Origin of the sequence: Methyloversatilis universalis EHg5 (assembly GCF_000378945.1) — a bacterium.
GTDB lineage: Bacteria > Pseudomonadota > Gammaproteobacteria > Burkholderiales > Rhodocyclaceae > Methyloversatilis > Methyloversatilis universalis_A.
In genome coordinates this window covers 134,778-191,245 of the sequence record NZ_KB900539.1, presented here as the reverse complement: position 1 = coordinate 191,245, position 56,468 = coordinate 134,778, and the positions used below count along the sequence as shown (strand labels likewise).

Genomic DNA, 56,468 nt, shown 5'->3' with positions numbered 1-56,468 from the left:
TGGACCCGCAGTTCCGGGCGCACTACGACAAGACCCTCTCGGAGCACGTTGCGAAGCTCCGCGCGGAGCACGGGCAGGCCGAGTCCTCCCGCGTCACCGAGCGCCTGGAGTCCAACGCCCTCTACATCCTGGACCGCCACGTAGGCGCCATGGTGGAGAGCGGCAACGAGCTGGACGAGGCGTCTGTGGGGGCGCTGCGGCTGTCCCTGAAGAAGATGGGAGTGAATGGCGAGCGGTTCAACGCGCTCCTGTTTGAGGCCATCAAGAAGTACGGCGACGCGGGCCACCCGCAGGTCTATGAGGCCATCAAGAAGGACCGCCCGGACGGCACGCCTGGCATGTACTTCATCCCGGAGTGGAAGGGCAAGATCGACGCAGCCGAGCAGGCCGCAGTGACCCGCTACCTGACCGCGCGGAAGACCATGGACGAGAAGCTCCAGAAGGACCGCGACGAGATGCAGGAGCAGGAGGTGGGCAGGGTCCTACTGATCGAGGACGCGGATGAGATGCGGGAGCAGTTCTCCCAGCTCATCAAGCGCGGGGTAATCCAACGCGCCTCCGACATCGACAAATTCCAGCGCATCGTAGAAACCCGCGTTAAGCGGGAGGCCACCCCCGAGCAGATGGAGGCTGAGGCGCAGATGATGATAGCCATCACCAAGGGCCAGATCGGCCCGATGGATGTCATGCGGGCCACGGGAGAACGAAAGATCAACGCCCAGCAGCGCCGCACCCTCCTGACCCAGTGGGACAAGCTCCAGGCCGACAAGCGCCGGGACGCGGCCACCGCAGCGGGTGGCGGGAACGCCCTCAACAAGCGGTTCAACTCTCCGCTGGTACGACAGGGCGAGCGCGTCATAGCTTCTCTACTCGACACCTTCGACGCCGCCTCTATCGACAACAACCCCGAGCTGGCCCAGCTATCACGCGCCGCCAAGCTGGAGGCCGAGCTGGCCTACACCCAAGGCATCGCCTCCGGCGAGATCAAGCCGGGTCAGGAGATCGAGGCCGCCCAGAAGCTGGTCAAGCAGTTCCTGCCGGAAGACCCCGATGCGCGCACTAACACACCCAAGAAGGCCGAAGGCGGAGCCGCCCCGAAGAACTCAGAGGCACCGAAAGCACGCAAGGAGAGCGCAGGACTACCTCCGCCGGAACTCTTCAGGGATTACGCGAAGGACGCTACTGCGGAGGGCCTTGAACGGTTCATGTGGTCGCATGGCATTCCGACAGCTCCAAGCGAGGGTGCGCGCCACTCGCTGCTGGGAAACCTTCTCCGTACTTACGACAGGGAGCGAGGACCGCGGTCCTGATGTCGCCCCGAACTCCGCCCACCGCCTCTAACGAAAGGAGACACCACCCATGTGTGACGTCCCGACAGCTCTAGCACTCATCAACACATCAGCAGCCCTATATGGGTACGTGCAGCAAAACGCCATGGCGGACCAGCAGCAGGCCGGCATTGAGGAAGGCTATGCCCTCCAGATGCGCCAACTGGAGGACCGGTACCGGCAGATCAACGAGAACGCCACTGATGAGGTCTCCGAGCGTGCCCGTGAGGCCCGCGCAGAACTCGCACGGGTGCGCGCAGTGGGCGCCGAGTCGGGTCTAGGCGGTGTCTCCCAGACGCGCGCCGAGAGCGAAACCCAGATGCTCCGTAGCAACGACATCGCCATCATCGAGAGCAACCGGCAGAACACCCTCAAGGCGGCCCAGTACGGCGGCGAAGCGGCCCGCCTGGAGAACACCTCGCGCATCCGCTCGATCAACCGGCCGAGCCTTGTAGGGACCGGCCTCCAGATCGCGGGAGTAGGGGCCGAGTACGCCAAGCAGACCAAGGACACCCCCAGTACAGAAGCGGTTAAGGCGTGGAAGGACTGGGACCGCACCCGAAAGACGAAGGGACTCTGACCATGACACCGCAAACACAAGATGCACTGCGCATCCGACCCGCAACCACGGCCGACGCGGAAGGCTTCGCAGACGCCCACACTGACCCGAACGGATCACGCGCCGCTGCACTCAGGGCAGCCGTGCAGTGCTCCCCAGCACCGGCCATGATTGAGGATCGCTCAGGGCGCCCCGTGGCACTGGTCGGGTGCATCCCCATGAAGGACAGCAACGGCGCCCCGTGGGTCGAACTGACCGGCGCAGCGGGGGCCGTGAAGGCGGCACTCATCGCGCACCTGAAGGAATGGACGCGCGCCGTCCTCCTCCCTCGCCACGCGGTCCTCTTCGGCGCGGTGCCTGCGGGCGATGAGGTGCGGCGGGACATTCTGGAGGCCGTCGGCTTCACCTTCATGGAACCGATAGACGGGGCAGGCAATGTCCCCGCCTGCATTCCGTGCTTCCTGCGCGCCGCGTAGGCCTCCAGAATCAACGAAAGGCGCCCGTCTGGTTCATCCCTAGGCGGGCGCCCTCACCGTGCCCTATGGCCGCTTAGGAGCGGGCGGAGACACATCGAACGTCACCCGCTCAATCAGGGCCTGCAAATCAGGAAGCGGCATTCCGTCCCGCTCATAGCCGCCCTGCGCACGCCCGACCTTGCCATCCGCATGACCTGTTATCAGGTGCCGCTCATCAATGCGGAGGTGCTTCGCACGGGTGAGCATCGTGTGCCGGAAGGCGTGGAACCCGGTAACCATGGCGCCCGGTGTCTCGTCCCGGAGGCCGATCTCGCGGATGAACTGGCGGAACCACTCCGCCGCGTGGCCGGCTGCATCGCCATCCTTGGGCTTCCACTGCGGAAAGAGCAGGCGGGCGCCTTTAGCCTTCATCGCCTCCACGTAGTCCAAGAAGCCTAGCGCCAGCAGCCGGGAGTGGATAACCACGCGCCGCCGGGAGGAAGCCGTCTTGGTGCTCTTGGTGACGCCCTCCGCCGCCTCACTTTCCTCCGTGATGTCGAAGAACCAGACGCCTTCCTCCTCGCGGATGTCGGTCTGCGGGTTCAACTGGCAGACCTCCCGCACACGGGCTCCCGTGTAGAGGCCCACCAGTGGCAGCCAGTATTGATGCGCCTTGTCCGGATCGGCTGCAAAGGCGTGCATCTCCGCCCCCTCAAAGAGCCGCACCAGTTCCTGCGCTGTCAGTGCGCGCTGGCGTTCTTCGGGCTCTGCGCGGTCTCCGATGTACTCCATCGCCTCCGTGCTCAGATGCTGGGGAAAGCCATCGTCCCCGTAGCGGCTCTTTGCGTAGTTCAGGAAGGCCCCGACCACCGCCACATAGCTTCTATCGAAGGTCGCCTTAGAGATGCGGGCCGCGTGTGGAAGCTCTGCCAGCTCGCGCATGGAGTACCCCTTAGCGCGCTGCGCCTTCCACGTGGTCGGCATGCGGCACAGGTCATCCGAGAAGGACAACAGATCGTTCTGCCTGACCTCGTTGCACGGCTTGTCCCCGATGTACTCGACCATCTCCGGGAGGATGGAGCGGTACTTGCCGAGCATTGAGCTATCCGCCTTGAGCAGCGCCTGCCGGGTCAGGAACTCATCGACGATGGCGCCCAGGCTCTTACGGGGCGGAGGCTCCGCGCTGGGCGTCTTTGCCGGCAGACCACCCGCACGCTTCAGAACGATGCGCAGGCCGTTGCGCCACTGTTCGGCAAGGCTGATGGCGAATACTCGAAAGACATAGGAGCCCTGCGGGATAGGCAAGCCAAGCTCCTCCGCTGCCTGCGCGGCACGTCGGACCATCGGCGGGTCCAGTTCGCCAAGCACCAGCGCCCTGCGGAGGCTCTCGTCGTTCTCCTCACAGAGCCGCATAAGGGCTGCTTCGGCTGCCTCCGCGCCCTCCTCTGTCGGGGCATGGAGACAGTCACCCAGGATGCGGGCGGTCTCGTCATTCTCGACCCACCGGCGCACCCACTCCCGCGCGAAGTAGCGAGCGGAGTCCTCCGGCAGTTCCTGCCCAGCGTCTTCCAGAGGCAGACCGTCCCGAATGCGGATGAACTTGTCGGCACATTCCGCAGCGAAGCGATAGGCGAACGACTCCGCCACAGCGCGGTCCGTTGTTCGGATCGACGTGCGTAGGACCGCCTTATCGAAAGCGTGCTGAACAGCTTTGGGGATAGTGATGGTGACGCGATAACTCGCGCCGTGCCGCTCAATAGTCGGCTTAGGCATGTCAGACTTCATCCCGAAATCATAGCTGGTCTTCCCAGCTAACTTCCCGGACGACTTCCGAAAACCTTTAAGGGATCAAAGCCTTAGGAACATCAAAGGCTTAAGATGGTGCGCGGAGAGAGACTCGAACTCTCACGCCTTGCGGCACTGCCCCCTCAAGACAGCGCGTCTACCAATTTCGCCACCCGCGCACTTGGGTAGGGGCGCGAATATACCTGAAAAAGGATGAGTTTGCGTGACTGAATCGAGAATCGAGGCTGCCCGGCCTGACCTGAAGCGGATAAGGCAGGTGATGTGGTCGCTGATCCGCCCGCATCGCGGCCGACTGCTGCTCGCTGCGCTCGGCCTGATGCTGGCCGCGGCCTCCGCGCTGGCGCTCGGCCAGGGCCTGCGCACCGTGATCGATCGCGGCTTTGCCGCCGCCGATCCGCAGTGGCTGGACCGCGCGCTGGCCGCCACGCTGGGTCTGGTGCTGCTGCTGGCCGCCGCCACCTGGCTGCGCTTCTACAACGTGTCCTGGCTGGGCGAGCGGGTGGCGGCCGACCTGAGGACGAAGGTATATGCCCACCTGCTGTCGCTGCCGCCGTCCTTCTTCGAGGCCGGGCGCACCGGCGACGTCATTTCAAGGCTGACCAACGACACCGCACAGATCGAGAACACGGTCGGGGCAACGCTGTCGATCGCGCTGCGCAACACGCTGCTGCTGATCGGTGGGCTGGTCATGCTGGCGCTGACCAGTGGCCGGCTCACGCTGCTGGTGCTGGCCGGCGTGCCGCTGGTGGTGGCCCCCATTGTGCTGTTCGGTCGTCGCGTACGCGGCCTGTCACGCGAGCGGCAGGCACGGGTGGCGGACCTGGGTACCCATGTCGACGAGACGGTGCACGCCATCCGCATCGTGCAGGCCAACAATCACGAGGACGCGGACCGCAGCCACTTCGCGGAACTGGTCGAACGCAGCTTCGCCACCGGCGTGCGCCGCTACCGGCATACCGCAGTGATGATCGTGATGGTCATCCTGCTGGTGTTCGGCTCGGTCGCCCTCATCCTGTGGGTGGGCGGCCACGACGTGCTGGACGGCCGGCTGTCGGCCGGCGAACTGTCGGCCTTCGTGTTCTATGCCGCCATCGTCGCCAGTTCGGTCGGCGCGCTGGCCGAGGTGTGGGGCGAACTGCAGCGCGCGGCGGGAGCCACCGAGCGGCTGATCGAACTGCTGGACACCCGGCCGGCGATCGCCGCCCCGGTCGCCCCCTTGCCGATGCCCTCGCCTGCGCGCGGCGACATCGCCTTCCGCAGCGTGCGCTTCTGCTACCCCAGCCGCCCCGACAGCCCGGCACTGGACCGCTTCGACCTCAACGTGCGTGCCGGCGAAACGGTGGCGCTGGTCGGCCCTTCGGGCGCCGGCAAATCCACGCTGTTCCAGCTGCTGCTGCGCTTCTACGATCCGCAGTCCGGCAGCATCGAGATCGACGGCGTACCGCTCAGCCGTACCGACCCGGCGGCACTGCGGGCGCGTATCGCGCTGGTGCCGCAGGAAGCGGTCATCTTCGCCGCCAGCGTGGCTGACAACGTGCGTTACGCACGACCGGACGCGAGCGACGACGAAGTGCGGGCCGCCTGCGCAGCAGCCTTCGCCGACGCCTTCATCGGTGACCTGCCCGGCGGCTACGACAGCCCGCTGGGCGAGCGCGGCGTGCGCCTCTCGGGCGGCCAGCGCCAGCGCATCGCCATCGCGCGCGCCATCCTGGCCGACCGGCCCATCCTGCTGCTGGACGAAGCCACCTCGGCACTCGACGCCGAAAGCGAACGCATGGTGCAAGCCGCGCTGGAACCGCTGATGGCCAGTCGTACCACGCTGGTGGTGGCGCACCGGCTGTCGACCGTGCAGCGCGCCGACCGCATCGTCGTGCTCGACCACGGCCACGCGGTGGAATCCGGCACCCATGCCGAACTGATGGCGCGTGGCGGGCTGTATGCGCAGCTGGCAAAGCTGCAGTTCATCGAGCTGGCCGGGCCTGCCGGAGCCGCGGACATCTGACGCACGGAGCTTGCGCAAAAAAATGGAGCGCACGCGGCGCTCCATTAAAATCACCGGCCACCCCGGGGTCAGTCGGGGCACGGAGGGGATGGCCGGTACGAGGACAGCGGAATGTTCAGCCGCCCGCGAACAGCCAGGGCTCCAGGTCGCGGCGGCCGGCCTCGTAGCGGCGGATGTCGTCGGCCTGCTGCAATGTGAGCGCGATGTCGTCCAGGCCGTTGAGCAGGCAGTCGCGACGGAAGGGGTCGATGTCGAACGCGAGCAATCGGCCGTCCGGCAGCGCGATGCGCTGCGCGTGCAGATCGACCGTCATCCGGTATCCCTCGATCGCGTCCACTGCCGCGAACAGCGCGTCGACCTCGTCGGCCGGCAGGCGCACCGGCAGCACGCCGTTCTTGAAGCAGTTGTTGAAGAAGATGTCGGCGAAGCCCGGCGCGACGATGACGCGGATGCCGTAATCCACCAGCGCCCACAGCGCATGTTCGCGGCTTGAACCACAGCCGAAGTTGTCACGCCCGAGCAGTATCTGCGCGCCCCGGTAGCGCGGCTGGTTCAGCACGAAGTCCGGATTCAGCCGACGTTCGGACCGCGGTTTGCCCGGTTCACCCGGATCGAGATAGCGCCAGCTGTCGAACAGGTTGTCGCCGAAGCCGGTGCGCGCGATCGACTTCATGAACTGCTTCGGGATGAGCGCGTCGGTATCGACATCGGCCCGGTCCAGCGGCACGACCAGACCGTCGAGCACGGTGAAGGCATCCATGTCAGCCCTCGCTGATGTCGGTGAAATGCCCGGCCAGCGCGGCCGCTGCGGCCATTGCCGGACTGACCAGATGGGTGCGTCCACCGGCACCCTGACGGCCTTCGAAATTGCGGTTCGAGGTCGATGCGCAACGCTCGCCCGGCTGCAGGCTGTCGTCGTTCATGCCCAGGCACATCGAACAGCCGGGTTCGCGCCACTCGAAACCGGCGTCGATGAACAGGCGGTCCAGCCCTTCCGCTTCCGCCTGTGCCTTGACCAGACCAGAACCGGGCACCACCAGCGCCTGGCGTACGGTGGGCGCGACACGGCGCCCGCGCAGCACGGCCGCCGCGGCCCGCAGATCCTCGATGCGCGCGTTGGTGCAGGAACCGATGAAGATGCGGTCGGGCCGGATGGCGGTGATCGGCGTACCCGGCTGCAGCGCCATGTAGTCGAGCGCGCGCTGCATCTGCACGCGGCGCACCGGATCGGATTCGCCGGCCGGATCGGGCACCCGGTCGTCGACCGCCACGGTCTGCGCCGGTGACGTGCCCCAGCTCACCATCGGCCGCAGTGTCGATACGTCGATCGCAAGGCTGGCGTCGTGCGCCGCCCCGGGGTCGCTCACCAGCGTGCGCCAGTAACGGCAGGCAGCGTCCCACCGGGCACCGCGCGGTGCCTGGGGGCGGCCCTCGAGATAGGCCAGCGTGGTCTCATCGACCGCCACCAGGGCGACCCGCGCGCCGGCCTCGATCGCCATATTGCACAGGGTCATGCGCGCCTCCATCGACAGCGCACGCACCGCGTCGCCACCGAACTCGATGGCGCAGCCGGTGCCACCGGATGCGCCCAGCCGCGCGATCACCGCGAGCACGACGTCCTTGGCCGTCACGCCGTGCGGCAGCGCGCCGCGCAGCTCGATGTAAAGCGTGCGCATGCGGTCCACCCACATGCACTGGGTGGCCAGCACATGCTCGACCTCGGATGTGCCGACGCCGAAGGCCAGCGCCGCGAAGGCGCCGTGCGTGCTGGTGTGCGAATCGCCGGCCACCACCGTCATGCCGGGCAGCGTGGCGCCCTGTTCCGGCCCGACCACATGGATGATGCCCTGCCGCCGGTCGCCGAGCGGAAACAGCGTGATGCCGAACTCATCGCAGTTGCGCGTGAGCTGGTCCACCTGCTGGCGGGACAGCGGATCACGGATCACCTCACGGTGCGAGGTGGTGGGCACATTGTGGTCGGCGGTCGCCAGCACGGTGTCACGCCGCCAGGGCTGCCGGCCGGCCAGCCTCAATCCTTCGAAGGCCTGAGGACTGGTCACCTCATAGACCAGATGGCGATCGACGTAGAGCAGCGCCGCGTCATCGCGCTCGGACACCACATGGCGCGACCACAGCTTGTCGAACAGGGTACGGGGGGTGGTCATTGGGCCCTCCCGTCGCTGCGCGACACCCTCCCCGAGGGAGGAGGCGCGCCGCCTTCGGGCGGCCGGGCGGTGGCGCTCCGGGCCCTCCCGTCGCTGCGCGACACCCTCCCCGAGGGAGGAGGCGCGCCACCTTCGGGCGGCCGGGCGACGGCGCTCCGACGCCTGTCGTCGCTGCGGATCATCACGGTGCGACCTCCATGTCGCGGGCGCGGGCGATCAGCGCGGCGTCCTTCTTCAGCAGATGCTTGGCGACCCGCTGCGTGGGTGTCTTGGGCAGCGCGTCTGCGAACACCAGATAGCGCGGCACCTTGATCGCCGCCATGTGTGCGCGGCACCAGTCGATCACCGCCTCGTGCGTCGGCGCCATGCCGTCGCGCGCCACCAGCACGGCAAGAATGTCGTCCTCGCCCAGTTCGGACGGCACCGCGAGGGTGGCCGCTTCGGCCAGGTCCGGATGACGGCCGAGCGCGGCGTCCAGTTCGGCGCCGGATATGTTTTCGCCACGCTTGCGGATGATGTCCTTCTTGCGCGCAACGAAATAGAAATAGCCGTCGGCGTCCATGCGCACCAGATCACCGGTGGCGAACCAGCCGTCGCGGAACGCCTCGGCGGTCTGCTGCGCATCGTTCAGGTAGGCAACGAACAGGGTCGGTGTCTGCACCAGCAATTCACCGGCCTCGCCCACCGCGACGTCGCGGCCGTCATCATCGACCACGCGCAGCTGTGCAAACGCGCCGTCGAAGCGCGGATGCACACCGGCACGGCCGATGCTTCCGGGCTTGTGCGGCCCTTCGTAGGGGTTGCTGCAGGTGGACGGAATCTCCGACATGCCGTAGCCCTCGATCAGCAGCGGCACGCTGAATTCCTGCTGGAACAGCCGGAACATGTCGACGCTGATCGGACCGCCGTAGATCTTGCGGATGCGGTGCGCCGGATTGAATTCGGAACGCGGCCGCAGGCCGAGGATGGTGCCCAGCGCCGCCAGAATGTTGAGCTGGGTGGCACCGGTGTCGACCGCGGTCTGCCAGAAGGTCGACGCGCTGAATTTCGCCGCGGTGATGAAGGTGCCGCCGCAGGCCAGCGCACCGGCGAAGGAATAGAACAGCGCGTTGACGTGGAACAGCGGGAACACCGTCAGCATGCGCTCGCGCGGCTGCAGCCGCAGCCGGCCGACGAACACTTCGGCCGACCACACGACCGTGCGCTGGCTGTGCACCACACCTTTCGGAAAGCCGGTGGTGCCCGAGGTGTAGATCACCACCACCGGGTCGTCGGGCCCGGGCTGCGCCAGTGCGGGCGCGTCCTGAGGCCGCTGCGCCTCGATGCAGGCAAGCGCCGCGGCGGCATCGGCGGCGTCGTAACCCAAAGCTTCGAGCGCGCCCACCCGGGCAGCACAGCTGCAGCGCGCGACGATCTGCGCCACGCGTTCGCACAGGCTGTGCGGCGCAAAAGCCGCCACCGCCTGCGAGTGCTGCAGCTGGTAATGCAGTTCGTCATCGGTGAGTGCCGGATTCAGCGGCACGAACAGCGCGCCGATGCGGGCGAGCGCGAGGAAGAGCAGCACGGCCAGATCGCTGTTCGGCGCCACGTGCGCGACCGGGTCGCCGGCACGGATGCCCTGCGCGGCCAGCACGGCCGCCAGCGCATCTGCGCCGTCCTGCAGCTGGCGGTAGGTCCAGCTGCGCGACTGGAAAAGCAGCGCCTCGGCATCGGGTATCGCCGCTGCGCGCGAAGCCAGCAGCGACGCCAGCGTGTCGCCGTGCGGCGGATAGAGCGCGAACACCTGCGCCGGCGTCAGTTCGGGTGCGGCGTGTGCCTGCAACGGGTCGGGAATCATGGTGTCCGGCATCAAAGGTCGATCACCAGCAGCGGGCTCAGTGAGCGCGAACAGCAGGGCGTGAAACAGTCGTTCTTCGCCTGTTCGGCCGGCGTCATGTACATGTCGCGGTGGTCCGGCGTGCCGTCAATGACGCGTGTCAGGCAGGTGCCGCACACCCCCTGCTCGCAGGACACCGGCAGATCGACGCCAGCCGCGGCAAGCGCCTGCGCCACCGTCTGTTCGCGCCGCACCGGAATGACACGGCCGGAGCGGGCCAGCTTCACGTCGAAGTCGGCGTCGGCGTCCGTCGTCACCACGGTCGCCCCGAAGAACTCGTAGTGGATGCGGTCTTCCGGCCAGCCCTGCGCGCGCGCGGTCGCCAGCACGGCGTCCATGAAACCCCTGGGGCCGCATACGTAGAGATGCGTGCCCGGCTCGGGGGTCGCCAGCACGCCCTTCATGTCGATGGACTGGGATGCGTCGCCGTCATCGTGGTGGAGGCTCACGCGCCCGGCCCATTCGGCGTTCGCTAGACGGCCCCGAAATGCGGTGCGGGCCAGCGAGCGGGTGCAGTAGTGCAGCGTGAACTCGGCGCCGTCGGCCGCCAGCTGCTCCGCCATGCACAGCAGCGGCGTGACGCCGATGCCGCCGGCCAGCAGCAGATGGTGGCGCGCATCGGCCGCCAGTTCGAAGTGGTTGCGCGGCGCGCTGATCGCAAGCGTGGCGCCCTCTGCCAGCGCGTGCATCGCACGCGAGCCACCGCGTGACGCCGGGTCAAGCAGCACGCCCAGCTGGTAGCGGCTGCGATCGGCCGGATGTCCGCACAGCGAGTACTGCCGGGTCAAACCGTCGCCCAGCAGCACATCGATATGGGAACCCGCGGTGAAGGCGGGCAGTGGTGCGCCGTCCGCACTGACCAGCTCGAAGCGGGCGATGCCCTCGGCCTCGGCTTCGCGACGCGCGACGCGCACCTGCAGCGTCTGGACCGTAGCCATCAGACCGCCTGTTCCTTGCGGATGAGACTTTCAAACAGCCGCCGTCCGCGCACGCAGGTGGCATCGGCCTTCAGCAGCACCTCCGGCGGCGTCGTGCCCAGCGTGGTGAGCATGGCCTCGATCTCGCGGGTGGCCAGCATGTCCTCCTCGATTACCGCATTGAAGCTGGCCAGCATGGCCTTGCCGAAAGCGTCGTCGTCCTGCTTGAAAGTGCGGCCGTAGGCGAAGAAGTAGTGGGCGGTGTTCTTCGTGGCGGGCGTGATCGCGTGATAGACGCGCACCTTGCCAAGCACGGCACCCGGGTCGTCGCTGTCGGTCCTGGACTTGAACAGGAAGTCGTAGCCGGCATGCAGCGAAGGCAGGAAGAGTTTCATGCCGAAAGCGCGGTCGACCTTGCCCTCGTAACCGAACACCTGCGCATAGAGCGGCGGGCACTGGATGTTCGGGAACTCGCGCTGGCTGCTGATCCAGTTGTCGCCGTTGTCCCGCTGCTCGTCGACCACGCTGTAGTCGCCGGCACCGATGCTGGTCTGATGCAGGAAGCCGAGGTGGGTGAGGTCGAACAGGTTGTCGTGCATCAGCATGTAGCGGCCGGGCACTGCGTGATAGGTGCCGGACTCGACCGTGAAGGCCGGGTCGGTCAGACCGATCTCGTGGTGATCCGGAATCAGCGATTCGTCGGCCAGCGCCGGATCGCCCATCCAGATCCACAGCCACTTCCAGCGCTCGACCAGCGGATAGGCCTTCACCTTGCAGCTGGCCGGCACCATGCCCTGCGACGGGATGCGCACGCAGTCGCCCTTGGGCGAGAAGGTGATGCCGTGATACATGCATTCGATGTTGTCGCCCACCAGCCGGCTCTTGCCGAGCGGGAAGTGGCGGTGCGGACAACGGCCTTCGAGCGCGACCGCGCGGCCGTCTTCGGTGCGATAGAAAGCGACCGGTTCGTTGAGTATCCAGCGCTCCATCGGCTCGCGCCTGACCTCGTCGGCCCAGGCGGCGATATACCACTGGTTGCGCGGAGCGAAACAGCCTTCGGGTAGCGGGTACATGGTGAGTCTCCTGTTTGATCGGGCCGTCGTGTGCGGCCTCGGTGTTGTCAGTGCGATCCGGCCAGCGCAATGGCTGTGCGGCGGCAGGGCGGCGGATCGGTGATGAAGTCGACCAGCTCGCGCGCGAAGCGCGCCGGGTCGTCGCGGAAGGGCGCATGGCGGGCGCCGGCGTGAATCGAGATGCGGGCATCCGGCAGCCGTTCGCGGAACACCTCGGCGCGCGACGGCAGCACGATGCCGTCGTGCTCGCCATTCACCCACATCAGCGGCAGATCGAGACCGGCGATCAGCGCGTCGTAATCCAGCCCGCGCTGGCGCATCCAGCGGCGGTGTTCGACCGGACAGCGTGCCGCCACCGCGGTCAGCGCGGCGAAGTCGGCGCTGTCGCGCGGCACGCCCAGCACGTCGCCGATGAAGCGTCCGGTCGCATCCGCCACCGCGGCGCCGTCCTCCGCGCACAGCGCATCGAGAATGACGTGGTCCGGGCCGGCCGAAGCGAAATGCGCCAGACTGGCCGCCGCCACGAACTGGATGCCCTGCAGCCGGTCGGCGCCGTAACGGCGCACGTAATCGAGCACGCTTCGCCCGCCAAAAGACCAGGCCACCACGGTGGGTCGCGCCAGACCGGCGGCGCGGATCACCGCATCGAGGTCGGCGGCCCAGGCATCGCCCGAGATGTAGTGGGCCGGTGTCGGCATGCGGTCCGACCCGCCGTGACCGCGCAGATCCGGCATCACCAGATGGCAGCGCTCCATCAGTGCGCGCTGCGCGTAGAGCGGGGCCCACACCGTGTGGTCCAGCGCGAAGCCATGCAGCAGCACAACCGGACACCCGTCCGGATTTCCGGCCGACCACCAGGCGATGCGGCAGCCGTCTTCCGACACGCAATCGTGGCGCAGGAAGGCAGGGCGCGGACTATCGTGCGTCATGTCATCCACCCTTCCGGCCGCTCAGGCCTTCACCGCCTCGCCGAAGTGCTGCGCACGGATTTCCTTCCACTTCGCCATGTCGGCATCGACCGACTGGTACTTGTCGGCGAAGAAGCGCTCGGTCACCGTCACGTTGGTGGCGAACTCGACCCGCATGCCGTTCGGATCGTAGAAGTAGATCGAGCGGCAGTAGCCATGGTCGATCTCCAGCACGTCGATGCCGGCCGCCTGGAGCTTCTTCTTGTAGCCATCGATGGTTTCGTGGCCGCCGCTCACTTCCATCGCGATGTGATGGCCGAACTGGTCGACCTCCGGGAAATCGGCGGCCGTGAAGTGCGCCGGATAGTCGAAGAAGGCCAGCGCACTGCCGTCGGCCAGTTCGAAGTAGAGGTGCATGTAGGGCTTGGGCTCGTTGGTCAGCGGATCGATGGGTTCGATACAGCAGGCCACCAGCGGGAAACCCAGCACGCCCTCATAGAAGGCACGCGTCTCGTCCGCGTTGCGGCAGCGGAAGGCGTGGTGATGCAGCATCTTCACCTTGTTGGCGGCGCGGCGCTCGGTGGCGATCGCGCGCGCGCGGTCCAGATCGATGTCGCTCGGGGTCCAGTTCTGAAGACTCATGGTGTGCTCCTCCTTTATGTGAGATCGCCGGTTCAGGCGGCGAGGCTGTGCTCGACCGCAGCCGGCTTGCGTGCGACATCCTGCTGCACGTCGCGGCGCAGCAGGAAGTAGGCGAGGGCGGGCAGCAGGATGAGTGCGCCCAGCATGTTCCAGACGAACATGAAGGCGAGCAGGATGCCCATGTCGCCCTGGAACTTGATCGGCGAGAAGGCCCAGGTGGCGACCGCGATGCCCAGCGTGACGCCGGTCAGCACCACCACCTTGCCGGTGAACAGCAGGGCGCCGTAGTAGGCCTCGGACAGGGTGCGCCCGGCCTTCAGATTGGCCAGCGTCACGCTCAGCACGTACAGCGCGTAATCCACGCCGATGCCCACGCCCAGCGCCACCACCGGCAGCGTCGCCACCTTGACGCCCATGCCCAGCCCCACCATCAGTGCCTCGCACAGCACCGAGGTAAGCACCAGCGGCAGCACTGCACACAGCACCGCGCGCCATGAACGGAAGGTGATGAAGCACAGCACCACCACCGCGGCGTACACCAGCGCCAGCATTTCTCGATTGGCCTGACGCACGACGATATTGGTCGCCGCTTCGATGCCGGCGTTGCCGGCGGCCGACAGGAACTGCGCGTCCGGTCCGTTGTATTCGGCGCCGAAGGCGTCGACCACCGAAGACACCGCATCCAGCGTGTCGGCCTTGTGGTCCTTCAGGAAGGTCTGGATGGTGAGGAAGCTGCACTGCGCGTCCAGCGTTTCGCGCGGGGCGTACTGGGTGACCGAATTGATGCTGGCCTGGTCGCGCGACAGCTCGTACCACTTCGGATTGCCTTCGGCGAAGCCCACCATGCCGCTCTTCGCGGTACCGACGAAGGACACCGTGGATTCGACGCCGGGTAGCGCACGCAGGCGCGACTCCAGTTCGTTCACCCGCAGCAGCGTGCCGTACTTCGAGCAGCTTTCCTTCGGCGTCGGAATCATCACCGTATAGACGTCGCTGCTCGCGGCGTAGTGACCGATCACGTAGGCGTTGTCGAGGTTGTAGCGCGAGTCGGCACGCAGCTCCGGCGCGCCCGGATCGAGATCACCGATCTTCAGGTTCAGGCTGGCGACGAAACCGGCCACGCCCAGCACGGTGGCCACCGCCACCGCACCGATGGCCCAGCGGCGCTGGGTGAACAGGTCGAGAAAAGCCCAGAACGGATGCTTGCCGCCATCGACGCCGGCCTGCTCCGCACGCAGGCTGCGCGCTGCGGCAGCCGGGCTCACGCCGGTATAGGACAGCAGCACCGGCAACAGCACCAGATTGGTGAAGATGAGCACCGCCACACCGAGGCTGGCCGCCAGCGCCAGATCCTGGATGACCGGAATGCGGATGATCATCAGCACCGCGAAACCCACCGCGTCCGCCAGCAGCGCGGTCAGGCCGGCGAGAAAGAGCCGGCGGAAAGTGAGGCGGGCCGCCACCCACTTCGGCGCACCGCGGCCGATGTCCTGCATGATGCCGTTCATCTTCTGCGCGCCGTGGCTCATGCCGATGGCGAACACCAGGAAGGGCACCAGGATCGAGTACGGGTTCAGCTCGAAACCGAGCAGCGGCAGCAGGCCGAGCAGCCACACCACCGCCACCAGCGAACAGGCCATCACCAGCCCGGTGCTGCGCACGCAGCGGGTGTAGCCGTACAGCACCGCGCTGCAGATGGCGATGGCGGTCGCGAAGAACACCAGAATCTGCTGCAGGCCCTCGATCAGGTCGCCCGCCACCTTGGCAAAGCCGGTGACGTGGATGCGCACCGTGTCCGAGGCGTACTTCGCGCGCAGTTCCTCGAGTTTCGCGTTCAGTGCCTGGTAGTCCAGCGGACGGCCGCTGTTGAAGTCGCGATCGAGCAGCGGCACCTGCAGCACGCTGGACCGGAAGTCGGACGCCACCAGCTGGCCGATCTGACCGGACCGCTCGATGTTGCCGCGCAGTTCCGCCAGCTTTTCCGGCGAACCGTCGAAGCTGTCGGGCATGACCGGGCCGCCATCCAGCCCCTGGTCGGTCACCGCCACCCAGCGCACCGCCGACATGTAGAGCGACTTCATGTAGGCGCGATCGACGCCCGGCAGCAGATAGACCTCGTCGTTGATCCGGCGCAGCGTGTCCATGTAGGCCGGATCGAGAATGCTGTCGCCTTCGGTGGCGACCACGATGCGCAGCACGTTGCCGGAGCCGGCCAGCTGCTTTTCGTAGGTGCGCAGGTTCTGCACGTACGGATGATCGGTCGGCAGCATGCGCTCGAAACTGGCCGACAGCTGCAGCCGCGTGGCCTGATAGCCCAGCAGCAGCGTGGCCAGCGCGCACAGCGCGATCACCAGCAGCCGGTTATTGAAGAACAGGCGCTCGGCCCGGCTGCCGGACTGCGCATCGAAGCCGTCGCGCCCTGCCGCCGCGAAGGCGGCCGCATCCTGATTCGGCGTCGGCATCACGGTTGTTCACTCCTGTTTGCGGCCGAAGCCAGTTGAATCACGCGCACGCCGCGCGGCCCGACAGTGACGAGCCGCTGCGGGTCGAGCGCCACGACAGCCGACAGCGGGGGCTGCTTGCCCTGCAGCAGGTCGACGCGGTCGGACACGCCGGCCTGCATGCGCACCTCACCCGCCTGACCGACCATCACCATGCGGCCATCCGCCAGCGTGGTCGCGCCGGTCCAGGCACTGTCCGCACCGCCGCTGACGTCGGCCCAGGTCCTGCCATGGTCGGCCGATGCGAATGCACGCCCCTGCAGACCGAACACCACGAGTTGGCCCTGCGGGTTGCCCACGACACCGAAGTAGCTGCCGTCATACGGTGTCTTCAGCGCCTCGAACCGGGCACCACGGTCGTTCGACGCGAACACGGCTCCGCGCTCACCGACCACGTACAGACGGTCACCGATCAGCCGGATGCCGTACAGATGATTGCCGTCGGGGTTGGGCAGACGCGAGGACGCACGCGTCCAGTGCGCGCCGCCGTCGGCGGTGTGCAGCAGCAGGCCGAATGCGCCAAGCGCGAAACCTTCGTTCTCGTCGAGGAACAGCACATCCAGCAGCGGGTCGCCCGGATTCGGCGCCGGTGAAGATTCGGCGTCGGCCGCCGATGCCTCCTGCGGCAGATCGCCGATCTGGCGTCCATCGAGCTGGCGAACCCAGGTCCGGCCGGCGTCGGCAGTCGCCAGCACCACGCCGCTGTGACCGACCGCCCATCCCTTCTGCGCATTCGCGAAGTGCACCGCGGTCAGCGTCACGCTGACCGGCACCGACGCCTGCTGCCAGCGCGCGCCGCCGTCGTCGCTGAACAGCAGGATGCCGTTCTCGCCTGCGACGAAAACCCGCTCCCCGACCCGTGTCGCGGCAATCAGGACCGACGCCGGCGCACTGGGCACCATCGCGGCCTTGCGTGCCAGCGGGTCCAGCGGATCGAGCGCCTCCGGCGATGTCCCCTGGATGGCTGCAGCCACACCGGCCATCGCACCCAGCGAGGCCAGCAGCAGCGCGCCGCGCTTCAGCGCAAGCGAATACGAAAGATTTTTCATTGATGTTCTCCAGGGCCGGATGCCGCATCGCGCGGGCGATGTTCGACGTACTCGACCACCAGTCCGTCCGGGTGCTCGATCACCATGGCCCTGCCGGTGACGACCTCGCTCAGCGGTACGACCACGCGGCAGCCCAGCGCGCTCAGGGTCGAGTGGAAGGCGTCGATGCCACTGACCAGATAGGCGGCGCCGGCGGCAGGAATCGACGGGCGGATGCGCGGATGGCAGGCCACCAGCAGCATCCTGCCGATGCCCACGATGCGCAGCTGCCCGTCCAGCAGGTTCAGGTCCAGGCCGACCGGCGCATCGAGCAGGCGGGTGTAGAAGCCGGTCGCCGCATCGAGCTGGTCGATGAGAAGGTCCTTCCTCACGAGCACGTCCAGAACCTTCATGACCCCTCCCGCAGGCTCGGCGCGTGGCGGTGGATGACGGCACTCATTGCGCCGGACGGAACCACTGTTCGAGATAGCCGAGGATGGCGGCCCCTTCTTCCGGCACGCAGCTCATGCCGACATAGAGATCGGGGCGCACCAGCACCAGACGGCCTTCGGCGCCAATGCCGTAGCGCGCGCGGATTTCGCCGGTTTCATCAGCAACCCGGTGATCGAAGTCGAAGCCGAGCTCGTCGCCCCGCCCCGCGGACAGGGCCGTCGCCTTGGTCGCCCGGTCCGGGTCCGGATGTTCGGCCACCTGCTCGGCCGCCCCGGGAATCAGGCAGGCCAGTACCTGGCCCGGGTAGCGGCGGTCCAGCTCGTCACGCAGCCTGCGTCCGATGGCCAGATGGGATTCACCGTCCGCACCGGGCACCACCAGCAGCGTGAAGCGTGGATGCCTGAACACGTCGTACAGGCGCTTCTGCGGCTCGCGCACCAGCAGCGCATCGGGTGCACGCTCGCCCGCACGGGGGCCCGCAACCGCGTGCAGCAGCTGCGGCACGACCGACACGTCGCGGTAGTTGTGCGACAGGCCGGACACCAGCGCGATCGTGCGCGCCTCCCAGCCCTCTTCCTGCGTGTAGTGATAGCGCTCCTCCGGTTCGATGCCGAATCCCATCACGATTTCGTGGGTGGACATCGCGCCTTCGGTGATCTGTTCGCCTATCGGCTTGCGCTCGCGTTCATAACTGTCCAGCACGCTCTCGGAGGCCTGCCCCTTGAACACCGCCGCAAGCTTCCAGCCGAGGTTGAAGGCGTCCTGCATGCAGCCGTTCATGCCCTGACCACCCGACGGCGAATGCACGTGCGAAGCGTCGCCGCAGATGAGCATGCGGCCGTTACGGTAGCGGTCGGCAATGTTGTTGCGGATCGCCCAGGCGGTCGCCCACTCCGGTTCGCCGATCCGCATGCCGATGCCCAGCCTGTCGGCCACCGTCTGGAAGGCCTCGCGCGGATTGTCGGCATGCACGAAGGCGCCGCTCGGTTCGCTCATGTAGATGCGCCAGCAGCGTCCGGGCAGCTTGGTGCAGTTCATGAACAGCGACTTGTCGAAGAAGTAGTTCATCCAGCGATCGTCGAAGGTCACATTGCTCAGTTCGACATCCATCATCGCCATGGCGGCCACTTCCTCGCCCGGAAAATCGATGCCCGCGGCGCCGCGCACGAAGCTGCGCACGCCGTCGCAGCCGACCACCCACGGATGGCGACGCGTTTCGGTCGATCCGTCCGGCAGCGCGATGCGGGCCTCGACCTGCGGGCCGTCCTGCGTGAGGCCGACCAGTTCGGTGCGGTACTCCGGCTTCAGGCTGTACTGCGAGAACAGGTGCTCGCGCAGAACCTGCTCGAAATCGTTCTGGTTGATCTTGTAGTAGAAGGCGAACCGGGTCGGCAGCACCCGGTAGTCGGTACGCGGCTGCGCGTCCTCCGCCAGATGCGGAAAGTGGTAGATGTTGCCCGGGCACTGCAGGCAGACCTCTTCCAGCCGGTGGGCGATGCCCATGTGTTCGAACATTTCCATCGACCGCGCATGCACCGTCATCGCCCGCGTGGTGTGCGACGGCCCCTTGCGCTTCTCGATCAGCCGCACCGGCACGTTGCGACGCATCAGCTCATGCGCCAGGATCAGTCCGGTCGGCCCGGCGCCGACGATCAGTACGGAATTTTCATTGCTGCTCATGCTGCACTCCCGAATACACACTCAGTTGATCGGTCCGGTTGCGGCCCCGCCGTCCGGCAGGGCCTGAACCGACCGGATCACCGCACCCCGCGACGCGACAGCGATTCCGGTGTGTAGTAGCTCGGCGGCAGCGGATCGATCACCTGGATCTGGTTCTGCTGATCGCTCATCGTGGTGTAGGAGTAGGTGCCCTTGATCAGGTCCAGCGTGGTGTAGGTTTCCTGACCCACGGCCGGAATCTCGTACTGGACCCAGGGAAAGCCGTAGCTGGTGTGCCACAGCGCGCCCTGCGCGTCCCAGGTGTTGCCGATGGCGGCGATGTAGGTGTCCTCGTCGAGGTAGAGCCGGCGCTTCGGGCGCACGTCGCGCTTGCCGGCGCGCACCGTTCCTTCGAGCACCCACACGCGGTGAACCTCCCAGCGCACCAGATCCGGATTCACGAAGTGCTTGGCCATCGCGTCCTCCGGCTTGGCCGCCACCAGACGGTTGTTGTTGTACGGGATGATCAGCTCCTTCTTGCCGGCGATCTTCCAGTCGTAGTTGGTGGCCGGACCGAACCACACGAACACCTGGTCGAAGAAGTCGACGCCGGACGCCACGAAGTTCGGCGTATCGCAGCAGATGGTCGGCGCACGACGCACCCGGCGCTGGCCCACCAGGTACTGCCAGGCCGGCCGGGTGTTATCGAGCTGGTCGTAGTACATGAGCATCTCGCCGGCACGGATAGACGGCGACTCCACCGACTGCAGGTTCTGGTAGTAGGCACCGCCGTTGCTCTTCAGATTTTCCGGCGACAGGCCCTTGGTGTAGTAGGGAATCGTCACTTCGTTCAGCGCGCCGCTCGCCAGCGAAGCCGTGCCGTTGGTATCCACGGTGTAGGTGCGGAAAGCCTGCCGGTAGCCCTGCGAGCGCACGCGCAGCGAGTGATTCCACAGCAGCTCGGCGCCGGTCTTGGGCAGCGGGAACGGAATGCCGCCATAGGCATCGGTGACCGAATCGCCGTCCAGCTTCGCGCGGGTGGCGTTCTTGAACGTTTCGTCATACACCCACTGCGGTGCGGCGGCGCTGCGGTGGGTCGGATAGACGTTGATCCGGTAGTCCGGGTACTTCTTCAGCAGGTACTGCTGACCTTCGTCCAGCCTGTCGGCGTACTGCGCCATATTGGCCGCGGTCACCGTAAACAGCGGCTTCTCGTCGGCGAACGGATCGGGTCGCGGCTGACCGCTCTTGTAGCCCGCCGGCACCTTGGTGTAACCGCCGCTCCAGGCGGGAATGCTGCCGTCCTTGTTGCCGGCCTTTTCGGCGCCCAGCGGCGTCAGTTCGGCCTTCAGCCTGGCGGCTTCGTCGGCGGTCACCGCCGCCCAGCCGGTGCCGGCCATCGACGCGGCCAGCAGGGCGGCCGCAAGTGTTTTGGTAGAAATCATGTGCAGTCTCCGGTGTTCTTAGAAGGTGCGCTGCAGCGAAACCGAGATGAAGTCGCGGTCCGCGTAGTTCTGCTTGAAGGTGAGGTTGGCGTCGGTGCCCAGCGCATTGCCGGCCTGACCAACGTAGTGGGTGTAGTTGATGCCGCCGCGCCACACCTGCTGATAGACGCCCTTGACGCCGATCGACACGTCGCCGCCGTGCTCCACGCCGCCGTTGAACAGCTGCACCACCGACGAATTGCCCTTGGGGTTGTAGCCAACGCCGATCGGCACCGACAGGTCGAGACCGGCCGCCACCTGGAACCACTGCGGCTCGAACACGAAACGCAGACCCCAGGCATCGCGCGAGGTGTTCGGATCCAGCTCGGCGGCGTTCTTCGTGATGCTGGTGCGGCGGTTCCAGGCCAGTTCAGCGACCAGCGAGGCGTTGTCCCAGAACTTCGAGCGGTTCAGAAAGAAGATGCCGGACAGGTTGGCGTGCGCCGAATTGCCGATCGCATACAGCGCGTTGCGGTCGTTGTCGGCCACGCCGGTCGGGCTCAGGTCGACCACCGGGCCGCTGACCAGCGGCGTATTGCGGCGGACAGAAAATTCACCGGCCAGATTGAAGTCGGCGATTTCGGTACTGAAGCTCACGCCGTAGGCGCGCACGCCTTCCGGATAGACCATCTGCAGGTCGCCAGCGACCGGGCGCAGATACACCTGGAAGTTCTTGTCGTGGTAGCGCACCGCGTAGAAGCCGAACTCGATGTCCTTGCCTTCCGGACGCCAGCGCAGCTGCACGCCGCCCTGACCGGAGTCGCTGGCGTCACCGTCTTCGATACGCGGCACGCCGATGCCCGGCGCGAACAGGAAGCGTTCGGTACCCGGGCCCAGCACATCAGCACCCGAAAAGTAGCTGCCCACGCCGGGAATGCGGTTCTTGCGGAACTCGAACTGGTAGTAGGCACCGATCGACACGGTGTCGGTCAGCTGCAGCTGGCCGGACACCTGATTCACCGGCAGCACGATTTCCTTGAACTGCGAGTTCGGCACCGACAGCAGTTTCACGATGTCGGTCGGCGACTGCGCTGCGGCAATGCCGTTGGCGCCGAAGAACAGGGTTTCGCCGTACAGGATGGAGTGGCGGCCCAGGCGCATGTTGGCGCGCTCGCCGGTGGCATAGACGAAGGCATCCAGCCATTCGGCACGTCCGCCGTGCAGGTCGCGGGTGGCGTCGACGAACTCGCCGGCCGGCCGTGACAGCTGGTTGGCGGTGGCCGGCGAATTGTTGTCGTTGTCGCGCTGGTAGATGCTGTCATACCAGCCGGCGCCGCTGACGCGCAGGCCCATGTTGCCCTTGTAGCTCATGTCGAACTCGGACAGCAGGTCGACCCGGTTCGAAATCATGCCGCGACCGAAATTGCGGTTGCCATCGTCCTGGTTGATGTCGCTGGTCAGCAGCCGCGAGCGGTCCTCCAGGCGCCAGGCGCCCGAGTACTTCACCGTGTTGTCCCAGCGCATCTTCACGTCCGGATTGCCGGTGTCGATGTCGAATGCCGCGGCCGGCTGCAGCCATGCCAGCCCGCACAGCGTGGCCAGCAGCGTGCGGCGCGGCCTGCGCGGCACATTTCGTATTGTGTTGTTGTTCATGCCTCCTCCTTCTTTTGATGTGTGGCGCCACCGCGGCAAGAGCGCGGCTGGCCTGTCAGTGCTGCGTCGTGAGTCGTCCCTTCATCTGTCGTCGCCGGCCTGGGTGGATGTGCCGGCGTCCGGGTGCTGCAGGCTGCTGCGGATGGCCTCGCCGTGCTCGTCGAGCACCGGCGGCGGCTGGATGTCGAAGGCGCGCCGTCCGTCAAAGGACACCGGGAAACGGATGGTGCGGAACGGCCCCATCTGCGGGTGCCGGGCACCGACTTCGAGTTCGAGGTGACGCACCTGCGGGTCGGCGAGCACCTCATCGGTGTCGTACATCGGCGCGTGCGGCACGTCCTGCGCCGCCAGCCGTGCGCACCAGGCCTCACGCGTGTCGGTGGCGAACACGCTGCGCAGCAGCGCGATCAGGTCGTCGTAGTGATGGATGCGCGCCTCGCGCGAACAGAAGCGCGGATCGCTGAAGATGTCCGGCCGGCCCATGGCTTCGGCCAGGCCCTGCCAGAACTTTTCCGGCGAGGACATGTGCAGCGCCAGCCACCGGTCGTCGCCACAGCGCAGCACGTAGGACTGCGACACGCTGGGCCGGCTGAACGGCCCCATGACTTCGCCTTCCGACAGGTAGTGGGTGAAGGCGTCGAGGTTGAAGTGGCACATCGCCTCCAGCATCGACACTTCGACCTTGCGGCCGGCGCCGGTGCGTTCGCGCTCGTACAGCGCGCCGAGAATGCCGAAGGCGGCGTAGTAGCCGGTCATCGCGTCAGCGACGGCCGGCCCCACGACGCGCGGATCCGCCGGGTTCACCAGCAGCTTCAGATATCCGCTCGCAGCCTGGGCCACCGTGTCGTAACTCGGCCGTTGTGCAGCCGGGCCGGTCTGCCCGAAACCACTGATGGCGCAGTAGATGAGGCGCGGATTCAGCGCGCGCAGGCGCGCCTCGCCCGCACCGAGACGTTCCGCCGCGCCGGGACGGAAGTTCTGGATGTACACGTCCGCACTGCGGATGAGGTCGTCGAACACCGCGAGGTCGTCGGCGTTCTTGGTGTTCAGCGCGATGCTGCGCTTGTTGCGGTTGTAGGTCTGGAAGTGCGGGCTGTAGAGGCCGCCCTTGAACGCGCGGAAGGGGTCGCCGGTTTCCGGCTGTTCCACCTTGATCACGTCCGCGCCCAGGTCGGCCAGGATCATGCCGGCCGCCGGGCCGGTGATGAAGGTGCCCTGTTCGATCACGCGCACGCCGTCGAGCACGCCGCTCATTCCGCTGCTCCGTCGCGTGCCGGCTCGCCGTCGTACTGCGCTTCGCGGGCGGCCTGATAGGACAGCGCGAAACCGATCGAGCGCTGGAGCTCCTCGGTCAGATGCGCGATCAGGCCGGCGGTGCGCGCCAGGATAGGCACCCCCTTGAGTGCCTCCAGCGGGAAGCCGACGCCCAGCAGCAGCGCCGGAATCGCGGCCGACACATTGAGCTTGAGGTCCTTGCCGATCACGGCCGGAATCGCCCGCTCGACCGCTTCGGCGATTGCGACGTAGCGCAGGTCGATGCCGTGTTCGCGGGCCACCGCGAACAGCGCGTCAACACGCGGGTCACGCGCCTTGTGCTGCGGGTGGCCGTAGCCGGGAATGGGCTTCCTTTCGGCGCGCCAGGCCTGCACCACCTCGCGTGCCGCGGTGTCGATGTCGCCACCGGCGGCGCGCTGCTCGATTTCGTGGAACAGGCGGCCGGCGGTTTCCGACGCCCCGAGAATGACCGAGCCGCAGCCCAGAATGCCGGCCGCCACCGCACCCTGCAGCGCGTCGGGGGCGGCGGCCAGCGTCATCCGGCTGGCCTGCACGCTGGGCACCAGACCGTGTTCGGCGATGGCGACCAGCGTGGCGTCGAGCACGGCGGTGGCCGCGGGTGTCGCACGCCGGCCGGTCACCAGCAGATGGAAATATTCCGTGAAGCCGATGCGGCCGATCAGCTCGCCGCACAGGTCGGCGCCGCGCACCGTGATCGAATGTTCGTCCGAGGTCGAGATCGCGGTCCGCGGAATCGTTTCCTTGCCTATCTTCATCGTGAGGTCCTTTGCTGCCGCGCACGCCGGCGCGGCGTCGAAATCAGTCATGCACCGGCGCCAGCCGGAAGTCGTAGTGGGCCGACCAGTAGGGTTTGCGCATGCGCCGCCCGTCCGGCGCTTCGCCCTGTTCGTGACGGTCGAAATCGACGATCAGGCTGTCGCGCACGCCGAACGCCGCGTCCGAATCGAGGTAGTCGCTGCCGGCCACGAACAGCTGGGTGGCGAGGGGCACGAAGCCGTCTGCCGACACTTTCATGTGGAGGTGAGCCGGGCGGTTCAGGTGAGCGCCCGCGCGTTCGAGCAGGCGGCCGACCGGTCCGTCCGCCGGCAGCGCCTGAGGCGCCGGACGGACCGACCAGAACCAGTAGCGCCCCTGATCGTCGGTCCGGAAGCGGCCGTGTGCATGCATCGGCGTGTCGCCAGTGCCGTCGCCGGAACACACATCGAGCAGCGCACCGGCGATCGGCATGCCTTCGGTATCGGTGACGCGGCCGGCGTAGAAGGTGGGCTCGCCACGCACGCCCTCGGCGATGTCGGTACCAAGCGGACAGTCAGACCTGCCCTGCAGGCAGTACGGCCCCTGCACCGATGCTTCGGTCGCATCGGTGGCGCCGTTCGAGCGGTCACCGGTGCGGGCCTGTGCCAGCGCGATCACCAGCATCGACACGCCCAGCGTGTCGGACAGCAGCGTGAACTCCTGGCGGCGGGCGGTGCAGGCCTGACCGGTGGCGGTCAGGAAGTCGATGGCGGCAGACCACTCTTCAGGCGTCAGATCGACCTCACGGACGAAGCTGTGCAGATGACTTACCAGCGCCTCCATTACGGTGCGCAGGCGTGCATCGCTGCAGCCGTCCAGCCGCGCCAGTACGGCACGGCTGAGGTCTTCGCCCACGGAGCGGGTCATTGCATCTCCTCCATCCTGTTGTCGCCGCGGTGCCGTCGAAGGGCCCGCGGTCATCTGTCGGTGGAGGATAGGCAGGCCGAACAAGATGTAGAAATGATGAATTTTCATCGTTACCATCTATGCCATCGATAGTTAAGACCTGACGCCGCAAAGCCATGGAACTGCGACACCTGCGCTACTTCGTTACGCTGGCCGAGTGCCTCAACTTCACGCGCGCCGCCGAACGGGTGCATGTCACGCAATCGACGCTGTCGCACCAGATACGCCAGCTCGAGGAAGAGCTGGATCAGCCGCTGTTCGAGCGCGTCGGCAAGCGGGTCATGCTGACTGACGGTGGCGAGCGCTTCCTCGAATACGCCATCCAGGCGCTGGGGGCGGTGGACATGGGCATAGGCGCGCTGAAGGAATCGTCGGCCGATCTCGCCGGCGAGGTGCGCGTGGGCGCCACCCACACCTTCAACCTCGGCTTCATTCCGGAATGCGTGGCCACCTTCCTGACCCGGCACCCGACCGCGCGCGTCATCGTCGAGGAACTGTCGGCCGACGACATCAGCGCAAAGGTGAAGTCAGGCGAGCTGGATCTGGGCATCGCCTACCGCCCGGCCACGCCGGACGATCTGTGGTTCGAGCCGCTGTACAACGAGGAAATGGTGCTGGTGGTGGCCGAAGATCATCCGCTGGCGCAGCGCAAGCGCGTGCGTCTGGTGGAACTGCACCGCCAGCAGCTGGTGCTGCTGCCGCGCGAATTCGCCACCCGGGTGATGCTGGACGAATGCTTTCGCGCCTGCGGCGCCGAGCCGCAGGTGGTGGCGGAGATGAACACCATTGCGCCGATGCTGGGCCTGGTGGCACGCACGCAGATCGGTTCGGTGGTCGCCGCCAACGCGGTGACGCCGCAGTCCGGCCTGCGCCGCATCCTGCTGGAAAGCCCGACGCCGATCCGCACGCCGGGCATCCTGTGGAAGCGGGGCAAGAACCAGCAGGCGAGCGAAATGCGCTCCTTCTCGTCCATCGTGCGCAAGCTGGCGCTGAGCCGCAGCCTGAAGCCGCAGCCCGGGGCACGCTGAGCGGCAGCAGGGCTGCCGGATAAGCAAATCAGAATTTCGTGGTTCGTGTGCGGGAAGGCCGCCGCTAGGCTGCGCCCTCTCTTCCTGCCGCGCGCACATCATGAAACATCGCCTGCTCGTCCTTTCGCTGCTCGCCGCAGCGCCCGCCTTCGCCACCAACGGTTACCTGCAGCACGGCTATGGCGTGAAGTCGCAGGGCATGGCGGGCGTGGGCATCGCACTGCCGCAGGACGGACTGGCGGCCGCCACCAATCCGGCGGGTAGCGCCTTCGTCGGCAACCGGATCGACGTCGGCGCGGTGTGGTTCCGGCCCAGCCGCGGTGCGGAAATTACCGGCAACGGCGCCGGTCTGGATGGCCGCTACGACGGCGACGACACGCGCAACTTCTTCATTCCCGAGCTGGGCTATGTACGCCAGTTCGGCGGCGACTACGCCTTCGGTGTCGCGGTCTATGGCAATGGCGGCATGAACACCGACTACAGCCGCAACCCCTTCCGCAGCTTCGGCGCACAGGGCAATGCCGGCATCGATCTGGCACAGGTTTTCGTGTCGCCGTCGCTGGCCTGGCGCATCACGCCGGACCACGCGGTCGGGGTGGCGGTGAACCTCGCCTGGCAGCAGTTCAAGGCCAAGGGCATACAGCCTTTCGCGGGCTTTTCGGCGGCACCCGGCCAGGTGTCGGATCAGGGTCGCGACGACGCCATCGGCTGGGGCCTGCGCCTGGGCTACACCGGCCGGCTGTCGCCGACGCTGACCGTGGGCCTGACCTGGGCGTCCAAGACGCGCATGGGCGATTTCGACAAGTACCGCGGACTGTTCGCCGAAGGCGGCGGCTTCGACGTGCCCGAGAACTACGGCGCCGGCCTCGCCTGGCAGGCCACCCGTGCGCTCACGCTGGCGGCCGACGTGCAGCGCATCGAATACAGCGGCGTGCCTTCGGTCGGCCGCACGCTGGCGCCACTGTTCGCCGGCAACCCGCTCGGTTCCGACGAGGGGCCGGGTTTCGGCTGGCGCGACGTGACGGTGTGGAAGCTGGGCGCAAGCTACGACTGGAGCGACGACCTGACGCTGCGCGCCGGCTACAGCCATGTGTCGGCGCCCGTACCGTCCGGCCAGACCCTGCTCAATATTCTGGCGCCGGGCGTGGTGCGCGATCACGCCAGCGTCGGGGCGACCTGGAAAACCGCGGGCGGCGAACTGAGCCTGTCCTACACCCGCGCCTTCCGCGAAACCGTGCGCGGCAGCGCTTCAATTCCGGCCGTACCCTTCGGCGGCGGCGAAGCGGACGTGCACCTGAGCGAACACATCCTCGGCTTCGCCTGGGGCCGCGCGCTGTGAGCCGCTGAACCCCTCAGCGCCGACGCTTGGCCGCGTACATCGCGGCGTCGGCGATCAGCAGCAGATCCTTCGCGCCGTCGCCGTTCTCCGGCCAGCGGGCAATGCCGATGCTGGTGCTGACGGTGAGCGCACGGCCTTCCAGCATCACCGGTTCGGCCAGCGCTGCACGGATCTTTTCCGCCACCGTTTCGGCGTCTTCCTGCCGGGTGAGCGCGGCGATCAGCACGACGAATTCGTCGCCGCCCAGCCGTGCCACCGTGTCGGCATCGCGCACGCAGTCGCGCAGGCGCTGCGCCACCGCCTGCAGCAACTGATCGCCGGCGGCATGACCGAGCGTATCGTTCACGTCCTTGAACCGGTCCAGATCAAGATAAAGCAACGCCAGCCGCCCCTTGTTGCGGCGGGCGACCGCAACTGCGGTATCGATGCGGTCGTGCAGCAGCGCCCGGTTGGGCAGGCCGGTCAGGTTGTCGTACTGCGCCATCCGGCGCAGCCGCGTGTGCAGCTGCATGCGCTCCAGCGCAGTGGCCATCTGCATCGCGACGAAGTGCAGCAGATCCTTGTCCTCGTCGGAGAAGGGCCGGCCTCCGGCCCTTCTTTTCAGCGACACCGCCCCGATGCAGCCATCGACAGCGACCAGTGGCGCGCCCAGCCAGAGATCACCGGCCTCTTCGTCGTTGCGCTGCGGCGCGACCCCCTCCACCACCGCGCGGCAGAACTCCAGGCAGCGGGTGCTCGGCCCGTCGGTCGGCAGCCCCGCCTGGTCGGCCGCATAGGCGACATGCAGTGCGGCGTCGTGTTCGCCACGCACCGCAACCACCACCTGATCGGCCGGCAACAGATTGCCGACAATGCGGTGCGCCAGCGCAAACAGGCCGAAAGGATCGGTCGCCACGTGCACCGCCTCGGACATCGCGTACATCGCCGCCTGCATCGCCTCGGCGCGCTTGCGGCGGGTGATGTCACGGGCGACCGCGACCCGCACCTTCTCGTTCTCCGACCAGCGCGCCGACCACATGATGTGCACCACCTGCCCGTCCTTGCGCAGATAGCGGTTCTCGAAACTGAATTTAGGCTCGCCGGCCATAATGTCGGAGGCGGCTCTCAGCGTGCGTGCCCGGTCCTCGGGCAGCACCAGATCGATCATGTTGCGACCGGCGATCTCTTCGGCCGTGTAACCGAAGATGCGCTCGAAGGCTGCATTGACGTAGATGAAGCGGCCGGACTGGTCGACGATGCACACCGCGTCGAGCAGAAGATCCATGACCGCGTGGGGCGGGGACGACAGAAAACTGAGCATCTGCGGAACATACCGCGGACCGGACCGGCGCGGAGCACCGATTCGGTCAATTTCGGCAACGATTCGCGCGTCAGTGCGGCCGGCGCAGCAGTCCGAAGCCGTCTCCGGCCGCCGTGCCATCGGCCGCTTCTTCGCGCACGATCAGTTCCGCCACAGCCGGCCGGGTACGCAGCAGGTGAGCCAGGAACAGTCCGGCCCCGACCGAAGTGACCACCGACAGCATGACCAGGCTGGTATAGGCCGCCGGATTCACGATGCCGGCGGCGAACGCGCTGGCAGCCACCAGCAGGCCCGGCCCCCCGCGCGCATTGACGCTGATCGCCAGCGCATTGGCCATGGGCAGCGGTTCGCGGGCAAGCCAGCCGCCGAGCAGCGCGCCACCGTACTTCACCACGCTGCCGAAGACCAGGATGCCGAGGGTCAGGCGTACGTCGAGATCGCGCACCAGATCAAGCGAAGCGCCGATCAGTGCGAAATAGAGCGGGATGAAGAAGCCCAGGCCGACCGACTCGACCTGCTGCTGTGCCTTCACCACCTCCGGATGCGTATTGCGCGACGCGACGATGCCAGCCACCAGCGCACCGAACATCGGCGCCAGGCCCAGCAGCATGGCCACACCGGTAATGGCCAGCACCGACGTGAGCAGCCAGGCCAGCGGACTGCGCCGGGCGATGAAATTGAAACGGGCGCAGGCCTCGCCGCCCGGCGCATGCACCGGTCCGAAGCCCCAGGCGGCGACACCGAGCAGCAGCAGACTGGCGGCGATATGCCACACCACGAAAGCCGGTTCGTCCGGCCCGACGCCAAGCCAGGTCAGCACCGACGCATCGCCACCGGATTTCGCCTGCACCATGCCGAGCGCGATCGACAGCGCCACATAGAGCAGCACGTCCTCGATCACCGCTACCGACAGCACGATGCGGGCAAGCCGGCTGTGCATCAGGCCGAGGTCAAGGAAAATGCGCGCGATGACCGGAATGCTGGTGATCGCCAGTTCGATCAGCAGCACGATCTTGAGCGCCCCCAGATGCCCGGCCGTGCCGGCATAGCCGCTGAAATCGACCACTTCGAACAGCAGCAGGCCGGCCACCACCGGCACGATGACGCCGGTGGCCGCCACCCAGCCGACCGACGCGGTGTCATCGCGGGTGAGCAGGCGACGCAGTTGCAGCCCGCCGATGAACATGAGCAGCAGCAGGCCTATGGTGCTGCAGAAGCCCAGTACGGTCAGCACCGGCGGCACCGTGCCGCCGGTCGCGGGTAATGCCGGCAGCAGCCAGGCGTGCGCGTCGGGCCACAGCCGCTTCAGCACGGTCTGGCCCATCAGCAGGCCGCCGGCCAGTTCACCCACCATGGGCGGAATGCGCAGGCGTGCCGCGACATAGCCACCGAGGTGGGCAGCGCTCAGCAGTAGCGCCAGCGTGATGATGACGTGGAACAGATCGACCAGACCCAGGTTCATGGGCATTCCTCCGGACTGCACCGGCTGCGGCTGGCGACCGGAAAGGGCCGGATGTCAGGGCCACAGCGGGCGAGGTGCGCACGGACTGTCGGCACACCGATGAACCCAGCCTAGCCGCCGCCCCCATCGTGACGAACGAATCAATGCTTGATTGCTTTTTCGTTACAGAGATATTGAAACGCGGAGAGGTGCCCCGCCGGGCCTGGCTGCGAGGCAGGGCTGCACGCACGCCCGCCTACGGCGGCCTGCACGGGCCGGACACCGCTTCCGGCGGGTGCCTGCGTCCTTGCCGGTACCCGTCCGCGGGCGGTTCGGCGCGCTGCGAAGGACCTGACGCGCAGCGTGATCCGGATCACGTCGGCACGGGCCGGTGGCGCGGGGCCGATGGGTAGGGATTGATCCGAACGGACCATGCCGGCCGCCTGGGCGGCGGTGCGAACTGTCATCGGCCGCCCGGACACTGCGCGGCTTCCGTTTTCACGCACCGCACCGAATCCCATGAGCACGCATCACTCCGGCCGCCGCCGCTTCATCGGCACGCTGGGCGCCGCCGCCCTCGCCACGCCCGTCCTGCTGCACAGCCGTCCGGCCGCCGCCGCGGCGCCCTTCCTGCACGGCATCGCCAGCGGCGACCCGCTTGCGCGCCGGGTCATTCTGTGGACCCGGGTCAGCGCGCCCGGCGACGCCAATCCGCGCGTGAACTGGGAGGTGGCGACCGACGCCGGCTTCTCGCGCGTGGTGCGCAGTGGCCAGTTCCGCACCAATGCCACCCGCGACTTCACCGTGAAGATCGACGTCGACGGTCTCAGCCCGGACACCCGCTACCACTACCGCTTCACCTATGCCGGCCAGCGCTCGCCGGCGGGGCGCACCCGCACGCTGCCGGAAGGCGCGGTCGATCAGGTGAAGCTGGCGGTGTTTTCCTGCTCCAACTTCCCTGCTGGCTATTTCCACGCCTACGCCGAAGCGGCGCGCATGGACGATCTGCACGCCGCGCTGCACCTCGGCGACTACATGTACGAATACGGCCGCGGCGGCTACGCCAGCGACGATGCCGCAGCGCTCGGACGCGAAGTGCTGCCGGCCGGCGAGTGCATCACGCTGGCCGACTACCGCACCCGCCACGCGCTCTACCGCAGTGACGCCGGCCTGCAGGCGCTGACCGCGTCGCTGCCGCTGATTCCGGTGTGGGACGACCACGAGGTGTGCAACAACACCTATGTGAGCGGCGCCGCCAATCACACGCCGGCCACCGAAGGCGATTACGCCACCCGCCGCAATGCCGCGCTGAAGGCCTATCACGAGTGGCTGCCGGTACGCACGCCGGACACCAGCGACCTGCGCCGCATCTACCGCTCCTTCGACTTCGGCGACCTGCTGTCGCTGCACATGCTGGAAACCCGCCTGCTGGCGCGTACCGAACAGCTGTCCTTCGGTGACTTCGTCGGCCCTGAAGGCATCGATGCCAGCGCGCTGCGCGCCGCGATGGGCGCCTCTTCGCGCCAGATGCTGGGCAGCGAACAGCAGGCCTGGCTGGAGTCGCGACTGGAAGCGTCTTCCGCCACCTGGCAGGTGCTGGGCCAGCAGGTACTGATGGCACGCGCCGAGATTCCGGCCGCCATCGCGCTGGACCAGATTTCGATCTCGAACTGGATCGCGCTGAACGACAAGGCCGCCACCCGCCCGGACGACCTCACCCGCGCCGAGCGCTATGTGCTGAACCAGCCGGCCATCCCGCGCAGCACCGACGCCTGGGACGGCTATGCCGCCGCGCGCGAGGCGGTGTACGCCGCCGCCCGGCGGCTGGACAAGAACCTGGTGGTGGTGGCCGGCGACACCCACAACGCCTGGGCCAGCGATCTGGTCGATGCCGACGGCCACCGCATCGGCGTCGAGTTCGCCACGCCCGGCGTGTCCTCACCCGGCATGGAAGTGACCCGCCGCACCGACGCGCCGGAAGTGGTGGCGCAGTGGATGGTCGACGCCATCCCTGACCTCAAGTACGCCGAAACCGGCCACCGCGGCTTCCTGGTGCTCACCGCCACCCGCGACGAATGCCGCGCCACCTGGCATTTCGTCAGCACCGTGAAATCGCGCAGCTACACGCTCAGCGAGGGCGCCACGCTGCGCACCCTGCCGGGCAGCGCACACCGCGCGCTGCTGCCGCTCGCCTGACACCCCAGAACAACCGATACGGAGCACACCGCCATGATCATCCGCACCTTCGCCCTCGCACTGACCGCAGCCCTCGCCGCACCGGCCCACGCCGCACTGAGCGTCACGCTTGAACGCGACGCCTGGGGGCAGTTCGACAGCTACGAATACCAGCAGACCTTCGACACGCTGGCGTCGGCCAACGGCAACACCAACGTTGCCTGGACCAATGACAGCACGCTGGCCGGCTGGTCGCTGTTCAATGCGCTGAAGAACCCGATCACCTACTACCGCGCCAGCGCGGGTGCCGACGCCGGCGGCTACGTGTACAGCTACGGTGCAAACGGCAACAGCGACCGCGCCCTCGGCGCCCTCGGTTCCGGCGGTGCCTACTGGGGCTCGCCGGCGTCCAACGCGCTGTCGGCCTATGTCGCGGTGTCCTTCCGCAACGACGCCGATCGCACGATCGAAGGCGTCGGCGTGTACTGGGACGCCGAACAGTGGCGCGTCGGCGAATCGAACGCCACCACCGACACGCTGGACTTCCGCTACGGCTTCGGCGACACCTTCGGCGCGGTCACCACCTGGATCAATCCGGGCGTGTCATTCAAGTACAACTCGCCGGTGGCCAACGCCGGCACCGCAGGCTACGGCACCGACGGGAATGCCAACGCGGTTCAGCTGGGCGGCGACATCGCGCTCGAATGGCAGGCCGGCCAGACCCTGTGGATCACCTGGATCGACTACAACAGCGCCGGCTTCGACCACGGTCTGGCGATCGACAACGTGTCGCTGAGCGTGGCCATCCCGGCCGTACCGGAGCCCGCCTCGATCGCGCTGCTGGCCGCCGGCCTCGGCATCATCGGCGTGGCGGCGCGCCGCAAGCAGGCCTGAGCGGGTGAGCGCAATGAAGGCTTTCCACATCCGCCTGCTCGGCGCCGCGCTGCTGGCCGTGGCGCTGCCCGCCACGGCCGACATCCAGGTCACGCCGGACGCGACCGGACGCTATGTCTATGTCCAGGACTTCAATACGCTGGGCGCGACCAGCCGCGCCTTCGAGTGGCGCGACAACGACACGCTGCCCGGCTGGCGCCTGCTCAATTTCGTCGAGCAGCCGCTGGTCACGCCGACCTACCGCGGCGACACCGGCGACGACACCGGCGGCAGCTTCTACAGCTACGGCCTGGAAGGCGACAGCGACCGCGCGCTCGGCGGCCTGGGTTCGGGCGGCGGCTACTTCGGCACGCCGGCCGCCGGTCAGCTGGCCGGCTACATCACCGTGTCCTTCCGCAATGCCGGCGACCGCGACATCGGCAACGTGAAGCTGGCGTTCGAAGGCCAGCAGTGGCGTCAGGGCGCCAGTGACGACCTGAACCGGCTGGTGTTCGAATACGGCGTAGGCGAGGAATTCGGCCACGTCGAGTGGGTGCGGCCGGGCGCCGGTTTCGATTTCGAATCGCCGTCGCCGCTCATCGTCACCCCTACCGGCTCGCCGGTGTACGGACGCGACCCGCTGGCCAAGCAGGCGCTGGGCGGCGTCATCCGCCCGGCCTGGACCGCCGGCGGCCGGCTGTGGCTGCGCTGGGTGGTGCGCAATCACCAGGGCTTCGACCACGGCCTCGCGATCGACAACCTGAAACTGACGGTCGAGCGCCCCTGAGACGTCTCGCTCAGGTCAGCGACTGCACCGCGGCCACCACGGCAGCGGCGGCCAGCCAGGCGCCGATACGCCGCAGCAGCGCGGTGTCGAGCGTGCGGCTGGCGTCCTGACCGGCGCGCCCCAGGCCCACCACGAAAAGGTGGGCCGGCAGCGCGATCGCCAGCAGCGTGGCGATCACCAGTCCGGCGCTGTCGCCGCCCTCGCCGCCGAAGCGTGACCACAGCATCGGCCACACCGCGGCGGAAAAGGCGCCGGCCAGCGCGGCGGTGATCGGGGTGGCGTTGATGTTCATGGCAGGACCTGAGCGAAGTAAGTCTGAATCGAACAGCAAGTAAGGGCTGGGTGGAAGCAGGCGATCACTCGTTGTCAGCGGATCGCCTGAGATCATCGAAGCCGCAGCGCCGCAGCGAGGCCACCAGGCTGTCACGGCCGGCGGGCGGCAGCTTCCTGAATTGCAGGAAGGTCGCATGGTCGCGCAGCGAACTCGACAGGTAGGCGCCGAATCCGCTGACCGTCAGCGCTGCGACATCCTCCTGCACGCAGGCACACAGCGTCTCGACCCTGCCAGCCACGGGTGCAGCCATGCCGGACGTTGCGGCCAGATCGGCAAACACGCCCGAGCAGAACGCGGGAAAACTTTCGATAAAAGCGGGCAGCAGGCATTTCATGCTTGCCGTCCTCATCACCGCATCGAGCTTGCGCTCAGGGTCCGGTCGGAACAGCGCACTGCCGGCATCAGCCACGAAAGTGTCTGTGGCGCAGTCACAGTAGGCACCGTCCAGACCCGCGCGAGAAATCCATCTGGCCAGCGCCGGTCGGGTATCCGAGCGGGCATCTTCCCCGAGCCGTGAATCCAGGCCCGCCTGACAGGACGCCCGGATGTTCCGGCGGATCTCGCTCGAAGGCGGCTTGAAATCACCGCCAGCACTCCACGCCCCCGCGGAAAATGCGAGCCCGACGACGGCCACGCAGCGGAGTGCGAACCACCTGCAGTCAAACGATGAGCCTCGCGGCTGCGTGACCGGCTTCATCATCCTCATGCCCCTCCCTGCCCGATGGGCAGAGCCGTTGACGCCAGCGTACGCGCCGGCACACCCAGATCGCGCCAGTTCTCCGGGTGGCAGGTGAACAGCAGGATCTGGTGCCGGCTGGCGGCGTCGAACAGCACGCGCTTCATCCGGTCCAGCCGCGCGGCGTCGCTGTGCACAAGCGCGTCGTCGAGGATGATGAGGGTAGGCCGGCCGGCTTCGCGCAGCAGGTCGGCATAGGCGAGGCGGGCGATCACGCCCATCTGTTCGCGCGCGCCGAAACTGAGCGCCTCCACCTCGCCGCTTTCGCTGCCGCCCGCGCCGTCGCGGGTGAGCGGGCCCGGGCTCAGGCTGTCGTCGATCGCGATGCGTGCGCCCGGAAACAGCAGGCCGAGGTAGTGATTCAGATGCGTCTGCAGCGGCGCCTGCAGGCGCTGGGTGAGCGCGCGCCGCTTGTCGCGCAGCCGGCCGAGCAGCAGGTCCAGCGCACGGGCGCGACGCGCCAGCTGGTCCTGCCGGCGCCCGGCGGCGGCGAGGTCGCGGGCGAGGGCGGCCTGCCTTTCGTCCAGCCCCTGGGCGCCGGTCGCCTGCAGTTCGATTTCCAGCCGGGTGATGTCGTCGCGCCGCTGGTCGCGGGTCTTTTCGGCAATGTCGGCGCTGCGGTCCAGCCGCTGCACATCCTGTTCCAGCGCCTGCGGGCGGGCCGCTTCGAGCTGACGCGCCAGCGCCTCGACCCGCTGCGCCTGTACCGCCTGCCGGGCCAGTGCGTCGGCCAGCGCGCGCTGTGCCTCGGCCTGCCGCTCGGCACGGCCCGGATCGTCGAGCCGCGCCCGGGCTGCCGCCGCCTCGCCCTGCGCGGCTTCGAACACCGCCTGCGCCGCCGCCCGGCGGCTGACCGCCTCGCCCAGCTGGCGCGCGGCGTCGGCCAGCGACTGACGCGCCCGCTCTTCGGCCGCTTCGGCTTCGACCACCGACGACAGGTCCGCCGCGTCGCTCGCACCCCGGGCCTCGACGGTCAGCGGATCGAGCCGCTGCGTCAGTTCGGCTACCCGGCCGGCGAGCACGCTGCATTCGGCGCGCAGCGCATCGACACCGCGCGGCGCCAGCGCCTTCACCGTCGCGTCAGCCACCTTCAGATCGGCCAGCTTCTGGGCATGCAGCTGCTGGCGCGCCTCGGCTGCGTCGAGCGACGCCAGCCCGAGCCGGGCCAGCGTACTGGCCTGCCGGTCCATCAGTTCGGTCGCTTCGCGTGCCAGCGCGGCGGCATCACTGCCGCCCGGTTCGATGCGCAGCCGCCCGTGGCCGGGCAGGGTGATCGTGGTGGCTTCAGGCAGCAGCCGTTCGCCGCTGCCGGTCATCACCTCGTCGCCGATGCGCAGTTCGCGGCCGTCGTCGAGTGCGAAGCGCAGCCGGGTGGCGAGTGCGGCGCGCCGGATATCCAGTTCGCGCAGACGCTTGGCCTGTTCGCGCAGCGCGGTCAGGTCGGCCGCGCGGATTTCGCAGGCGGCGGCTTCGGCCTGCAGCGCGAGCACGCGCGCCTGTGCCGCCTCGACCTGCGCCGAAGCGTTCTGCGCGGCGTCGGCCTTGCGGCGCGCGTCATCGAGCTCGCGGCTCACCTGCTGCAGGTTGTCGCGGCTGCGCGCCTGCTGCAGCCGCCTGCGGGCGGCTTCATGCGCCTGCGCCGCCTCGCGCTCGCGCTGCTGCCAGGGCGCGGCCAGCGCCTGCACCGCGTCCAGCGCACGCTGCGCGGCGGACACCGCGTCGGCCCGGCGCGCAGCGTCGGTGGCCTCCGCATCGAACGCCGCGACCTGGCCGCGCAGCAGTTCGACCTGCCGTGCCAGCCCCTGCGCCGACTCGCGCTCACCGGCCAGCCGCGACTGCAGCGACTGCGCCTCGGCCAGCGCCGCACGCGCCTCGGCGGCCTGCGCACGCAGCGCCACCCAAGGGCGGCTCTGTGCTTCGTCATCGTGCTGCTGCCGCAGCTGCGCCAGACGGTCCACCTTCTGCCGGCTGTCCTGCAGCGCGGCCTCCACCGTGGCCAGCTCGCCGGCCAGCCGTGCGCACAGCTGCTGGGCTTCGAGCCAGATGCCGCGCGGCCGGTCGGAGGACGGCGTGAGCAGCTCGTTGCGCTGCTTCTCGACTTCGGCGGTGATGTCGTCGCCCTCGCCGCCGGCGATTTCGCCGAGCGAAGCAGTGAGCACGCTGCGCAGGTGGTCGGTGGCATGACCGACCGACTCACGCAGTTCCTGCGCGCTGCCCTGCTCTATCCACAGCAGGCCGGGAATACCCCAGTGCTCGGCCTTGCTGGCGCCCTTGGACGCGAAGGCGAAGCCCAGCCGTTCGGCGAGGAAGTCCTCGGCTTCGGCGCCATCGAAGGCGCGCTCGCCGTACTGCAGCGTGCAGCGCTTGCGGCCGAGGAAGCGCTTGTTCAGGCGGCAATCTCGGTCGTCGAGTTCGAAATCCAGTTCCACTTCCGGCGAGGCGCCCGGATCGCTCCACGGCCGCAGGTGATCGACCGTGCCGGAGCGGTGGCGCTCGAAGAAGGCGGCGCGCAGTGCGGCGACCAGCGTGCTCTTGCCGGCTTCGTTCGGACCGGCGAACAGATTGAGGCCGGGTTCGAGGTCGCGCAGTTCGAAGGGCTGGCGGAAGCGGCGGAACTGTTCGACCCGCAGGCGGCGAATCTTCATCGCGCCTCCCCGGCCGTACGGCGTGCATCCAGCAGGCCGGCCAGCAGCACCAGCGCGTCGCGCGCGGTGTCGCCGTCGGCGCTGTCCTGGGCGGCGCGCAGGTCGGCGATCACTTCACCCAGATAGCCTTCGGCGGCCAGCCGCGCCAGATCGTCGTCGGTCGGTTCAATGCGCACCGGGTCGAGGTCGGCGCGCAGCGCGCGGGCGCGGCCCTGTGCCTGCGCCAGCGCATCGCGCACGCGGGCGAGACCGGCCAGATCGGTCTGGCCGGCGAGTTCGAGCTGCAGCACGTCACCGGCCTGCAGACCGTCGAGCAGCACGCACAGCGCGTCGATGTCGCTGGCCACCTGCAGCAGCACGCGCTCGCTGCGCCAGCGGTAGCGCCCGGTCTGCAGCACGCTCACCTGCGGCAGTGTGCCCGGTGCGTCGATATCGACCCGCAGCGCACAGCCGGAGTCGTTGTTGCGGAAGCGGTCGGTTTCCGGCGTGCCGCTGTACCAGCAGCGCGCGTCGATCTGCCGGCAGCCGTGCCAGTCGCCGAGCGCGAGATAGTCCAGCCGCGCCTGTGCGGCGCGATCGGCGGCGATCGGATTGGCCGAATCGATGCCTTCGGCCAGCACGCCCTGCACCGCACCGTGCGCCAGCCCTATGCGGAAGGCGCCAGGCGGCGTGTCGGCCGCGGCGAACCACTCGGTGAGGTCGGCATAGGTGTGGCGCTGGGTGAGCGGCGCCGGCAGCAGCACCGCGTTCAGCCCTTCGAAGTGCAGCGGCTCCGGCCGCAGGCACAGGTGCACGTGATCCGGCACCGCAGCGAGGCGCTGCGCGCGGCTCCACACCGATTCGCTGAGTGCGGCATCGTGATTGCCGGGCAGCATGACCCAGGGGCCGGCGAAGCCGCGGGTGGCGTTGAACAGCCGCAGCACGGTCTTGTCGGCGATGCCCTGGGCATCGAACACGTCGCCCGCCACCAGCACCAGATCAACCTGCTGTTCGGTCGCCAGCGCGGCCAGGCGCTCGACCACGGCGATGCGCGCTTCGGCCAGCAGCACCGCTTCGTCGGGTTCGAACTGCCCGTATTGCTTGCCGATCTGCCAGTCGGCGGTGTGGAGGATTTTCAGCACGGAAGAATGGGGAAGAAAGGCACGCACATCGGCGGGCGCTCACCTTGCGTCGGCGGCGCCCGCACTGTCAATCGGCCCTGCGGCGGAAGGCCGTCCGCTCAGCCCTTCAGGCCTTCGGCCGCACGCGCGGCCTGCACCGCCGGACGGGCAGCCACGCGGGCAAGATAGGCCTGCAGGCGCGGCAGCTGCGACAGGTCGAGGCTGACCCATGCGCTCCAGCCAGCCACCACGTACAGATAGGCGTCGGCGACCGTGAAGTCCGGTCCGCACAGCCAGCCGTCCTCACCCAGCTGGCTGTCCACCCAGGTGAACTTGCGCAGCAGGATGTCGGCCGCCACCTTGCGCGCGGCAGCGTCGAACAGCGGGTTGAACAGCGGCGTATAGCCCTTGTGCAGTTCGGAGGTAATGAAGTTCTGCCAGGCCGTCACGCGGTAGCGTTCGCGCGATCCGGCTTCGGGAATGAGGCGGCGGGCCGGCACCTGGTCGGCCACGTACTGGGCGATCACCGGGCCTTCGGTCAGCACTTCGCCGTCGTCCAGCTGCAGCGCCGGCACCTGGCCCTTGGAACTGATGCTGCCGAAAGGCGTGCCGTCATCAGTGGTCTGGCTCTTGAGGTCGACGCGCACCAGCTCGAACGGCAGGCCGGCTTCGCGCAGCACGATGTGGGGGGCCAGCGAACAGGCGCCCGGCAGGTAGAACAGCTTCATTCAGGTCTCCATGGAGGGGTCGGCAGCGGGCGCCATGCTATGCGCTCTTGCCCGATGAATAAACCCGGGTCTGCGCATTGGGCCGCCCGCCCTGCAGCAAAGCATGCCCGACCCGCACTGAAACGAAAATGCACGTACTGCGGCAGAGCCGGGGGTGTATGGTGAGTGCTTCGCAGGGCGGTCGTGACCCCGCACCGGAGTCTCGCCGCTCACCCCACCGCTCACCTGGAAGGCAAGAACCATGAGCGCTGTCCTTCTGCCCGAGTCCGATTCAGACGCGGCACTGCTTGCGTCCCCGCCTTCGGACTACATGTCCCCCTCGCAACTGGCTTTTTTCCGCAGGCGGCTGCTGGCCGAACGCGATGCGCTGCTGCAGTCTGCGCACGACACGACCCAACATCTGCACGAGTTCGAACGCACGCCGGACCCGTCGGACCGCGCTTCGCTGGAAGAGGATCATTCGCTGGAACTGCGCGTGCGCGACCGTGAGCGCAAGCACCTGCACACCATCGACGAGGCGCTGGCGCGCATCGACGACGGCAGTTACGGCTGGTGCGAATTCACCGGCGACCCGATAGGCATCGCCCGCCTGCTGGCGCGGCCGACCGCGACGCTGTCGGTCGAGGCACAGGAACTGCACGAGAAGCGCCGCAAGATGCGCGGACGCTGAACGGCCCGCGCCCCCGCAATGCGGGGTCGGGCCGTGCGGATTTCAGTGGCTGCTGCGCGCCGGCGGCGTCGCCGGACCACGACCTTCGATGTGGCGGAAGGTGATGCGGCCCTTGCTGAAGTCGTAGGGTGACATTTCGAGCGACACCTTGTCGCCGGCAATGATGCGGATGTGGTGCTTGCGCATCTTGCCGCTGGTGTAGGCCACGATGACGTGGCCGTTTTCCAGCGTGACGCGGTAACGCGAGTCGGGCAGGACTTCGGTCACCACGCCGTTCATGTCGATCAGTTCTTCCTTGGCCATTGCGGTTCTCCCGGAGCAGGCATGAAAAAAGGGCGTCGGCCGCGCTGACGGGCACGAGACGCCATGGAGCCAACTGCGGAATCGCTTTGGGATGCGAAGGAATTCAGGTCGCCGAAACGAAGTCAGGGCGGGCAGGAAACCGGAATACAGCAGTGACAGTGTGCGAGACGGGCGGCCTGTTCACACGCCCCGGGCCTTCGCACCGGCCGATACTATGCACCTAAAGGCCGCATCCTGCCCGACTATCTGCACACGAACGGTGGTCGCCGGGGTCGCGGTAGACTGCTGCAACGTCCTGCAAGGCGCCCCGCGCACCCCATCATGAGCCTGACCCAGAGCGTGCTGCTGCTCGTGGCGCTGATCCTCACCAGCGCCTTCTTCTCGATCGCCGAAATCGCGCTCGCCGCCTCGCGCCGGCTGCGCCTGCGCCAGATGGCCGAGGACGGCGACGCACGGGCGGAGCAGGTGATGCGCATCCAGGAAAGCCCGGGGCACTACTTCACCGTGGTGCAGATCGGCGTGAACGCGGTGGCGGTGCTCGGCGGCATCGTCGGCGAAGGCGTGCTCAGCCCCTATGTGTCGGCGCTGCTGGAACGCTGGCTCTCGGCCGACACCGCCACCACCGCCGGTTTCCTGGTTTCTTTCGTGCTGGTCACCTCGCTGTTCATCCTGTTCGCCGACCTGATCCCGAAGCGGGTGAGCATGGCGGTGCCGGAAACGCTGGCGGTGCGGGTGGCCGCGCCCATGCTGTTCCTGAGCGCGCTGTTCCGGCCGGCCGTGTGGCTGTACGCGCGGCTGACCGACGGCCTGATGCAGCTGCTGCGCCTGCCACGGGTGCGCGAGGAAAAGGTGACTTCCGACGACATCCTGGCGCTGACCGAAGCCGGTGCGCAGAGCGGTGCGCTGGCGCGGCGCGAACAGCAGGTGATCGCGAACGTGTTCGAACTGGACAGCCGCACGGTGCCGAGCGCGATGACCCATCGCGAGCGCATCGCCTATTTCCTGCGCGACGATCCGGACGCGGTGATCCGCGCCCGCATCGCGGAAGAGCCCTATTCCACCTACCCGGTGTGCGACGGCGACATCGACCACGTGATCGGCTACGTCGACGCCAAGGACCTGTTCCAGCGCGTGCTGAAGAACCAGCCGATCACGCTCACCGACGACAGCCTGCTGCACAAGGCGCTCATCGTGCCGGACCGGCTCACACTGGCCGAAGTGCTGGACCAGTTCCGCCAGGTGGGCGAGGACTTCGCGGTCATCGTGAACGAATACAGCCTGGTGGTCGGCGTGGTGACGCTGAACGACGTGATGAGCACGGTGATGGGCGATCTGGTGTCGCCCTGGTACGAAGAACAGATCGTGCGCCGCGACGACCACTCCTGGCTGATCGACGGCATCACGCCGATCGGCGACGTGAAGCGGGTGCTCGGCATCGACGCGCTGCTGGCCGAGGACGAGTACGACACCCTGGCCGGCTTCCTGATGGTGATGCTGCGCCGGGTACCCCGCCGCACCGACAGCGTGGTGTGGGGCGGCTACCGCTTCGAGGTGATGGACGTCGACAGCTACCGCATCGACCAGGTCATGGCCACCCGGGTGCCGCAGGACTGAAAGCGGTGCGCCGCGGCAGCGCGGCATGCCTGATGTTACTGGCCGAATCGGCGCATGGTGGAACCTGTTCGAACACCGCACGTTCGGGCGTGGGCAGCGCCAGCGTGTCCTGCCGCAGCAGCACCTCGTCCGCGAAGGACAGCACCGCAACCTCGGACGACGCCGTACGCAGCCTCAGCGCTGCTCGCCGACGCAGTGCCAGCAAGCGCGCCGCCGGCGAGAATCCGAGATCGAAATCCACGCAGGCACGCACCGCCGGCTGTGAACGGTGGTTGAGCGTCCACGCCCCCTGAGCGTAGACCCGTACCGACAGATCGACCGGAATCCGCCCGCGGTAACCGGTCACGCGCGCCCGGCGCACGACCCACAGGGCGTCGGTGCCAACTTCGTAGCTGAGTTGCACCGGCTCGCCCGCCTGTTCAAACACCGCTGCGCCTTCGATGCGCCAGCCATCGTCCAGTCTGAACACCCGGCAGCTATCCAGTCCAATCTGGTCCACACGCCGCCAGAAGAGTATTTCGGTCAGTTCCATGAAGCCAGGCCGCACACGGACAACACCTGTCCTTCGTTATGTTTCAATAGATATAACGATACCATGCACCGCCTGCCGGAATACCGCAGGCGCACACCGACCGTGTTCATCCGCCAGCTCCAGTACCTCGTCACGCTCGCACGCGAGCGCCATTTCGGTCGTGCCGCCGACGCCTGCAACGTATCCCAGCCCACGCTGTCCGGCGCACTGCGCAGCATCGAACAGGAATTCGGCATGGTGATCGTGCTGCGCGGCCGCCGCTTCCAGGGCTTCACCCCGGAAGGCGAGCGCGTGCTGGCGTGGGCGCGTCGTGTTCTCGCAGACTGCGAAGGTCTGCGGCAGGAAGCACTGGGCAGCGAACGAAACCCGGCCGGCCTGTTGCGCATCGGCGCAATACCGACCACTCAGCCACTGCTGCCGCTGCTCACGGCCGAATGCATGCAGCGCTACGGCCAGTTGCGTCACGAAATACACACGCTTCCATCCAGCGTCATCCTGCGCGGCCTGAACGAGTTCGAGCTGGACATCGGCATGAGCTATCTGGAGGACGAGCGGCTGGCCTCCTTCGTGACGGTACCGCTGTTCCGCGAACGTTACGTGCTGGTCGCCCGCGATGACGCCATGTTCCACGGCCGGGCGTCGATCGACTGGGACGAAGCCGCCCGGTTGCCGCTGTGCCTGCTCACCCGCGAAATGCAGTGCCGACGCGGCATCGACGCCGCGTTCGCGCGTGCGGGTCACGACGTACAGCCCTGTGTCGAAACCGATTCCATGCTGGGGCTGTATGCACATGTGCGCTGCGCCGGCCTGTACGGCGTGGTCCCGCACAGCGTGCTGTGCCTGCTCGAAATGCGACAGGAAATCACGGCCATCCCGCTGCTTCCGGAACTCGGGCGCGACATCGGTCTGGTGCTGCCGATGCGCGAACCGCGGCCACCTCTGGTTGAAGCCGCGCTGACCGCCTTTCGTGCAATCGATCTGCAGCGCCGCGTCGATGCATTGCTGGCAGCGCCCGACTGATAGGAATAGCCGATCGACTCATCGGGACAAACGATTTGTCCGCCCCTCCGCCGCCGCCAATCATGGATGACGAACGCGGCAGATCGCCGCGCCACGCGCCAGCCGGCGCACAGCCATTCACAACGGAGGAGCAAACATGGCAAAAGTAGTCTGCGTGCTGTACGACGATCCGGTCGGCGGCTATCCGAAGAACTATGCGCGGGACGATCTGCCGCTGATCGAGCGCTACCCGGACGGCCAGACGCTGCCGACGCCGCGCGCGATCGACTTCAGGCCCGGCACACTGCTGGGCAGCGTGTCCGGCGAACTGGGCCTGCGCAAGTATCTCGAAGCCAATGGCCACCAGCTGGTCGTCACCTCCAGCAAGGACGGCGTCGACAGCGTGCTCGACCGCGAGCTGCACGACGCCGAGATCGTGATTTCGCAGCCCTTCTGGCCGGCCTATATGACGGCCGAACGCATCGCCAGAGCACCGAAGCTGAAGATGATCGTGACTGCCGGCATCGGCTCCGACCACACCGATCTGCAGGCGGCGATGGACCGCGGCATCACGGTGGCCGAAGTGACCTACTGCAACAGCAACAGCGTCGCCGAGCACGTCGCGATGATGATCCTGGCGCTGGTGCGCAACTACATCCCGTCGTACAGGCAGGTGCTGGATGGCGGCTGGAACATCGCCGACTGCGTGGCCCGCTCGTACGACCTCGAGGGCATGAATGTCGGCACTGTCGCGGCCGGTCGCATCGGCCTGCGCGTACTGCGCCTGCTCAAGCCCTTCGACGTGAAACTGCACTACATGGACCGCCACCGCCTGCCGGAGTCGGTGGAGAAGGAACTGAACCTGACCCACCACAGCTCGCTGGAAAGCCTCACCAGGGTGTGCGACGTGGTCACGCTGAACTGCCCGCTGCACCCCGAAACCGAACACATGATCAACCCGAAAACGCTGAAGAACTTCAAGCGCGGCGCCTATCTGATCAATACCGCCCGCGGCAAGCTGTGCGACCGCGATGCCATCGCCGCCGCGCTGGAAAGCGGCCAGCTCGCGGGCTACGCGGGTGACGTATGGTTCCCGCAGCCGGCACCGGCCGACCATCCGTGGCGCCGCATGCCGCACCACGGCATGACGCCGCACATTTCCGGCACCAGCCTGTCGGCACAGGCGCGCTATGCCGCCGGCACGCGCGAAATTCTCGAGAGCTATTTCGAGGGTCGCGCGATCCGCAACGAGTATCTGGTGGTGCAGGGCGGCAAGCTGGCTGGCGTCGGCGCGCATTCGTACAGCGCGGGCAATGCAACCGGCGGTTCGGAAGAAGCGGCCCGCTTCAGGCAGAAGTAAGCAGTCATGACCGCACCTTCCGCCCCGGCGGCCGGTGCGGCGCAGCGTCCCCAGACCAGCAGGATTGCACTCGCCGGCCTGGGGGCCTTCGTCGCACTCGCCACCACAGGATTGCTGGCAGAGGGCACCGGACAGGCCTGGATACTGGGGTCGTTCGGCGCGTCCTGCATCCTGCTGTTCGGCTTTCCGGACAGCCCTTTCTCGCAGCCTCGCAACGTGATCGGCGGCCACGTCCTCGCATCCTCCGTCGGCCTGATCTTCCTGCACACCTTCGGCCCCGGCTGGCTGCCGATGGCTGCCGCCGGCGCCTGCGCCGCCATGCTCATGATGCTTACCCGAACCGTGCATCCACCGGCCGGCAGCAATCCGGTCATCGTGTTTCTGCTGCAGCCGGGCTGGTCATTCCTGCTGCTTCCCACCGCCGCCGGCGCCGTGCTGCTCTGGCTTCTGGCCAGCACTTACTGGCGCTGCTTACGTCGTTGATTGCGCACTGCGGTCGCGTCGGGAACACCGTCTGCGGCACCCTCTCTGAGCAGCATGAGCCGACTTTATCTTCCGTCGCTGCGTGCGGCGCTTTGCGTACTCGTCCTGAGCTGTACAGCGACCGCCAGCCCTGCCGCCGATCCCGCCTGGCAGGGCGCAGCCTTCGAAGGCGACCGCACCGCGCTGCAGAAGCTGGCCGAAGCCGGCGCGCGCGTGGTGCGGGTGTATCGCGAAAGCGACGCCTGGGTACTGGATGCCGCGCACGCGCTGGGCATGAAGGTGGTGATGGGGCTGTGGCTGGGCCATCCGCGCCACGGCTTCGATTACGGCGACCCGGCCATGGTGGCGGCGCAGGACGCGCGCATCCGCGATTTCGTGCAGCGCCACCGCGACCATCCTGCGCTGCTGGCCTGGGGTGTGGGCAACGAGATCGAAACCGGCGTCGCCGATCCGAAGCCGCTGTGGCGTGAGGTCGACCGCGTGGCCGGCATCGTGAAGGCGCTCGATCCGCGCCACCCGACCATGATGGTGGTGGCCGACAACAGCGACGACGGGCTGCGCCCGCTGGCCGACTGCTGCCGCCAGATCGACCTGCTCGGACTCAACGTCTATGGCGGCGCGATCTTCGAACTGCCGGCGCGCCTGCAGCGGCTGGGCGTCACGAAACCGGTGGTGGTGACCGAACTCGGCCCGCTGGGTCAGTGGCAGGCCGGTCGCAAGCCCTGGGGCGCGCCGGTGGAACTGACCAGCACGCAGAAGGCGGATTTCTTCCGCGAGGCGCTGGCTTTCGTCGCCAGCCAGCCGCAGATCGTCGCCGCCTTCCCCTTCCTGTGGGGCGAGAAGCAGGAACAGACCGCGACCTGGCACAGCCTGCTGGTCGATGGCCGCGAAACCGCGATGACCGACGCGCTGGCCGCGGCCTGGGGCCGTCCGGAAACCACCGCCGCGCCACGCATTCTCGGCATCGGCATCGCGGCAGACGAATTCGCGCCCGGTGCGGACATTTCGGCCGGCGTCGATGCACGCGCCTTCGACGGTTCGCCGCTCACGACCGAATGGACAGTGCAGGCCGAAGCGAGCGATCTGCGCGCAGGTGGCGATGCGGAAACCGTGCCGCCACGCATCGACGTGCGGGTACTGCAGGCCGACGCGCGCAGCGTGCGCTTCGTCGCGCCGGCGAGCACAGGGGCTTACCGGCTGTTCATCACGCTGACCGACCGCGCGGGCAGGGTGGCGACCGCCAACCTGCCGTTCCGGGTGCGCTGACGCGACCCGGCATGTGCCAGGCAAACGCCGCGCGGCGCACCGGCGTCAGCCCATGCCGGGCATGCGCCACAGCGGCGCTTCGTCCATCACCGCGATCTGTTCGCGCAGTTCGAGCACCCGTGCTTCCCAGTAGCGCGGCGTGTCGAACCAGGGAAAGGCGGCCGGGAAAGCAGGGTCCTGCCAGCGGCGGGCGATCCAGCCGCTGTGGTGGATGAGCCGCAGCGTGCGCAGCGCCTCGACCAGATGCAGCTCGCGCAGGTCGAATTCGCAGAACTCCTCGTAGCCGGCCAGCACGTCGCCGAGCTGGCGCACGCGCTCGTCGCGCTCGCCGGACAGCAGCATCCACAGATCCTGGATCGCCGGCGCCATGCGGCTGTCGTCGAAATCGACGAAGTGCGGCCCCTGGCCCTCGACCCACAGCATGTTGCCGACGTGGCAGTCGCCGTGCGTGCGGATGCGCGCCACGTCGCCGGCCCGCTCGAAGGCGGCACGCACGCCATCCAACGCCTGCGCGACCACGCCGCGATACACCTTTTCCAGCTCCGGCGGCACGAAGCCGTGGTCGAGCACATAGGCAGCCGGCTCGTCGCCGAAGCTGGCGATGTCCAGCGCCGGTCGGTGCGCATAGGGCTGCACCGCGCCCACCGCGTGGATGCGCCCCATGAAGCGGCCTATCCATTCCAGCGTGTCGCTGCGGTCGAGTTCCGGCGCCCGGCCGCCGCGCCGCGGGAACACCGCGAAGCGGTGGCCGGCGTGGTGGGCCAGCGTATCGCCGGACGGCAGACGCAGCGGCGGCACCACCGGAATCTCGCGTTCGGCCAGTTCCAGGCTGAACGCGTGCTCCTCCAGGATGGCCTCGTCGCTCCAGCGCGCCGGGCGGTAGAACTTGGCGATCACCGGCGCGCCTTCGTCCAGCCCCACCTGATACACCCGGTTCTCGAAACTGTTCAGCGCCAGCAGCCGGCCGTCGACCGGAAAACCAGCCGCTTCGAGCGCGTCGAGCACGGTGTCCGGATTGAGATCGGCGTAGGGCTGCGATGAGGACTGTAATGAGGGCTGCAATGCGGCCTGAGCCGCGCGCTGCGCTGCGGCCGGCAGCGGCGGCTGGGGTGGATCCGGCAGGTCGGTGTCGTCGGTCATCAGGTGGAAAAATCCAATAAACGCGATACCCTAGCGTGTTTTGCGCAGGTTCTGGCATCGGTCGTGGCATATCAGGTCAAGGAAATCTTCTACACGCTGCAGGGCGAGGGCCTGAACGCCGGCCGCGCCGCCGTGTTCTGCCGCTTCGCCGGCTGCAATCTGTGGAGCGGCCGCGAACAGGACAGGGCGAGCGCGCAGTGCCGCTTCTGCGACACCGATTTCGTCGGCACCGACGGCACGCTGGGCGGCCGCTACGAAGCCGAAGCACTGGCCGACACCGTCGCCGCGAGCTGGGCGGGTGAAGGGGGCGCACGCTTCGTGGTGCTCACCGGCGGCGAACCGCTGCTGCAGGTCGATGCGCCGCTGATCGACGCGCTGCACGCGCGCGGCTTCGAAATCGCGGTGGAAACCAATGGCACGCTGGCCGCACCGGTCGGGCTGGACTGGGTGTGCGTGAGCCCCAAGGCCGGCAATCCGGTGGTGCAGACCCGCGGTCAGGAACTGAAGGTGGTGGTGCCGCAGCCCGGCCTCGACCTCGCGGCGATGGAAGCCTGGGATTTCGAGCACTTCCTGGTGCAGCCGATGGACAATGCGGCTTCGGCGGACAACACCCGCTGGGCCATCGAATGGTGCATGCAGCACCCGCGCTGGCGGCTGAGCTTCCAGACGCACAAGGCGGTCGGCATACGCTGAGCGCTGCAGACCCGGAACCGCCCGCACTGCATGGCGCGACGGTTTCCTTTTGAAGTATCGATGGACGTAACGAGATGGTTGTTGAACTGAGCCAGCGCTTCTTCTTCGAAGCCGCCCACACCCTGCACCGCAAGGTGGAGACCGAATCCAGCCTGCGCATCCACGGGCACACCTATCACGCCGAAGTGAGCCTGCGCGGCGAACCGGACCCGGACAGCGGCATGCTGATGGATCTGGCGGTGTTTCGCGCCGCGCTGGCCGAGGTCAGGGCCAGGCTGGACCACCGCTTCCTGGACGAGGTCGAAGGCATCGGCCCGGCCACGCTGGAAAACCTGTGCCACTACCTGTGGCGCCAGCTGGCACCGCAGCTGCCGCAGCTCGCGCGGGTGACCGTCGAGCGCCAGGCTTCGGGCGACAAATGCACGCTCAGTGCATGCTGAACTGACACCGCGGCCGCCCACCGCACGATGAGCGCCCCTCTGCGGCGGACCTGTGCTGCCGCCACCTGTGCGCTGCTGGCGCTGGCCGCCCCGGCCGCCTTCGCGCTCGCCCCCGATTTCGCCGCCGTGCGCGACGGCTGGCGCTCTTCCGAAGCCCGGCTGCTCGACCGCTACGGCCAGCCTCTGGCCGAAATCCGCGTGGATTTCAGCGAGCGGCGGCTGGACTGGGTATCCGCCCGCACGCTGTCGCCGCCGCTGATCCGCGCGCTGCTGGTGGCCGAGGACAAGCGCTTTCTCGAACATTCGGGCGTGGACTGGACCGCGCTGGCCGGCGCCACCTGGGACAACATCTGGCGCACACTGGAAGGCCGTCGCCCGCGTGGCGCCTCCACGCTCACCATGCAGCTGGCCGGCCTGATCGATCCGGCGCTGCGCTTGCAGGGCAGCCGTCGCAGCGTCGGCCAGAAATGGGACCAGGCGGCCGCCGCGCGTGAGATCGAACGTCGCTGGAACAAGGCGGAAATCCTCGAAGCCTATTTCAACCTCGCGCCTTTCCGCGGCGAACTGCGCGGCATTTCCGCCGCCAGCCGCGGCCTGTTCGGCAAGGACCCGGACGCGGTGGAACTGCGCGAAGCGCTGCTGCTGGCCGCGCTGCTGCGCGGCCCGAATGCCGGCGCCGACCGGGTCGGCCAGCGCGCCTGCGCAGTGGCGCTCAAGCTCAAGCCGGCGCCGGCCTGCAGCGAACTGAAGGCGCTGGCCGAACAGGTGCTGACGCGTCGCTACCGGCTGGACCCGCGCTGGAACGAAGCGCCGGCGCTGGCCCGCAGGCTGCTGCGCGAAGCCGGCGAACAGCGCGCCACCACGCTGGACGCGCGGCTGCAGCGGCGCGCGCTGGACACGCTGGGCCGCGAGCGCGGCGACGTGTCGGTACTGGTGATGGACAACGCGAGCGGCGAAGTGCTGGTGTGGGCCGGCGGGCCGGACGAGGTCGACGCCGCATGGCGCCGGCTGCCGGCGGGCAGCGTGACCCAGCCTTTCCTGTACGGGCTGGCGCTGGACCAGCGCTGGATCAGTGCCGCCTCGGTGTTCGACGACAGCCCGACCCATGTCGCACTGCCGCTTCCGCCCGGCGTGCCCTACGGCAACCATCCGCTGAGCACCCGCGCCGCGCTGGCGCAGGCGGCGGACATTCCGGCGCTGCGGGTGCGCGCGCTGGTCGGCGACGACCCGCTGATCGCACTGCTGCGCGCACACGGGCTGGACGCGTCCGCCAGCAACGGCACCCGTGCCAGCCTGCCGGACATGGCCAATGCCTTCCGCACGCTGGCCAATGACGGCGTATGGACGCCCTGGGCGGTCGAAGCCGCGCAATGGCGCGGCGCCGACCGCAGCGGCAAGCGGCTGTGGGCGCCACCAGTGGCCTGGCTGACCGGCGATCTGCTGTCCTCGCGCACCGCGCCGGACGGTCGTTCGTGGCAGGCGGTCATGCACGGTCGCAGTGCCGACCGCAGCACCTTCTGGTCGGTGGGCTGGACCCGCCGTCACACGGTCGCGCTGCGCGCGGCACGACCGGTCGCCGGTCTGTGGAATCAGGTCACGCATGCGCTCGACCCGATGCCGGGCGACGCGCCTCCGCCACCCGCCGGGCTGGAGCCGCAGCACCTGCGTTTCGAACCGGAGATCGAAACCGACCGCGAAGAATATTTCCTGCCGGGCACCCAGCAGGCTTTCGCCGACGCCACGGTACGCGACCTGTTCGGCCGGCCGCGCATCGTGCAGCCGACTTCAGGCGTGAAGCTGGCAAGCGCCGGCCTGCCTGGCGGACGGCAGGCCCTGGTGTTCGAGGCCCGCCCGCCGGTGCCCGGACTGGTGTGGCAGATCGGCGATGAAAAGCTGCCGGCGGTCGAAGGGCGCGCGCTGTGGAGCCCGCGCCCTGGCCATTACCGCCTCGCCCTGACCGACAGTCAGGGCCTGCAGCTGGAAGCGATGGAATTCGAGGTGCGGCTGGATGCCGCCCCGGAAAACCTCAGTGGCGCGCCGGCGCCTCGTACACCACCTGGCCCGACACCAGCGTCGCGCTGACCCGGCCCAGCAGTTCGCGGCCGAGATAGGGTGTGTTCTTGCCCTGGCTGCGCAGCGTTTCGCGGCTGATGCGCACCGGTGCGTCGGCATCGAAGATGCACACGTCAGCCGCGCCGCCGACCCGCAGATGGCCGGCATTCAGGCCGAGCACGCGCGCCGCGTCCGACGTGATGCGCGCCAGCGCGAGCTTGAGCGGCAGATGCATTTCGCGCGCCCAGGCCAGCGTCAGCGGCAGCAGCAGTTCAAGCCCGGTGGTGCCCGGTTCGGCTTCGGCGAACGGCACCTGCTTGGCATCGTCATCGACCGGCGTATGGTCGGAACACAGCGCGTCGATGCGGCCGTCGGCCAGCGCGGCGCGCAGCGCCTCGCGGTCGAACTGCGCGCGCAGCGGCGGCACGGTGCGGCACTGCGGGTCGAAGTAGCCGATGTCGACATCGCACAGGTGCAGCGCGTGAATGGCCACGTCACAGCTCACCTGCATGCCGTCGAGTCGTGCCTGGTCTATCAGCATCAGGCCGGCGCGGCTGGAAATGCGAGCCAGGTGCAGGCGGCAGCCGGTGGCGCGCGCAAGCTGCAGCATGCGGCCTATGGCCAGCGTTTCGGCCAGCACCGGAATGCCGGTCAGACCCAGCCGCGCGGCGATTTCGCCCTCGTGCGCCACGCCGCCGGCGGCCAGATGCAGGTCGGTCGGCTGCAGCCACACGGTATAGCCGAAGGTGGCCGCGTACTGCATGGCGCGGAACAACACCTGGGTGTCGGGCACCGGTTCGTTGGCCTGCGAGAAGGCGATGCAGCCGGCATCGGTCAGTTCGCCCATTTCGGTCAGCCGCTCGCCCTTCAGGCCGACGGTGAGCGCACCGTGCGGATACACGTGCGCAAGATTGAGCATGCGGGCACGGTGCTTCAGCATTTCGACCAGGCCCGGTTCGTCCAGCACCGGGTCGGTGTCCGGCGGGCAGGCCAGACTGGTGACGCCGCCGGCAACCGCAGCCGCCATTTCCGATTCCAGCGTTGCGCGGTATTCAAGACCGGGCTCGCGCAGCCGCGCGCACAGGTCGATCAGACCCGGCACCACGATGTGGCCCGCGGCATCGACCACCCGATTGGCATGGAAGCCGTCCGGCGCCGCGCCCAGCGCCACCACCTTGCCGGCGGCGATGAACACGTCGGTCTGTGCGTCGATGTCCTGCGCCGGATCAATCAGCCGGCCGCCCTTGATGTGGATCTTCATGCGTTTCCTCCGCCCAGCATGGCCATCACTGCCATGCGCACCGCGATGCCGAAGGTGACCTGCGGCAGGATGACCGCCTGCCGGCCATCAGCCACCGCGGAATCGATCTCGACGCCGCGGTTCATCGGTCCCGGGTGCAGCACGATGGCATCGGGCTTGGCCAGTGCGAGCTTCTCTTCGGTCAGGCCGAAGAACTTGAAATATTCCTGTGCGCTGGGCAGCAGCGAGCCCTGCATGCGCTCGTTCTGCAATCGCAGCATCATCACCACGTCGACGCCGCGCAGACCTTCGCGCATGTCGTGGAACACGCGGCAGCCGAGGCGTTCGATGTCCTGCGGCAGCAGGGTTTTCGGTGCGACCGCGCGCAGGTCGGGCACGCCCAGCGTGGACAGCGCGTGGATCTGGCTGCGCGCCACCCGCGAATGCAGGATGTCGCCGACCACCGCCACCGACAGCTGCGTGAAGTCGCGCTTGTAGTGGCGGATGGTGTACATGTCGAGCAGGCCCTGGGTCGGGTGCGCGTGGCGCCCGTCGCCGGCATTGACCACGTGGATGTGGTCGCGCCCGGTCGCTTCCAGGTGCTGGGCGATCAGGTAGGGCGCGCCGCTGGAGGCGTGGCGCACGACGAACATGTCGGCCTGCATGGCCGCCAGGTTATCCACCGTGTCGAGCAGGGTTTCGCCCTTGTTGGTCGAGCTGGTCGCGATGTTCAGGTTGATCACGTCCGCCGACAGCCGCTTGGCGGCGATCTCGAAGGTGGTGCGGGTGCGCGTGCTGTTCTCGAAGAACAGGTTGAACACGCTTTTGCCACGCAGCAGCGGCACCTTCTTCACCTCGCGCTCGGCCACGTCGGCAAAGGGCTCGGCCGTGTCGAGGATGCGGGTGATCACGTCACGCGGCAGGCCTTCGGTGGTGAGCAGGTGCTGCAGCTCGCCGTGCTTGTTCAGTTGCGGGTTGCGGGCCATGTTCACTCCTGATCCTGTACCAGGCGCAGCGCGAGACGGCCATCGTCCTGCACCAGCTTGACCCGGCTGCCTGCCGGCGGCTCGTAGCGGGCTGCGCACCAGGTCGGCGCCACCGGCAGCTGACGGCCGCCGCGGTCCACCAGCACCGCCAGTTCGACCCGCGCCGGACGACCGTAGTCGAACAGTTCGTTCAGCGCGGCGCGCACCGTGCGGCCGGTATGCAGCACGTCGTCGACCAGCACCAGCGGCCGGCCTTCGATATCGAAGGGCAGGCTGGAACGGCGCGCGTCGCGCGACAGCCCGCGCTGGGCATAGTCGTCGCGGTAGAAGCTCACGTCGAGCGCGCCCGGCGGCTGGGCCAGGCCCAGCAGCGCGTGCAGGCGCTGCGCGACCCACACACCGCCGGTGTGCAGGCCGACCAGCGCGGTGTCCGGCGTCATCTGAGGCCGCATCTGCGCCGCCAGATCCGCCAGCAGAAGTTCTGCGTCAGGCAGTGACATCAAAATAGTCCTTCAGGATGAGCTGGGCCGCGTGTGCGTCCAGCTGTTTCTTGCGTTCGCGCCAGTCCTTCTGGCCGCCGTCGCGCAGCTGCGCGTCGGCTTCGGCCGAAGTGAAGCGCTCGTCCTGCAGCGCCACCGGCAGCCGGTAACGGCCTTCGAGCTGGCGCGCGAAGCGCTGCGCGCGCACGGTCATGTCATGCGGCTCGCCGTCCGGCGACAGCGGCAGACCGACCACCAGCGCGACCGGCTTCCATTCGTCGAGCAGGCGGCCGATGCCGGACCAGCGCGCGTCGTTGGTTTCGGCATCCAGCGTGGTGAGCGCGGAGGCGCTGCGCATCTCGCACTCGCCGACCGCGACGCCGATGCGCTTTTCGCCGAAATCGAATGCGAGCACGGTACCGCGCGCGGGCAGCGCGGCCGGATCAGGCATGTCCGGCCACATCGGACAGCGACGCGTAATCGACGCCGAGCAGCTGCATGGCGGCAATCAGGCGCTCTTCCGGCGGCAGGCTGAAAATGATCTGCGGGTCGGCACGCACGGTGAGCCAGGCGTTCTGCGCCAGTTCCCACTCGATCTGGCCGGCCTGCCAGCCGGCGTAACCGAGCGTGACCAGCACTTCTTCCGGCTCGTTCTCGCCACCCAGCGACTGCAGTACGTCGCGCGACGAGGTGAGCGCAAGACCGTTGCCGATGTCGATGCTGGACTGGAAGCTGCCGACCGGGCGATGCAGCACGAAGCCGCGGTCGGTCTGCACCGGACCGCCGAAATACACCGGCTGGCCCTGGAAGCGCGAGGACTCGAGAGTCATGTCGATGCGCTCGAACAGGTCGTCGAGCGACATGTCGATCGGCCGGTTCACGATGACGCCGAGCGCGCCCTGATCGTTGTGCTCGCACACCAGCGTGAGCGTGCGTGCGAAATTCTTGTCGGCCATGGCGGGCATGGCGATCAGGAAATGGCCGGTCAGATTGACCGTGGGCGTCATGGCGTGTGCGGACATGGGATGATTTTATCCGTGTTGGGCGCCGGCCGCGAACCGGCACGAAACTGAAGCGGCTGCGCGCACTCGATGCGCCACCCGATGAACGCCCTCCGACCCCTTTTTTGACGGACTGCCCGCATGGCTGACAACGCCGCCCCCCGACTGGTCTGGTTCCGCCGCGACCTGCGCATCGACGACCACGCCGCCCTGTATCACGCGCTGCGCGCCGGCGGGCCGGTGTGGTGCGTATTCGTGTTCGACACCGACATCCTGGACGAACTGCTGGCCGAAGGGCTGCAGGCCGACCGCCGGGTCGAATTCATCCACGCATCGGTGACCGAGCTGGACGCTGCACTGCGCGCGCTGGGCGGCGGTCTCATCGTGCGCCATGGCCGCACCCGCGACCTCATTCCGCAGCTGGCACGCGAACTGGGCGTGGCGGCGGTGCTGGCCAACCGGGACTACGAGCCGGCGGCCTTCGCCCGCGACCGCGCGGTGCATGACGCACTGGCGGAGCACGGCATCGGCTTCGAAACCTTCAAGGATCAGGTCATTTTCGAGTGCGACGAGGTGCTCACCCAGGGCGGCAAGCCGTTTTCGGTGTTCACGCCGTACAAGAACGCCTGGCTGAAAAAGCTCACCCCCTTCCATCTGAAGGCCTATCCGGTACGCACCTACGCCGCCGCGCTGGCCGCGCCGCCGGCCGGCGCAATGCCGTCGCTGGCTGACATGGGCTTCACGGCCACCAATCTGGCGACGCTGAAGCTGCCCGCCGGCATGAGCGGCGCCGACGCGCTGTTCGACGGCTTCTGCGACCGCATCGACCGCTACAAGGTGCTGCGCGACTTTCCGGCCGCCAAGGGACCGAGCTATCTGTCGGTGCATCTGCGTTTCGGCACGGTATCGATACGCCGGCTGGCGCGCGAAGCGCACGCGCGCGGCGGCGCCGGCGCGGAAACCTGGCTGTCGGAACTGATCTGGCGCGATTTCTACTTCCAGATCCTGTGGCACAACCCGCATGTGCTGAGCGGCAGCTTCCGGCCGGAGTACGACGCGGTGCGCTGGGTAGACGACGAGGCGAAGTTCCGCGCCTGGTGCGAAGGCCGCACCGGCTACCCGCTGGTGGATGCCGCCCAGCGCCAGCTCGCGCAGACCGGCTACATGCACAACCGGCTGCGCATGGTGAGCGCCTCTTTCCTGACCAAGGATCTGGGCATCCACTGGCGGCGCGGCGAACACTGGTTCGCCCGCCAGCTGAACGATTTCGACCTGGCG

The 56,468-nt window shown here is 68.0% G+C and carries 51 protein-coding genes and 1 tRNA gene (2 of these 52 cut by a window edge); 19 read left to right on the top strand and 33 right to left on the bottom strand.

The window, feature by feature from the left end; genetic code table 11:
• The 3 genes from METUNV2_RS0100875 to METUNV2_RS0100865 all read left to right on the top strand — a co-directional run.
• Nucleotides 1–1,310, top strand: the 3' portion of a protein-coding gene (locus tag METUNV2_RS0100875; protein WP_018227629.1) for a hypothetical protein. The gene continues 424 nt to the left of window position 1, outside the view; only the last 1,310 of its 1,734 coding nucleotides appear in the window; the start codon falls outside the window, past its left edge; its stop codon occupies nt 1,308–1,310.
• Nucleotides 1,311–1,359: 49 nt separating this feature from the next.
• Nucleotides 1,360–1,908, top strand: a complete 549-nt coding sequence (locus METUNV2_RS0100870; protein WP_018227628.1) for a virion core protein, T7 gp14 family — start codon at nt 1,360–1,362, stop codon at nt 1,906–1,908.
• 197 nt (nt 1,909–2,105) lie between these two features.
• Nucleotides 2,106–2,363, top strand: coding sequence for a hypothetical protein (locus METUNV2_RS0100865; protein ID WP_026187759.1), 258 nt, complete (start codon nt 2,106–2,108; stop codon nt 2,361–2,363).
• Between the two features lie 63 nt (nt 2,364–2,426).
• On the opposite strand, the gene METUNV2_RS18755 is transcribed toward METUNV2_RS0100865, so the two are convergent.
• On the bottom strand, nt 2,427–4,127 hold the full coding sequence (locus METUNV2_RS18755) for a site-specific integrase (RefSeq protein WP_051081855.1): 1,701 nt from the start codon (nt 4,125–4,127) through the stop codon (nt 2,427–2,429).
• Nucleotides 4,128–4,221: 94 nt separating this feature from the next.
• Nucleotides 4,222–4,306, bottom strand: a tRNA-Leu gene (locus METUNV2_RS0100855).
• 101 nt (nt 4,307–4,407) lie between these two features.
• Between METUNV2_RS0100855 and METUNV2_RS0100850 the strand changes: the two genes are divergently transcribed.
• Entirely contained in the window at nt 4,408–6,150 is a 1,743-nt protein-coding gene (locus METUNV2_RS0100850; protein ID WP_018227625.1) for an ABC transporter transmembrane domain-containing protein, read from the top strand.
• Between the two features lie 115 nt (nt 6,151–6,265).
• Here METUNV2_RS0100850 and leuD read toward each other — a convergent pair whose 3' ends face one another.
• The 16 genes from leuD to METUNV2_RS0100770 form a co-directional block, all read right to left on the bottom strand.
• A complete protein-coding gene (leuD, locus tag METUNV2_RS0100845) occupies nt 6,266–6,910 on the bottom strand; it encodes a 3-isopropylmalate dehydratase small subunit (RefSeq protein ID WP_018227624.1) in 645 nt (214 codons plus the stop codon).
• 1 nt (nt 6,911) lies between these two features.
• The gene (gene leuC / locus METUNV2_RS0100840) at nt 6,912–8,315 is read right to left on the bottom strand and encodes a 3-isopropylmalate dehydratase large subunit (RefSeq protein ID WP_018227623.1); all 1,404 of its coding nucleotides are present in this window, start codon (nt 8,313–8,315) and stop codon (nt 6,912–6,914) included.
• A 181-nt stretch (nt 8,316–8,496) separates the two neighbouring features.
• Nucleotides 8,497–10,164 (bottom strand): AMP-binding protein, encoded by a 1,668-nt coding sequence (locus METUNV2_RS0100835; RefSeq protein WP_018227622.1) that lies wholly within the window; start codon nt 10,162–10,164, stop codon nt 8,497–8,499.
• Nucleotides 10,164–11,129 (bottom strand): PDR/VanB family oxidoreductase, encoded by a 966-nt coding sequence (locus METUNV2_RS0100830; protein ID WP_018227621.1) that lies wholly within the window; start codon nt 11,127–11,129, stop codon nt 10,164–10,166. The genes METUNV2_RS0100835 and METUNV2_RS0100830 overlap by 1 nt, the downstream gene beginning before the upstream one ends.
• Nucleotides 11,129–12,181, bottom strand: coding sequence for an aromatic ring-hydroxylating dioxygenase subunit alpha (locus METUNV2_RS0100825; RefSeq protein WP_018227620.1), 1,053 nt, complete (start codon nt 12,179–12,181; stop codon nt 11,129–11,131). Before METUNV2_RS0100825 ends, METUNV2_RS0100830 begins: the two co-directional genes overlap by 1 nt.
• A 47-nt stretch (nt 12,182–12,228) precedes the next feature.
• On the bottom strand, nt 12,229–13,110 hold the full coding sequence (locus METUNV2_RS0100820; RefSeq protein WP_018227619.1) for an alpha/beta fold hydrolase: 882 nt from the start codon (nt 13,108–13,110) through the stop codon (nt 12,229–12,231).
• 21 nt (nt 13,111–13,131) lie between these two features.
• Nucleotides 13,132–13,731 carry a VOC family protein gene (locus METUNV2_RS0100815; protein ID WP_018227618.1) on the bottom strand — a complete coding sequence of 200 codons (600 nt, stop codon included), beginning with the start codon at nt 13,729–13,731 and terminating at the stop codon, nt 13,132–13,134.
• Nucleotides 13,732–13,763: 32 nt separating this feature from the next.
• Entirely contained in the window at nt 13,764–16,193 is a 2,430-nt protein-coding gene (locus tag METUNV2_RS0100810) for an efflux RND transporter permease subunit (protein WP_018227617.1), read from the bottom strand.
• On the bottom strand, nt 16,193–17,281 hold the full coding sequence (locus tag METUNV2_RS0100805; RefSeq protein ID WP_018227616.1) for a WD40/YVTN/BNR-like repeat-containing protein: 1,089 nt from the start codon (nt 17,279–17,281) through the stop codon (nt 16,193–16,195). Before METUNV2_RS0100805 ends, METUNV2_RS0100810 begins: the two co-directional genes overlap by 1 nt.
• Nucleotides 17,278–17,652 (bottom strand): VOC family protein, encoded by a 375-nt coding sequence (locus tag METUNV2_RS0100800; protein WP_232415577.1) that lies wholly within the window; start codon nt 17,650–17,652, stop codon nt 17,278–17,280. Before METUNV2_RS0100800 ends, METUNV2_RS0100805 begins: the two co-directional genes overlap by 4 nt.
• 64 nt (nt 17,653–17,716) lie before the next feature.
• The gene (locus METUNV2_RS0100795) at nt 17,717–19,393 is read right to left on the bottom strand and encodes an FAD-dependent monooxygenase (protein WP_018227614.1); all 1,677 of its coding nucleotides are present in this window, start codon (nt 19,391–19,393) and stop codon (nt 17,717–17,719) included.
• 77 nt (nt 19,394–19,470) lie between these two features.
• Nucleotides 19,471–20,817 (bottom strand): DUF1329 domain-containing protein, encoded by a 1,347-nt coding sequence (locus METUNV2_RS0100790; protein WP_018227613.1) that lies wholly within the window; start codon nt 20,815–20,817, stop codon nt 19,471–19,473.
• An 18-nt stretch (nt 20,818–20,835) separates the two neighbouring features.
• Nucleotides 20,836–22,449, bottom strand: a complete 1,614-nt coding sequence (locus METUNV2_RS0100785) for a DUF1302 domain-containing protein (protein WP_018227612.1) — start codon at nt 22,447–22,449, stop codon at nt 20,836–20,838.
• 81 nt (nt 22,450–22,530) lie between these two features.
• A complete protein-coding gene (locus tag METUNV2_RS0100780) occupies nt 22,531–23,703 on the bottom strand; it encodes a CaiB/BaiF CoA transferase family protein (RefSeq protein WP_018227611.1) in 1,173 nt (390 codons plus the stop codon).
• A complete protein-coding gene (locus METUNV2_RS0100775) occupies nt 23,700–24,551 on the bottom strand; it encodes a citryl-CoA lyase (protein ID WP_232415575.1) in 852 nt (283 codons plus the stop codon). The genes METUNV2_RS0100780 and METUNV2_RS0100775 overlap by 4 nt, the downstream gene beginning before the upstream one ends.
• The gene (locus tag METUNV2_RS0100770; RefSeq protein ID WP_018227609.1) at nt 24,544–25,407 is read right to left on the bottom strand and encodes a dioxygenase; all 864 of its coding nucleotides are present in this window, start codon (nt 25,405–25,407) and stop codon (nt 24,544–24,546) included. Before METUNV2_RS0100770 ends, METUNV2_RS0100775 begins: the two co-directional genes overlap by 8 nt.
• A gap of 155 nt (nt 25,408–25,562) precedes the next feature.
• On the opposite strand from METUNV2_RS0100770, the gene METUNV2_RS0100765 reads away from it, so the two are divergent.
• The gene (locus tag METUNV2_RS0100765) at nt 25,563–26,474 is read left to right on the top strand and encodes a LysR substrate-binding domain-containing protein (protein ID WP_018227608.1); all 912 of its coding nucleotides are present in this window, start codon (nt 25,563–25,565) and stop codon (nt 26,472–26,474) included.
• 100 nt (nt 26,475–26,574) lie between these two features.
• Entirely contained in the window at nt 26,575–27,813 is a 1,239-nt protein-coding gene (locus METUNV2_RS0100760; RefSeq protein WP_018227607.1) for an OmpP1/FadL family transporter, read from the top strand.
• A 13-nt stretch (nt 27,814–27,826) separates the two neighbouring features.
• Here the strand turns inward: METUNV2_RS0100760 and METUNV2_RS0100755 are convergent, their stop codons facing one another.
• Together METUNV2_RS0100755 and METUNV2_RS0100750 are read right to left on the bottom strand one after the other, a co-directional pair.
• Complete coding sequence (locus METUNV2_RS0100755; protein WP_198288833.1) at nt 27,827–29,077, bottom strand: GGDEF domain-containing protein; 1,251 nt, start codon at nt 29,075–29,077, stop codon at nt 27,827–27,829.
• A 106-nt stretch (nt 29,078–29,183) separates the two neighbouring features.
• The gene (locus METUNV2_RS0100750) at nt 29,184–30,575 is read right to left on the bottom strand and encodes a cation:proton antiporter (RefSeq protein ID WP_018227605.1); all 1,392 of its coding nucleotides are present in this window, start codon (nt 30,573–30,575) and stop codon (nt 29,184–29,186) included.
• A gap of 498 nt (nt 30,576–31,073) precedes the next feature.
• Between METUNV2_RS0100750 and METUNV2_RS0100745 the strand changes: the two genes are divergently transcribed.
• The 3 genes from METUNV2_RS0100745 to METUNV2_RS0100735 are packed head-to-tail and all read left to right on the top strand — an operon-like array spanning nt 31,074 to nt 34,389.
• Complete coding sequence (locus METUNV2_RS0100745) at nt 31,074–32,750, top strand: alkaline phosphatase D family protein (RefSeq protein WP_026187755.1); 1,677 nt, start codon at nt 31,074–31,076, stop codon at nt 32,748–32,750.
• 33 nt (nt 32,751–32,783) lie between these two features.
• Entirely contained in the window at nt 32,784–33,623 is an 840-nt protein-coding gene (locus tag METUNV2_RS0100740; protein ID WP_018227603.1) for a PEP-CTERM sorting domain-containing protein, read from the top strand.
• A gap of 13 nt (nt 33,624–33,636) precedes the next feature.
• Nucleotides 33,637–34,389 carry a hypothetical protein gene (locus METUNV2_RS0100735; protein WP_018227602.1) on the top strand — a complete coding sequence of 251 codons (753 nt, stop codon included), beginning with the start codon at nt 33,637–33,639 and terminating at the stop codon, nt 34,387–34,389.
• Between the two features lie 10 nt (nt 34,390–34,399).
• Here the strand turns inward: METUNV2_RS0100735 and METUNV2_RS0100730 are convergent, their stop codons facing one another.
• The 5 genes from METUNV2_RS0100730 to gstA all read right to left on the bottom strand — a co-directional run bounded on the left by METUNV2_RS0100730 (nt 34,400) and on the right by gstA (nt 39,932).
• Complete coding sequence (locus METUNV2_RS0100730) at nt 34,400–34,681, bottom strand: hypothetical protein (protein WP_018227601.1); 282 nt, start codon at nt 34,679–34,681, stop codon at nt 34,400–34,402.
• A 64-nt stretch (nt 34,682–34,745) separates the two neighbouring features.
• Complete coding sequence (locus tag METUNV2_RS0100725; protein WP_018227600.1) at nt 34,746–35,423, bottom strand: hypothetical protein; 678 nt, start codon at nt 35,421–35,423, stop codon at nt 34,746–34,748.
• 2 nt (nt 35,424–35,425) lie between these two features.
• Entirely contained in the window at nt 35,426–38,104 is a 2,679-nt protein-coding gene (locus METUNV2_RS0100720; protein WP_018227599.1) for an AAA family ATPase, read from the bottom strand.
• Nucleotides 38,101–39,225, bottom strand: coding sequence for a metallophosphoesterase family protein (locus METUNV2_RS0100715; protein ID WP_018227598.1), 1,125 nt, complete (start codon nt 39,223–39,225; stop codon nt 38,101–38,103). Before METUNV2_RS0100715 ends, METUNV2_RS0100720 begins: the two co-directional genes overlap by 4 nt.
• A 98-nt stretch (nt 39,226–39,323) precedes the next feature.
• Nucleotides 39,324–39,932, bottom strand: a complete 609-nt coding sequence (gene gstA, locus METUNV2_RS0100710; RefSeq protein WP_018227597.1) for a glutathione transferase GstA — start codon at nt 39,930–39,932, stop codon at nt 39,324–39,326.
• A 241-nt stretch (nt 39,933–40,173) separates the two neighbouring features.
• Here gstA and dksA point away from each other — a divergent pair, with 241 nt between their 5' ends.
• Nucleotides 40,174–40,602 (top strand): RNA polymerase-binding protein DksA, encoded by a 429-nt coding sequence (gene dksA, locus METUNV2_RS0100705; RefSeq protein WP_018227596.1) that lies wholly within the window; start codon nt 40,174–40,176, stop codon nt 40,600–40,602.
• A gap of 42 nt (nt 40,603–40,644) precedes the next feature.
• Here the strand turns inward: dksA and infA are convergent, their stop codons facing one another.
• A complete protein-coding gene (infA, locus tag METUNV2_RS0100700; RefSeq protein ID WP_018227595.1) occupies nt 40,645–40,905 on the bottom strand; it encodes a translation initiation factor IF-1 in 261 nt (86 codons plus the stop codon).
• A gap of 321 nt (nt 40,906–41,226) precedes the next feature.
• Between infA and METUNV2_RS0100695 the strand changes: the two genes are divergently transcribed.
• Nucleotides 41,227–42,519: a hemolysin family protein gene (locus tag METUNV2_RS0100695; RefSeq protein WP_018227594.1), complete on the top strand. Its 1,293-nt coding sequence runs from the start codon at nt 41,227–41,229 to the stop codon at nt 42,517–42,519.
• Here METUNV2_RS0100695 and METUNV2_RS19300 read toward each other — a convergent pair.
• Complete coding sequence (locus METUNV2_RS19300; protein WP_018227593.1) at nt 42,491–43,051, bottom strand: putative glycolipid-binding domain-containing protein; 561 nt, start codon at nt 43,049–43,051, stop codon at nt 42,491–42,493. The two genes, METUNV2_RS0100695 and METUNV2_RS19300, sit on opposite strands and share 29 nt — an antisense overlap.
• Before the next feature lie 63 nt (nt 43,052–43,114).
• On the opposite strand from METUNV2_RS19300, the gene METUNV2_RS0100685 reads away from it, so the two are divergent.
• The 4 genes from METUNV2_RS0100685 to METUNV2_RS0100670 all read left to right on the top strand — a co-directional run bounded on the left by METUNV2_RS0100685 (nt 43,115) and on the right by METUNV2_RS0100670 (nt 47,159).
• Entirely contained in the window at nt 43,115–44,071 is a 957-nt protein-coding gene (locus METUNV2_RS0100685; RefSeq protein WP_018227592.1) for a LysR family transcriptional regulator, read from the top strand.
• A gap of 136 nt (nt 44,072–44,207) precedes the next feature.
• A complete protein-coding gene (locus METUNV2_RS0100680) occupies nt 44,208–45,410 on the top strand; it encodes an NAD-dependent formate dehydrogenase (RefSeq protein WP_026187752.1) in 1,203 nt (400 codons plus the stop codon).
• Nucleotides 45,411–45,416: 6 nt separating this feature from the next.
• Nucleotides 45,417–45,893 (top strand): HPP family protein, encoded by a 477-nt coding sequence (locus tag METUNV2_RS0100675; protein WP_018227590.1) that lies wholly within the window; start codon nt 45,417–45,419, stop codon nt 45,891–45,893.
• Between the two features lie 54 nt (nt 45,894–45,947).
• Nucleotides 45,948–47,159 (top strand): glycoside hydrolase family 2 TIM barrel-domain containing protein, encoded by a 1,212-nt coding sequence (locus METUNV2_RS0100670; protein WP_018227589.1) that lies wholly within the window; start codon nt 45,948–45,950, stop codon nt 47,157–47,159.
• Nucleotides 47,160–47,204: 45 nt separating this feature from the next.
• On the opposite strand, the gene METUNV2_RS0100665 is transcribed toward METUNV2_RS0100670, so the two are convergent.
• Complete coding sequence (locus tag METUNV2_RS0100665) at nt 47,205–48,299, bottom strand: serine/threonine protein kinase (protein ID WP_018227588.1); 1,095 nt, start codon at nt 48,297–48,299, stop codon at nt 47,205–47,207.
• A gap of 63 nt (nt 48,300–48,362) precedes the next feature.
• On the opposite strand from METUNV2_RS0100665, the gene queE reads away from it, so the two are divergent.
• The 3 genes from queE (at nt 48,363) to METUNV2_RS0100650 (ending at nt 51,514) form a co-directional block, all read left to right on the top strand.
• Nucleotides 48,363–48,992 carry a 7-carboxy-7-deazaguanine synthase gene (gene queE / locus METUNV2_RS0100660; RefSeq protein WP_018227587.1) on the top strand — a complete coding sequence of 210 codons (630 nt, stop codon included), beginning with the start codon at nt 48,363–48,365 and terminating at the stop codon, nt 48,990–48,992.
• A 74-nt stretch (nt 48,993–49,066) separates the two neighbouring features.
• On the top strand, nt 49,067–49,432 hold the full coding sequence (locus METUNV2_RS0100655; RefSeq protein ID WP_018227586.1) for a 6-pyruvoyl trahydropterin synthase family protein: 366 nt from the start codon (nt 49,067–49,069) through the stop codon (nt 49,430–49,432).
• 27 nt (nt 49,433–49,459) lie between these two features.
• Complete coding sequence (locus tag METUNV2_RS0100650) at nt 49,460–51,514, top strand: transglycosylase domain-containing protein (protein WP_018227585.1); 2,055 nt, start codon at nt 49,460–49,462, stop codon at nt 51,512–51,514.
• Here METUNV2_RS0100650 and METUNV2_RS0100645 read toward each other — a convergent pair.
• Genes METUNV2_RS0100645 through METUNV2_RS0100625 form a run of 5 tightly spaced genes read right to left on the bottom strand, consistent with a single transcriptional unit; the run spans nt 51,459 to nt 55,211 of the window.
• Complete coding sequence (locus METUNV2_RS0100645; RefSeq protein WP_018227584.1) at nt 51,459–52,745, bottom strand: dihydroorotase; 1,287 nt, start codon at nt 52,743–52,745, stop codon at nt 51,459–51,461. The genes METUNV2_RS0100650 and METUNV2_RS0100645 overlap by 56 nt on opposite strands.
• The gene (locus tag METUNV2_RS0100640) at nt 52,742–53,710 is read right to left on the bottom strand and encodes an aspartate carbamoyltransferase catalytic subunit (protein ID WP_008063184.1); all 969 of its coding nucleotides are present in this window, start codon (nt 53,708–53,710) and stop codon (nt 52,742–52,744) included. The genes METUNV2_RS0100645 and METUNV2_RS0100640 overlap by 4 nt, the downstream gene beginning before the upstream one ends.
• Before the next feature lie 2 nt (nt 53,711–53,712).
• Nucleotides 53,713–54,210: a bifunctional pyr operon transcriptional regulator/uracil phosphoribosyltransferase PyrR gene (gene pyrR / locus METUNV2_RS0100635; protein WP_018227583.1), complete on the bottom strand. Its 498-nt coding sequence runs from the start codon at nt 54,208–54,210 to the stop codon at nt 53,713–53,715.
• The gene (gene ruvX, locus METUNV2_RS0100630; protein WP_026187749.1) at nt 54,197–54,640 is read right to left on the bottom strand and encodes a Holliday junction resolvase RuvX; all 444 of its coding nucleotides are present in this window, start codon (nt 54,638–54,640) and stop codon (nt 54,197–54,199) included. Before ruvX ends, pyrR begins: the two co-directional genes overlap by 14 nt.
• On the bottom strand, nt 54,633–55,211 hold the full coding sequence (locus METUNV2_RS0100625) for a YqgE/AlgH family protein (protein WP_018227581.1): 579 nt from the start codon (nt 55,209–55,211) through the stop codon (nt 54,633–54,635). The genes ruvX and METUNV2_RS0100625 overlap by 8 nt, the downstream gene beginning before the upstream one ends.
• 120 nt (nt 55,212–55,331) lie before the next feature.
• Here METUNV2_RS0100625 and METUNV2_RS0100620 point away from each other — a divergent pair, with 120 nt between their 5' ends.
• Nucleotides 55,332–56,468, top strand: the 5' portion of a protein-coding gene (locus tag METUNV2_RS0100620; protein WP_018227580.1) for a cryptochrome/photolyase family protein. The gene runs 315 nt beyond the window's last position; the window shows 1,137 of its 1,452 coding nt (coding positions 1–1,137); its start codon is at nt 55,332–55,334; its stop codon lies off the right edge, out of view.

Coding starts and splice junctions, on each gene's coding strand:
- METUNV2_RS0100870 (WP_018227628.1), top strand. CDS start 1,360: ATGTGTGACGTCCCGACAGCTCTAGCACTCATCAACACATCAGCAGCC.
- METUNV2_RS0100865 (WP_026187759.1), top strand. CDS start 2,106: ATGAAGGACAGCAACGGCGCCCCGTGGGTCGAACTGACCGGCGCAGCG.
- METUNV2_RS18755 (WP_051081855.1), bottom strand. CDS start 4,127: ATGAAGTCTGACATGCCTAAGCCGACTATTGAGCGGCACGGCGCGAGT.
- METUNV2_RS0100850 (WP_018227625.1), top strand. CDS start 4,408: ATGTGGTCGCTGATCCGCCCGCATCGCGGCCGACTGCTGCTCGCTGCG.
- leuD (WP_018227624.1), bottom strand. CDS start 6,910: ATGGATGCCTTCACCGTGCTCGACGGTCTGGTCGTGCCGCTGGACCGG.
- leuC (WP_018227623.1), bottom strand. CDS start 8,315: ATGACCACCCCCCGTACCCTGTTCGACAAGCTGTGGTCGCGCCATGTG.
- METUNV2_RS0100835 (WP_018227622.1), bottom strand. CDS start 10,164: ATGCCGGACACCATGATTCCCGACCCGTTGCAGGCACACGCCGCACCC.
- METUNV2_RS0100830 (WP_018227621.1), bottom strand. CDS start 11,129: ATGGCTACGGTCCAGACGCTGCAGGTGCGCGTCGCGCGTCGCGAAGCC.
- METUNV2_RS0100825 (WP_018227620.1), bottom strand. CDS start 12,181: ATGTACCCGCTACCCGAAGGCTGTTTCGCTCCGCGCAACCAGTGGTAT.
- METUNV2_RS0100820 (WP_018227619.1), bottom strand. CDS start 13,110: ATGACGCACGATAGTCCGCGCCCTGCCTTCCTGCGCCACGATTGCGTG.
- METUNV2_RS0100815 (WP_018227618.1), bottom strand. CDS start 13,731: ATGAGTCTTCAGAACTGGACCCCGAGCGACATCGATCTGGACCGCGCG.
- METUNV2_RS0100810 (WP_018227617.1), bottom strand. CDS start 16,193: ATGCCGACGCCGAATCAGGATGCGGCCGCCTTCGCGGCGGCAGGGCGC.
- METUNV2_RS0100805 (WP_018227616.1), bottom strand. CDS start 17,281: ATGAAAAATCTTTCGTATTCGCTTGCGCTGAAGCGCGGCGCGCTGCTG.
- METUNV2_RS0100795 (WP_018227614.1), bottom strand. CDS start 19,393: ATGAGCAGCAATGAAAATTCCGTACTGATCGTCGGCGCCGGGCCGACC.
- METUNV2_RS0100790 (WP_018227613.1), bottom strand. CDS start 20,817: ATGATTTCTACCAAAACACTTGCGGCCGCCCTGCTGGCCGCGTCGATG.
- METUNV2_RS0100785 (WP_018227612.1), bottom strand. CDS start 22,449: ATGAACAACAACACAATACGAAATGTGCCGCGCAGGCCGCGCCGCACG.
- METUNV2_RS0100780 (WP_018227611.1), bottom strand. CDS start 23,703: ATGAGCGGCGTGCTCGACGGCGTGCGCGTGATCGAACAGGGCACCTTC.
- METUNV2_RS0100775 (WP_232415575.1), bottom strand. CDS start 24,551: ATGACTGATTTCGACGCCGCGCCGGCGTGCGCGGCAGCAAAGGACCTC.
- METUNV2_RS0100770 (WP_018227609.1), bottom strand. CDS start 25,407: ATGACCCGCTCCGTGGGCGAAGACCTCAGCCGTGCCGTACTGGCGCGG.
- METUNV2_RS0100765 (WP_018227608.1), top strand. CDS start 25,563: ATGGAACTGCGACACCTGCGCTACTTCGTTACGCTGGCCGAGTGCCTC.
- METUNV2_RS0100760 (WP_018227607.1), top strand. CDS start 26,575: ATGAAACATCGCCTGCTCGTCCTTTCGCTGCTCGCCGCAGCGCCCGCC.
- METUNV2_RS0100755 (WP_198288833.1), bottom strand. CDS start 29,077: ATGGATCTTCTGCTCGACGCGGTGTGCATCGTCGACCAGTCCGGCCGC.
- METUNV2_RS0100750 (WP_018227605.1), bottom strand. CDS start 30,575: ATGAACCTGGGTCTGGTCGATCTGTTCCACGTCATCATCACGCTGGCG.
- METUNV2_RS0100745 (WP_026187755.1), top strand. CDS start 31,074: ATGAGCACGCATCACTCCGGCCGCCGCCGCTTCATCGGCACGCTGGGC.
- METUNV2_RS0100740 (WP_018227603.1), top strand. CDS start 32,784: ATGATCATCCGCACCTTCGCCCTCGCACTGACCGCAGCCCTCGCCGCA.
- METUNV2_RS0100735 (WP_018227602.1), top strand. CDS start 33,637: ATGAAGGCTTTCCACATCCGCCTGCTCGGCGCCGCGCTGCTGGCCGTG.
- METUNV2_RS0100730 (WP_018227601.1), bottom strand. CDS start 34,681: ATGAACATCAACGCCACCCCGATCACCGCCGCGCTGGCCGGCGCCTTT.
- METUNV2_RS0100725 (WP_018227600.1), bottom strand. CDS start 35,423: ATGATGAAGCCGGTCACGCAGCCGCGAGGCTCATCGTTTGACTGCAGG.
- METUNV2_RS0100720 (WP_018227599.1), bottom strand. CDS start 38,104: ATGAAGATTCGCCGCCTGCGGGTCGAACAGTTCCGCCGCTTCCGCCAG.
- gstA (WP_018227597.1), bottom strand. CDS start 39,932: ATGAAGCTGTTCTACCTGCCGGGCGCCTGTTCGCTGGCCCCCCACATC.
- dksA (WP_018227596.1), top strand. CDS start 40,174: ATGAGCGCTGTCCTTCTGCCCGAGTCCGATTCAGACGCGGCACTGCTT.
- infA (WP_018227595.1), bottom strand. CDS start 40,905: ATGGCCAAGGAAGAACTGATCGACATGAACGGCGTGGTGACCGAAGTC.
- METUNV2_RS0100695 (WP_018227594.1), top strand. CDS start 41,227: ATGAGCCTGACCCAGAGCGTGCTGCTGCTCGTGGCGCTGATCCTCACC.
- METUNV2_RS19300 (WP_018227593.1), bottom strand. CDS start 43,051: ATGGAACTGACCGAAATACTCTTCTGGCGGCGTGTGGACCAGATTGGA.
- METUNV2_RS0100685 (WP_018227592.1), top strand. CDS start 43,115: ATGCACCGCCTGCCGGAATACCGCAGGCGCACACCGACCGTGTTCATC.
- METUNV2_RS0100680 (WP_026187752.1), top strand. CDS start 44,208: ATGGCAAAAGTAGTCTGCGTGCTGTACGACGATCCGGTCGGCGGCTAT.
- METUNV2_RS0100675 (WP_018227590.1), top strand. CDS start 45,417: ATGACCGCACCTTCCGCCCCGGCGGCCGGTGCGGCGCAGCGTCCCCAG.
- METUNV2_RS0100670 (WP_018227589.1), top strand. CDS start 45,948: ATGAGCCGACTTTATCTTCCGTCGCTGCGTGCGGCGCTTTGCGTACTC.
- METUNV2_RS0100665 (WP_018227588.1), bottom strand. CDS start 48,299: ATGACCGACGACACCGACCTGCCGGATCCACCCCAGCCGCCGCTGCCG.
- METUNV2_RS0100655 (WP_018227586.1), top strand. CDS start 49,067: ATGGTTGTTGAACTGAGCCAGCGCTTCTTCTTCGAAGCCGCCCACACC.
- METUNV2_RS0100650 (WP_018227585.1), top strand. CDS start 49,460: ATGAGCGCCCCTCTGCGGCGGACCTGTGCTGCCGCCACCTGTGCGCTG.
- METUNV2_RS0100645 (WP_018227584.1), bottom strand. CDS start 52,745: ATGAAGATCCACATCAAGGGCGGCCGGCTGATTGATCCGGCGCAGGAC.
- METUNV2_RS0100640 (WP_008063184.1), bottom strand. CDS start 53,710: ATGGCCCGCAACCCGCAACTGAACAAGCACGGCGAGCTGCAGCACCTG.
- pyrR (WP_018227583.1), bottom strand. CDS start 54,210: ATGTCACTGCCTGACGCAGAACTTCTGCTGGCGGATCTGGCGGCGCAG.
- ruvX (WP_026187749.1), bottom strand. CDS start 54,640: ATGCCTGATCCGGCCGCGCTGCCCGCGCGCGGTACCGTGCTCGCATTC.
- METUNV2_RS0100625 (WP_018227581.1), bottom strand. CDS start 55,211: ATGTCCGCACACGCCATGACGCCCACGGTCAATCTGACCGGCCATTTC.